The sequence below is a fragment of the Clostridioides sp. ES-W-0016-02 genome, from assembly GCF_020641035.1.
GTDB lineage: Bacteria > Bacillota > Clostridia > Peptostreptococcales > Peptostreptococcaceae > Clostridioides.
This window is the reverse complement of the sequence record NZ_CP061361.1, coordinates 2,093,442-2,151,112: the sequence shown is the minus strand read 5'-3', so window position 1 is coordinate 2,151,112 and position 57,671 is coordinate 2,093,442. Positions and strand designations below refer to the sequence as shown.

Sequence of the window (57,671 nt, the reverse complement as noted above, 5' to 3'; positions counted from 1 at the left end):
ATGAACCTTTTGGTGCACTCGATTCATTAACTAAAACATCTATGCAAAAATGGCTTTTAGAAGTTAAGAAAAAAGTAAATTCAACGATACTTCTTATAACTCATGATATTGATGAAGCTATAATGCTATCAAATAGAATTTATGTTATTTCAAAAAAACCATCAATAGTAAAAAAAGAATTTATCATAGATAATAGAAATATAAATGAAGATAATCTTGAGTATGTTATTAAACTGAAAAAAGAGATAATATCTTTATTATAAAATTCTATACGTTTTTACCTAGTGATTATTAAACTTAACAATCCAAAGTGCAATCAGCATTTTGGATTGTTTTTTAGTTATACGTCAAAATTTTATATATTATGTTAATAATAATCAAGTACTATGATATAATATTTAATTAGAAAAGAAGGAGGTTTAATAATGCAAATAGATATGAATAAATTAACTCCTATGATGAAACAGTATCTTGAAGTAAAAAATAGATATAAAGATTGTATACTGTTTTTTAGATTGGGAGATTTTTATGAAATGTTTTTTGAAGATGCATTAGTAGCTTCAAAAGCTCTTGAAATAGCATTAACAGGGAAAGCCTGTGGTTTAGAAGAACGTGCTCCTATGTGTGGAGTACCATTTCACTCAGCCAATTCATATATATCAAAGTTAGTAGAAAATGGATATAAAGTAGCAATAGGTGAGCAAATGGAAGACCCATCTACTGCAAAAGGAATTGTTAGGAGAGAGGTAATAAGAGTTATTACTCCTGGAACAGTTCTAGATGGAAATTTACTTGAAAATAAAAAGAATAATTATTTATTATCTTTATATAAAGATGACGCCAATATAGGTTTAACTTATGTAGATATAAGTACAGGAGAAGCTAATGCAACTTGTCTGAATGAAGATAAAGTAATAGAAGAAATTGCAAAAATTCATCCTACAGAAATAATTATAAATGATTTGAATTTTATAGAAAAACTTAGAGATATAGCTACTGTAAGCAACATATACATAAATGAAAGTTTTAGCGACAACTATTTAGATATAAATATATTAAAAGAGTATTTTCCAGAGGTTTATCTACAAAAATTAAAGTTTGATGATAAGGGTCTTATAAAATCTAGTTTATCAATTCTTCTAAACTATATATATAACACTCAAAAGCAGATAACATCCAATATTAATAATATAAATATATACAATTCATCAGAGTATATGGTCTTAGATATGTTTACTAGAACTAATTTAGAACTTACTCAGACTATAAGAGGAAATAAAAAGAAAGGTTCACTATTACATGTTTTAGACAAAACATCTACTGCAATGGGAGGAAGACTTCTAAGAAAATATGTAGAAGAGCCTCTGATAAATAAACCTAAAATTGAAAATAGATTAAATGTAATAGAAGAAATAAAAGATGATTTTATACTAAGAGAAGATTTAAATGATATACTTAAAAATATATATGATATAGAAAGAATATGTGGGAAAATAGCATTTGAAAGAGTAACACCAAAAGAATTAGTTCACTTAAAAAATTCAGTAGAAAAATTACCAAATCTAAAAGACACAATAGACTTATCAAATGCAAATAGATTAAAAGAGTATGTATCAGAAATGGACAAGTTGGACGATATATACAGTTTAATAGATGAAGCCATTTTGGAAGACCCTACAATAACTATAAAAGATGGGAATATAATTAAGTCTGATTTTAGTGATGAACTTAAAGAATTGAGGGATATTTCTAAAAATGGTGCTTTTCTTATAAAAGAAATAGAAAATAGAGAAAGAGAAAAGACAGGAGTTAAATCATTAAAAATAGGATTTAATAAAGTATTTGGATATTATATAGAAATAACAAAGGCTAACTTTAAACAAGCAAAACTAGATGAGACATATATAAGAAAGCAGACACTTAGTAATGCAGAAAGATATATAACTCCAGAGTTAAAAGAAATAGAAGAAAAGATACTACATGCTGAAGAGAAAATTAAATCTCTAGAATATGAGATATTTGTAAGTATAAGAGATACTATATATAAAAATATAGACAGAATACAAAAAGTAGCTAAGATTATAGCTAATATAGACGTTTTTGTATCTTTGGCAACAGTTGCTCACATAAACAACTATATAAAACCACAGATAAACGAAAATAATAAACTCGATATAAGAAATGGTAGACATCCAGTTGTTGAAAATATAGTAGGTGAAGAAAATTTTGTTCCAAATGATACATATTTAAATCGTGGAGAAAACATCATTAACATAATAACTGGACCTAATATGTCTGGTAAGTCAACATATATGAGACAAACTGCTATAATAGCACTTATGGCACATATAGGTTCTTTTGTTCCAGCAGAATATGCTAATGTACCGATATTAGATAGAATATTTACAAGAGTAGGGGCTAGTGATGATTTATCTCAAGGACAATCTACTTTTATGGTAGAGATGAATGAGGTATCTCTTATATTAAAAAATGCTACTGAAAGAAGCTTAGTTATTTTAGATGAAATAGGACGTGGAACTAGTACTTATGATGGTATAAGTTTAGCATGGTCAATAGTAGAATATATTCAAAAGAATATTAGATGTAAGACACTATTTGCAACACATTATCATGAACTTACTGATTTAGAAGAAGAATTTAAAGAGGTTAAAAATTATTCAATAGCAGTTAAAGAAGATGGAGAGGGAATAATATTTTTAAGAAAAATAATTCCTCAAGGTGCAGATAAGAGTTATGGAATCTATGTTGCTAAATTAGCTAAATTGCCAGATGAAGTCATAGATAGAGCAAAATATATACTTAAGGATTTAGAAAAAAATCATGTTTATAACAGTGTAGCAATAAATGGAGATAAAGAAAAAACTATTGTGATTAATAATGATTTAGATGAAGAACTACTTAAGGTAAATCAGAGCAATTTTAAAAATAAATACGAATCTCTAAAAATAGAGCATGAGCTTATAGTAAAAGATTATAAACACATGAAAAAGGATTATGATAAACTAAATTCTAAGTTTAAAACGTTAAACGATGAAGTTATTTCAATGAAGAAAAAGGATAGTAAAGAAGAAATTGATAAAGAAGATTCTGTAAAGGAATTAGCACTAACTCAAATATCTTTTGATAGTGTAAAGAGAGATATATTGTCAGAAGAAATTTTAAACTTAGATATTTTAAATATGACTCCATTAGATGCTATAAATTCTCTTTACAATCTTCAAAAAAAAGCAAAAGAAATAAAATCTTAGAGGTGTAAAAATGAAAAATATAATTAACATCCTAGATGATTTGACTATAAATAAAATAGCAGCAGGAGAAGTAGTAGAAAGACCGTCTTCTGCATTAAAAGAATTAATTGAGAATTCTATTGATGCAGGTGCAAATAAGATTTCTATAGATATCATTGATGGAGGAAAAACCTTAATTAAAATCACAGATAATGGAATAGGAATACCTTCAAGCGAAGTTGAGAAATCATTTTTAAGACATGCTACTAGTAAAATTAAAAAAATTGATGATTTATATGATTTGTACTCTCTTGGATTTAGAGGAGAAGCATTAGCATCTATTTCAGCTATATCAAAATTAGAAATGATTACTAAAACCAAGGATGAAATGGTTGGAACTAAAATATTTGTAGAAGGTGGAAAAATAGTTTCAAAGGAGCCAATTGGTTCCACTAATGGTACAACAATCATTATAAAAGAGATTTTCTTTAATACACCAGCAAGACAGAAATTTTTGAAATCTACCCATGCTGAAACCATAAACATAAGTGATTTGATAAATAAGCTTGCAATAGGCAATCCTAATATCCAATTTAAATATACAAATAATAATAAACAAATGTTAAATACACCAGGTGATGGAAAGCTCATAAATACTATTAGGAGTATATATGGAAAAGAAATAACGGAAAACCTAATAAATATAGAATTTAAATGCAATCACTTTAAAATTGATGGATATATAGGAAATAATAACATCTATCGTTCCAATAAAAACTTGCAACATATCTATATAAATAAAAGATTTGTAAAAAGTAAAATAATTATAGATGCAATAACTGAAAGTTATAAGTCTATAATTCCAATAGGTAAGCATGCTGTTTGTTTTTTAAATATAGAAGTAGACCCAGCAGGTATTGATGTAAATATACATCCTAATAAGCTTGAAGTTAAATTTGAAAAAGAACAAGAAGTGTATATAGAGCTAAGAGATTTTTTAAAAGTTAAATTAATACATTCTAACCTTATTGGAAAGTATGCTACATATAATGATAAAAAAACGCAGCCTCGAATTGCTATCAATAGTAGAGAAAAAAGTACAGATTATGAATTTAAAAATAAGAACTTCATTGAAGCTAATTCAAAAAATAATAATACAACTAAAGAGAAAGATGAATTCATTGAAGTTGTAAGTTTATCAAGTGAAAAACCAATAGACGAATTTCCTTCTGTAAGCGAAGTTTTAAATGCAAATATAGAAAATGAATTAAAAAATACGGGCTCTTTAGAAGAAGAGGTTGTAAATGACAATATACAAGAAGAATTTCAAGTTGATAGGCCTAAACAAATTGATAGTTCTAAAAATGAAGATAGTAATTATTTAGAAAGAAGTATTAAAGACAGCCAAGAGGAATATTTAACTAATTCAAAACAAAGATTTTCTTTATATGGATATTCTGTAATTGGAGTCGTATTTAATACTTATATAATTCTAAGTAAAGATGATTCTATGTATTTGTTAGACCAACATGCTGCACATGAAAGAGTTTTGTATGAGAGATATATGGATAAGTTCTATAGACAAGATATCAATATGCAAATACTTTTAGACCCAGTAATTCTTGAAGTATCAAATGTAGATATGCTTCAAATTGAAAATAATTTAGAGTTATTTATGAAATTTGGTTTCGAATTAGAAGTTTTTGGCAACAATCATGTAATGATAAGATGTGTTCCAACTATATTTGGAATTCCAGAAACTGAAAAGTTTATACTTCAAATAATTGATAATATAGATGAGATTACAAGTAATTATGATTTAAAAGGTGAGAGATTTGCATCTATGGCATGTAGGTCTGCTATAAAAGCAAATGATAAAATATATGATATTGAGATAAAAAGCTTATTGGAACAATTAGAAAATTGTGAGAATCCATTTACGTGTCCTCATGGCAGACCTATAATGGTTGAAATTTCTAAGACCGAAATAGAAAAAATGTTTAAAAGAATTATGTAAAATATTTTGGATATTTAAAATATATGGAAAGGAATGTTATGAAAAAAATACCACTTATAATACTTACAGGTCCAACTGCTGTTGGAAAGACTGATTTGTCAATAAAGTTAGCAAAAGATATGGATGCAGAGATAATTTCAGCAGATTCTATGCAAATATATAAATATATGGATATTGGAAGTGCAAAAGTTACATCTGAGGAAATGCAAGGAGTAAAGCATTATCTTATAGATGAGGTTAAACCTGACTATCCATTTTCAGTTTCAGAATTTCAACAAAGGGCAAAAAAATATATATCTGAAATAAATCAAAAGGGAAAGTGTGTTTTAGTGACTGGAGGAACAGGTCTTTATCTCAATTCTTTAATATACAATATGGATTTTGCAAAATCTGATGCTAATAATGAATTAAGAAAAGAACTTCAAAAACAACTTCTTGAGAATGGAATAGATTACATGCATGATAGATTAAAATTACTTGATGAAGAAGCTGCTGATAGAATTCATAAAAACAATACAAAGAGAGTTATAAGAGCACTTGAAGTTTGTTTAAGTGGTAATAAAATGAATGATTTTTCAAGTGACTTAAAATTTAATGACGATTATCAACCTATAATAATAGTTTTGAATAGAGATAGAGAGCATTTGTATGAAAGAATAAATATGAGAGTCGATATCATGATAGAGAGTGGTTTAGTTGAAGAAGTTAAAAAACTCCTAAATATGGGATTTAAAAAAGATATGATATCAATGCAAGGTATAGGATACAAAGAGATGTTGAAGTATCTAGATGGAGAATATACATATGAAGAGGCCATTGAAATAATAAAAAGGGATTCTAGAAGGTATGCAAAACGTCAGATAACTTGGTTTAAAAGATATGAAACAGCAAAATGGTTTGATTTGGATAAATATGAAGATATAGATTTATTAAAAAATGAAATAATTATATATATTAAAAATTCTATAAAATAATATATATAAATTTTTAAGTATACAACTTCATATTGAAAATTTATCATAACTTATATAGAATATAAGATAGGAATATTTTAGATGTTCAATTTAATCTTGGGAGGGTACAAATCTAATGAAAAATACAGTTTTAAATTTACAAGATTTGTTTTTAAATAATGCTAGGAAAGAAAGGATACCTGTTACTATATATTTAGTCAATGGAGTTCAAGTCAAAGGGCTTGTAAAAGGATTTGACAGTTATATAATATTGATAGAAGGGGACAATAGACAACAAAACATGATTTATAAACATGCTGTTTCGACTATACAACCTGGTAAATATATTAATTTAACTAATCAAAATCAAAATAATAACAACAATAACAATAGATAACTAATTTAATTTAAGATAATTAAAAGGAGACTTATGCTAACTTATAAACTACAATTTATTTGTTTTAGTAAAATAGTCTCCTTTGATATGTTTAAATAAAATAACAAAGAGACAGGTGATAAAATGCTTAATGAGACAAAAGAATTATTGAAAGGTTACTATGGTATAGATGATGATACTTTTAAATTATCACAAGAAATAATGGAAGATATAAAATATAAGTTTGAGGAAATAAAAGAAATAAGAGAATACAATCAATATAAAGTTTTAAAAGCTATGCAAGAATCTAAATTAAGTGACATGCATTTTAATTGGACTACAGGATATGGATATAATGATATTGGACGTGAAAAAGTAGAGGAAATTTATTCAAAAGTTTTTAATACAGAAGATGCTCTTGTAAGACCAATAATTGTAAATGGAACACACGCACTCACTTTATGTATACAAGGAATAGTCAGACCAGGAGATGAAATTCTATCTGTTACTGGAAGACCATACGATACTTTAGAGGGTGTTATAGGTATAAGAGAAGAAAAAGGCTCTTTAAAAGAATATGGTGTTACATATGATGATGTAGATTTTTTAGAAGATGGAAATTTGGATTTAGAAGGAATTAAAAGAAAAATAAATGATAAAACTAAACTTGTTATGATACAAAGGTCAAAAGGGTATTCTTGGAGAAAATCACTTTCAATTAGTGATATAAAAGAAGCCATTGATGTAATAAAATCTGTTAAACCAGAAGTTATAGTAATGGTTGATAACTGTTATGGTGAGTTTCTAGATACTAAAGAGCCAACTGATGTTGGAGCAGATGTTATGGCTGGTTCTCTAATAAAAAATCCTGGAGGTGGACTTGCATTAACAGGTGGGTATATAGCTGGTAGAAAAGATTTAATTGAGCTTATATCATATAGAATGACTTCTCCTGGAATAGGTAAAGAATGTGGTCTTACTTTTGGAACTACTAGAAATGTTCTTCAAGGATTTTTCCTAGCACCATATGTAGTATCTCAAGCTGTGATGGGAGCTATATTTTGTTCAAGAGCTTTTGAAAAATTAGGATATGATGTATTGCCAAAACATGATGATTTAAGAAGTGATATTATTCAGTGTATTAGACTTAATAATGCTGATGAAGTCATAAGTTTTTGCCAAGGAATACAAGAAGCTGCTCCAGTTGATTCTTATGTTAAACCTGTACCTTGGGATATGCCTGGATATGAAAGTGAAGTTATAATGGCAGCAGGAGCATTTATACAAGGTTCTTCTATAGAACTAAGTGCAGATGCTCCAATAAGACCTCCTTATAATGTTTACTTCCAAGGAGGGCTTACATTTGACCACTCTAAAATGGGTACTTTAAAAGCAATTGAATTTATAAAAAAACTAAAAAAGTAAGCATATTTTTCTTTTAAAAGGTCAAAATATTTACTAGTATATTATGATGAGAATTGAAGGGTGATAATTATGAAAGAACAAATTAAAGAAAAAGTGAGTTCTCTACAAGATGAAATGATTTCTTCAATACAAGAAAGTGTAAAAATACCTAGTGTTATATCTGAGCCAACTAAAAATTTCCCATTTGGAGAAAATATAGATAAGGCTTTAAGAGGTATTTTAGACTTATGTAAATCTTTAGGGTTTAAAACAGTATATAAAGATGGATATTATGGCTATGCAGAAATAGGACAAGGTGAAAAAATGATAGGTATACTTGGTCATGTTGATGTAGTTCCAGAAGGTGACTTAGAAAGCTGGAATTATCCACCATTTGAAGGTGTTTTAGAAGATGGTAAGTTATATGGAAGAGGAACACAAGATGATAAAGGACCTACAATATCAGCAATTTATGCAGTAAAAGCTCTTATGGATTTAAATATAGATTTAAATAAGAGAATAAGATTCATTTTTGGAGCTGATGAAGAAAATCTTTGGAGATGTATAAATAAATACAAAGAAAATAATGAAGAAGTACCAGACTATGGATTTACTCCTGATTCTAGATTTCCAATAACAAATGCAGAAAAAGGTCTTTTACAAGTTCATTTAACATGTGAGAGTAAAAGTGATATAGAATTATCAGTTGGGAAGGCTTTAAATGCAGTTCCAGGAAAAGCAGTTTATATTGGAAAATATTCTGATAAGTTAAAAAAAGAATTAGATAAATTAGGTTTTGAATACACTGTTGAAGGCAATAAAATATGTATAATAGGAAAAAGTGTTCATTCAGCAGCTAGTGATACTGGTATAAATGCAGTAGCTAGACTTTGTATAGCTCTTAATAATATAGGAATAGATTCTAATATAATTAAGTTTTTAGCAGAAGTTATTGGTGAAGATGCTAATGGAAACAATATAGTTCCTAATTGCAAGGATGATGTATCAGGAAAATTAACAGTAAATATAGGTAAAGTAACTATTGATAGTAAAAAAGAATTTGCTGGAATTGATGTAAGAATTCCTGTAACATATAAAAAAGATGATTTTGTAAAAGAACTAAAGAAAATAACAGATAAATATAATTTAGATTATAAAGAATATGATTTCTTAGATTCAATTTATGTTCCAGAAGATACACTTCTTGTTAAAACATTGAGAAAAGTATATGAAGAGGAAACTGGTCTTGATGGAACACCTCTTTCATCTGGAGGAGCAACTTATGCAAGAGCTTTAGACAATTGTGTTGCCTTTGGAGCTATTTTCCCAGGGAAACCAGAAACTGAGCATCAAGCTAATGAACATTTGATAGTAGAGGATATTGTAAAAGCTGCTCAAATATATGCTCTTTCTATTTATGAATTATTAAAGATTTAAATATAAATATAAAGCTGTCTTGTAATAGGATTTTTTCTAGTAAAAGACAGCTTTATTGTTGTATTATTAAATAAGTTAATAAGATAAATATTTAATAGATATAAAAAATAATAGTAATGTTTATATAGGAGGAATTATATGAAAATAGCTATATTTTTGGGAGCAGGAGCTTCAGCTGCAGAAAATTTACCCATTCAAAATGAATTATTTAGTGAATACTTTAAGAAATTAAAACCTAAAAATTATGATACTGATATGAATAGAGAATTGTATGCCTTTTTTAAACAAATGTTTAATATTGACATAAGAAAAGATAATCTAGATAATGCAAATTTTCCAACATTTGAAGAAGTTTTAGGGCTTTTAGATTTAGCAGAACAAAGAAGAGAAGCCTTTAGAAATTTTGGACTTGAAAATTTAAATAATAGAAGTGATAGTATACGTTTTTTAAGACAGTATTTAATACTATTGATGGCTGAAGCAATTCATAATACACCTAGAACAGATAATAAATATCACAAACTTTTAGTTGAAAATCTTTTACAAAATGATTTACTCCTTGATACAACTTTTATTAGTGCAAATTATGATATACATATAGACAATACAGTTACTGGCTTAAGAGATAAAAATGATTTGCCTATTATGCTTGATTATGGTGTAGAATTTACTAATTTTAAGGAAGAATTAAACTGGAGAAAACCAAAAGAACCATTAATTAAACTCTATAAGATACATGGTTCATTGAACTGGCTTTACTGTCCTATTTGCAATAGTTTAACTCTTACACCACATGAAGGTGGTGTTATGAAACTAATTGAAAATAGTTCAGAAACAAAATGTTTGGAGTGTGGAGAACTGACAGAACCAATCATAGTTCCACCAACATATTTTAAGAATATGTCAAATATATTTTTAAGTAATGTTTGGAATGAGACAGAAAAAACTTTGAGAGAGGCTGACCTTCTGGTATTTTGTGGGTATTCATTTCCAGAGGCTGATATGCATATAAAATATATGTTAAAAAGAGTACAAACAAATGGTGGAAAAACACCTCTTAAAATAATGGTGTTTAATAATCATTCACAAAAACAAAGGATTACTTTAAAAAAAGAAGAAAGAAGATATAAGCGTTTTTTAGGAGAAGATGTTATATTTACTGATAATTCTTTTCAAGATTTTTCTATGAACCCATTAAATTTTATAAAAAGTATATACTAATTTGGCAATAATAGGATAAAATCCAATAGAAATAAAGTGAATTTAGGTATATAATAGAAAATAAAACATAGGGGGTATAAAAAATGAAGGTTTTTGATTTAACTCATGTGACACATAATGATATGCCTGTATATGCAGAGACTAATAGACCTGATATAAAAAAAGTAGCTATTATTGAAGAAAATGGATATCAAGAAACATTAATCAGTGTATTTTCTCACAATGGAACTCATATGGATTCACCAAAACATATGTATACTAAAGGTGAATCCTTAGATACATTGGATATAGAAAATTTTGTCGGTAAGGCTTATGTATTAGAACTTGAGCAAGGAAGCAAAAACATAGAATTAGAATATCTAAAAAAATATGAAGATGAAATAAAAAGTAGTGAGTTTATAATATTTAAATCAGGTTGGTCAAAGTTTTGGGATAAAAAGCAATATTATGTAGGTTATCCTACATTAACAGAAGAGGCTGCAAACTATATAGCTGATAGTAATCTAAAGGGAATAGGAATTGATATGTTATCTGTAGATAGATACGACACATCAGCTTTTAAGGTACATCACATTTTATTTGAAAAAGGTAAAATAATAATAGAGAATCTTACAAATTTAGAAGCTGTGCCAGAAAGATTTCTATTTATAGCAGCTCCATTTAAGTATAATGACGCTGATGGTGCTCCAGTAAGAGCAATAGCCATAGTAGAATAATATTTACTATAAAACAGGAGAAGTGTAATATACAAAGTATTAAAGGAGAATATAGCATGATGAGTGATGTAAAAGATAAAATAACAGAATTATCAGATGCAACTGAAGTAAATTTAAATGAAACTAAAATATACAATATTTTAGATAAGTTAAATATTAAATATGAGGTAGTAGAACATGAAGCTGTATATACAGCAGAGCAGTTAGTAATTTTAAATGATATAACAAAAGGATGTCAGTGTAAAAATTTATTTTTAAGAAATGCTAAAGGAAACAAATACTATCTAATTGTAGTTAGAGGGGATAAACATGTTGATTTAAATTCAGTTAAAGAAAAAATAGGAAGTTCTAGGTTATCATTTGCTTCGCCTGAAAGATTATACAATGTACTTAAACTTCTTCCTGGAAGTGTAAATCCTTTTTCATTAGTAAATGATACAGAAAGAAAAGTAGAGCTTTACATAGATGAGGATGTAATTAAAGAAGAGTATTTAAATTTTCATCCAAATATAAATACTAAAACTGTAAATATATCAAAAAAAGGATTTGAAAAATTTTTGGAATATTTGGAATATCCACTACAAATCATTGACATTTAAGTTTTTAATGAACTTAAGCAAAATTTAATTAACTAATCGAGGGGAGAAAAAATGTTTGGAGTAATAGCAAATAGTCTAGCAATCGCAGGTGGGTGTATAGTAGGTCTTATAATCAAAGGTGGTTTACCTCAAAGAGTAAGTGATACTATAATGAATGGAATTGCCCTATGTGTATTATATATAGGGATATCAGGAGCACTAGAGGGAAAGAATACACTAGTGACAATAATATCTATAGCTTTAGGAGCTTTAATAGGAGAGTTAATAGATATTGATAAATGGGTAAATAAATTAGGTGCATTTTTGCAGAGTAGGTTTTCTAAAGGCAATAAAAAGGATTCTATTGCTGAAGGTTTTATATCATCTAGTTTGTTATTTTGTATAGGGGCTATGGCAGTAGTTGGTTCGTTAGAAAGTGGACTTACAGGAAGCCATGATACTTTATTTGTAAAATCAGTAATAGATGGGATAGCTTCTGTTATATTTACAGCTTCTTTAGGTATAGGTGTAATGTTTTCTGCTGTATCTGTATTTTTATATGAAGGTATTATATGTTTAGGGGCATCATTTTTAAATGGATTTTTAAGTGACCCTGTAGTTACAGAAATGACAGCTGCAGGAAGTTTATTAATTATAGGACTTGGTTTAAATGTACTTAAGCTAACAAATATAAAAGTAGCAAATCTATTACCAGCCATATTTATACCAATATTATTTGGTGTATTTGGAGTAATTTAGAGATTAAAAACTTAAAGTTTGTCTAATTTTTTTAAAAACTTTAGACAAATTTTTTATTTAGAAGGAAAATGGCTTTCATCATCAAATTAATAATTATAGTAGAAATAAGTTTAATATTATGATTATAAAGTTTATATTAAATTTATTTTATTGATGAAACTAATGGGGGAGGTTAAAACTCAATGATTACATTTGATGTAAATGGAGCTATTATCAGGTTTGATGATACAAAAAATAATTATAATAAGATAAGAAAAATTTTTAAATTGTATGCTTTAGAAATTTCTAAAAACTTTGAGAGAGATTGTTTAAATAATTTTCAAAATCTAAAACAAATATCAGATAGAGGTCTAAATCTAGGAGAAAAATATATAGAGGAATCTTTTAAGAAAGGAATCGAGACTATAGTGAGTTTTGGAATTATAACTATAGATATTGATACCTTTAAAAGTGTTTATTGTGAAAAATATTTAGATTTTAAAAGGCTTTTTAATAACTTAAATAAAACTTTTATCATACCAAATAAGAATAAAAAAAATAATCATGCAAATTTTTTAGAAATAGAATCTACAGTAAAAAAAATGAGCAATTATTTGTATAATGATTGTTTCAAAATTCATTATGCTGTAATAGATGCGCTTATAGAAAATAGAGTCAGTGAAGTCCATTCTTATATTGATGAAGAATCTATAAAAAAATCTAATGCCTTGTTTAATAATTACAAAGATGGTTTTATTGGAAAAGCAGATGAGTGTAAGGTTGTAAAACAAATAATAACATTAAATCCATATAGAGAAGATGTATACGAGTTTTTGGTAAAGGAAGATGGAGATTTTAGTAAGGAGATTGAAAGATTAACTGAATTTTTAGGATATAATATAAAAGAATATAAGGCTTCTTTAATGGACCTTTATATAAATGAACTAGTAGAGAGCGATGAAAGTGATGCTGAAAATGCAAGAGAGAAGATTGAAAAGTATGCTAAATATATTGGTTGTAGTGATGAAAATCTATATATAGCAAGGGTTAATGCCATATACACTTTTGCCAATGCATAAATTTTGTAAAATTTATAAATAAAGAAATACATGTTTGTACTAAAATTTTAAATAAAAAATACTTATTAAGCTTACTAAAAAATAATTTATATTTTCTAGATAAAACCATTTCTTTAAAGGAGTGGTTTTATTTTTTCTATCACTCAATATAAGCAAAATTTTAAATTACGAATAGCTCATATTACTAAAATAATTTTAAGTAAATAGAAAAGACAATATATTGACTAAATTGGTTCGAGTTGATATAATGAAATAGTCAACATGATGTCTTATATTTGGATTATTCATAGCTTGCTAAAGAAAGCTATTTCAAATATATAAATCATGAGCAATAATTATTACATGGAGGAATCAATTATGAAAGTAAATATATACAATGCAGAATCACTTGTAGATGATAAAATTAAAGTTATAGTTTCAGGCTTAATTCCAAATAGTAAATTAAGAGTATCTATGAAAATGGAATTTCCATGGTGTAAAGGAGAGGAATTCTCATCTTATGGGGTATTTTATTCAAATGAAAAAGGAGAAGTGGATTTAGATTCAATTGAACCTGTAGAAGGGACTTATAAAACTACTGACTGCATGGGGTTAATATATTCTCTGAAAAAATCAAAAACTGAAGGTGAAAATTTTGCAGAAAATATATCTATTGATAAACCAATAATCATGAATATGATATTTGAATCTGATATTGAAAGAAAAGAAGTTAAGTTGAAGAGATTGTTCAAAACAGAAGATATTATCACAAAAGATATATCTGATGAATTTATAGGAAAATTATTTTATAAACAAAACTCTAGTAATAAAACAATTTTAGTTTTAGGGGGTTCTGATGGAAATTTAGATGCTTTAGAACTCCTGGCAGCTCCACTTGCATCTAGAGGGTTCAATGTACTAGCAGTTGCTTATTTTGCTCTAGAAGGATTGCCAAGTAAATTAGAAGAAGTACCATTAGAATACTTTGAAAAAATATTTAAATGGATTAGTGAAGATGAAATCACTAATACTAAAGAAATATTTGTACATGGGACATCAAAAGGTGGTGAGTTAGCACTTTTACTTGCTTCAAGATATAAACAAATTAAAAAAGTAGTAGTATCACAGCCTCATGCGTATTGTTTTCAAGCACTTGATGGACAAATGAATGGAAAAGATACTTCATCATGGTCATATAAAGGTAAGCCACTTCCATATATCAAGGTAGACAATAATATATTCTTTGAAGACCAGAAAAAAGATATAGAAAAAGGAATTCCATTTGGATTTGCCAGTACTTATAAGAAAAGTATTGAAAGGGCAGACAATAAAGAAGAGGCTAGGATAAAAGTAGAAAATTCTGAAGCTGACATTCTTATGATTTCTGGAAAAGAAGATAATATTTGGAATAGTTATGATGGTTGTGTAGAAATCATAGAAAAACTTAAAAGAAATAATTACCAATATAATGTGGAACTATTAACATATGATAAGATGGGACATCCTTTACCAATTCCATATATTGTACCTCTAAGTGAAACTTTATCTATGAATATGGCTGGAGGAATATTTTCTTCAGGAGGAACTGTAAAAGGTAATGCAAAAGGACAGTTTGAATCATGGAAAAGAACTATTGAATTTTATAAAGAACCTTTATCAATCGATATAAAAAAATAAAAATGGATATATCTTTCTATATATGCACAAAATCTATCAATTTTACAATTTTAATTTATTGTTTATGTAATTTATATGTTATATACTAGTTTTAACAAGATTGATAATTTATAAACAATTAATAAGAGTTATTGAAAGGTGGAGTGAAATTATGGAAAGACTCACTAGAAGTGAACAGCCTCACATAAAATTTGGAATGTTTAAGATACGAATTCCATTTATACATTACAGATTTGAGAAACCGGAAGCTATTCAAGGCATAATATCAAGTATGACAAGCTTAGGAACTATTGGACTTAGCACGCAAATATTAGGATTACCCTATGAAGTAGCATGGAGTATGGCTATCATTAACTCAATATTGTATTGCCTGCATGTTTTTATGGGAGACCCAGTAGTTCCTGGCTGGATTACAGCTTCTATAACTCTTACAACTGCATATTTGTTAAAGTTCAATATTGGTATTGAAAGAATACAAGCATTAACAGCTTTACAAATAGATTTAGGAATTATATTTATTTTAATGGGTATAACAGGTATAGCTGGAAAACTAGTAAATAGAATCCCAAATTCCATCAAAGGTGGAATACTTATGGGAGTTGGTATATCAACTGTAATAGCAGAATTTAGCCCTAAAGGCAGATTTGAATCTTATCCAATATCTATAACAGTTGGGATTTTAGTTGCTTGCTTTGTAATGTTTTCTGAAAAATTCGATGCTCTAAAAGTAAAGAATAAGCTTTTATTTCGATTAGGTCAATATGGAGTGGTTCCAGCTATTTTAGTGAGTTTAATTATAGGAATATTTAGTAAAGAAATAGGAATTCCTAGCTTTAATTTTGAAAATATTATTTATATAATGGATTTTCAAAAATTAATAGATACAGTATCTCCTTTTGGAATAGGTTTTCCAAGTCTAATATTATTTATACAAGGATTGCCAATGGCTTTCATGATATATATAATTGCATTTGGTGATTTTATAACAGGTGAAAATTTAGTTCTTTCTGAAAGTAAAAACAGAACAGATGAGTATATTGATTTTAATTCTAATAGGTCTAATATTATAAGTGGGATAAGAAATATTGTTATGGCAGTTATTTCTCCATATATAGCTATGTGTGGTCCATTAGCTGCAACTCTTACTGGAAGTGTTGCTCAAAGATATAAGGTTGGAAAGGAAGCAATGCAGTCTATTTTTAGTGGTATGGGTACGTTGGTATGGGTTTCAGCTATTTTTATCTGCTTTTATCCAATTGCCCAAATAGCTACGCCTCTTATACCATTAGCATTATCAGTGACACTTTTAGTTCAAGGTTACTTATGTACTAAACTATCAATGGAACTATGTGATACTGGCGTAGAGAGAGGATTAATTGGGCTGATGGGTGGCGTGATTGCTGCTAAAGGTGGAACCTGGGGACTTGTTGTAGGTTTTATACTATATTTTGTCTTAATTGATTCTAAAAAAAGAAAAGAAAGTAATATTAATTCAAAAGAAAGTGATATTAATTCATCAGAAGATTATGTATATGAAATATCATGTAAAAAGAAAAGTATTTAAAGTAAAATATGAGTTGCAATCGTCTATTAATAGATTAATTGCAACTCATATTTTATTTGTCAGCTTCAGGAATGATAAAAAATGCAAAACTATTTCTTGACATAATTTTTTTAATGTGCAACAATTGTTATATAACGTATGTATTTTATAAAAATTTAATGGAGAAGTGAATTTATATGCCACCTAAAGCAAAAATAACGAAAGAAATGATTTTGAATATTGTCTTGGATATTACAAGAGAAACAGGATTTGAAACTGTAAATGCAAGGAGTATCGCAAGTAAATTACAATGTTCCACTCGACCAATTTTTACTTGCTATGAAAATATGGATGAATTAAAAGGTGAATTTCTTGCTTTTGCATATGAATACTATAATCAGTATGTTATTAATTATCATAATTCTGAAAATGTCAGTCAATATTTATTACTTCCACTTTCATACATTGAATTTGCTCAAGAAGAAACACATTTATTTAAGTTGTTGTTTATAAACGATTTAGATTTGATGATGGAAGATCCAAATGATTTCTACAAAGAAATTGATAATGAAAAAAAGGCAAGGCTTTTTTCTGAAAGTATTGGAATAGAGTTAGAATGTGCAAAAGTCATATTTTTAGATTTATTTCTTTATACTCATGGCATAGCTGTCTTAACAGCAACGAAAAAATTGACATTAGATAGAAATAGTGCCGAAAAAATGTTGAAAAATATATTATCAGCTTTTATAAGACAAGAAAAAAAGGATTGGAATTTATCTATTTGATGTTTACTAACTAATACATAAGGGGGTGCAATATGAAAATAAACCAATACTTAATTGATTTTTACAATAATTACGACGAAGATAGTCGGTTGGCATTAAAGCATGGAACAGTTGAATTCCTAACTACTATGCATTATATTGAAAAGTACTTAAAACCTAGCGACCGTGTGCTTGAAATTGGTGCTGCAACTGGTCGATATTCTCACACGCTGGCACGTCAGGGATATGACGTTGATGCAGTCGAATTGGTCGAACATAACATAGAAATTTTCCGTAAAAATATTCAATCAAATGAAAATATAACTATTACTCAAGGTAATGCTATGGATTTGTCTGCTTTCTCAGACAATGAATATGACATTACATTGTTGTTAGGTCCGTTGTATCATCTTTATAGCAAAGAGGATAAACAACAAGCTCTACATGAGGCTATCCGTGTAACAAAACATGGTGGTGTGATTTTTGCTGCATATGTTATATCTGATGGCTGCCTTATTGATGAAGGGTTCAACCGAGGAAATATCAATGTAGCTGAATATATTGAAAAGGGCTTGATTGACCCACAGACATTTGCTACCAAGTCAGGTCCTAAGGATTTGTTTGAACTTGTCCGTAAAGAAAACATTGACGATTTGATGGCTGTTTTTCCTGTAACAAGACTGCATTACGTCGCATCGGATGGTTTAGCCCTATGTATGCGTGAAGCAGTCGATGCTATGGATGATGAAGAATTTGAGTTATATTTGAAATATCACTTTGCTACTTGTGAACGCGAAGATTTAATAGGCGTTACGAGTCATGCTATTGATATATTCAGAAAATAAATAATAGAAGTTAAAAAACAAACAGAGGGTCGTAAAATCAAAGTTTTCAGACCCTCTAAATCTTGAAAATCTATGTTGAGTGTAGTATAAAAGTAGCTATTTTTATATATATTTTTATTGAGAGCGTAAACGTTTTGTAATTGATTGTTTTTCTAGATTTCTTATAAGGAATTCAATTATTAATATTTGCATGCCTATTAATATAAATGAAAAAATTAAAATAGAAAGTATAGAGAAATTGAAACTAATGAAGTCTAATCTAACAACATCTTTTATAAAAAAGCAGAGTAATTTTGAACCACAATAACCCAATGTAATTGATACAAATACAGCTTTAATACTCAAATTTAAACCTTCTCGATAGAGCATTTTGCGCAACTGTTTTTTTGTCATTCCAACCGCCTGAAGTAAGGCAAACTCTTTTTTTCTAGTTAATACACTATTTACAAGGATATTTGTCATATTAAGGATACCAAAACAGGAAATTAAACCAACAAATACATATGCAGCTATAATCATATACTTAAAAGCTCTAGTTAGCATTTTATAATCGCTATCATATGAATAAAGGATTAAATTTGAATTATTTTGAATAATATTTAATAGTTTTTCTTCAACTTCTTTTGAATACTTTTTATCGGATAAAATTGAAAAATGTAAATTTGTATTATATGGTGTTATTTTATCTAAAGCCTTGTCTGAAGTAAAGAACATGCATCCTGTATTTGAATTATCAATTATTCCAACTATTTTCATTTGTTTTTTGATGATGTCATTTCCACTAAATATATTAAATGTAATTGTATTTCCAATTTTCAAATCAACTCCATAAGATTTTGTCCTATATTTATTTACAATCAAGCTGTTTGAATCCAATTGCTTATAATCAACTTTACCATTTACAATATACTTTTGGAATGATTTTGCAAGCTCTGGTGTGACACTTTCAATCAAAGTTGTAACATTACTTCCATCTTTATCCTTAATAGAAGGGTATATAACTTCACATTTTATTCCTTTAGATTCAATTACTTTTTGTACTCCATAAATTGATTTGATTTCATTTCTAAGAGTGTTTGTAAATGGATTATTTTGCTGAATTTGTGTAATTCGTTCATACAAATTGTCAATTTTATTTCCAATAATATAATTTTCATTATAAACGAATGTCTGAGACATCTGTTTATTAAAATCTATAGAATTAGACAGACTAGCAATTGAAATAAATAATATTCCACTAATACTCAATGAAATCAATGCTATTAAATTTTTCTTTCTATTTACCTCAATATTTTTTAGTGCTAAATTTTTAATATTTATATAATTAAGTGTTTTAATTTTATTTCTAGATTTAATTTCTGTGTATTGCATAGCTTCAATAGCGGAAGTTTTTGAAATAATTCTAGCTGGCTTATTTAAAGAAATTCTTACAGTCAAAAATATTACTATTGATAATACTAGAATAATAAATAAGTCAGTAGTCATTTGCCATGCTAAAGGCTGAATTATATATGTAATTATGCAGGAAGATATAATGCCTATTGGAATAAAAATAATAGATAAAATATTTCCTTGTAGGTAAATAATCTTTTTCAACTGAAAAGAAGTCATACCAAGTGCTTTCAACTTTGCATACATTTGAACTGAATTAACAACTGAAATATAAAAAATACTATAAATAACAAACAAACTAGAAAAAAGAATAATTACTCCTACTATTAAAACTGTAATAACTTGTTCACCATCAATTAAATTTGATTCAATATAATTATCATTTAAATATATATTATGTTTTTTAATATTTAAAGAGGAACCAATTTCACTTAATTGAGTCTTAATTAAAGTAGGGGATTTTTCTGTATTTTCTTTTGATAATCTAACTAATACATCTACAGTGTTTGGAGTTGCTTCATTAAAATTATTACTTTTGATTTGTAAAGGTGTAGAAGCCATATCCTTGAGATAATCATTGGAAACAACTGTATAGTATTGCTTAGCATTATCTTGATAGTAATTTTCTACAAATCCAACAATAATAAAATCGTTTTGTATTTCTTTGTTAGTAATATTGTCGCGATATTTTAATGTAATGCTATCTCCAAGGTCTTTATTCAAGCCAAGTTCAGATAGATATTTTTCTGAAATAGCAATTTCATATTTATTTGTTGGCATACCGCCCTTTAATAGTTGAAAATTCAGAAGCTCAATTGCAGTGTTATCTACATATATCATTGACATTCTATAATCTGATTTTATCTCACTACCAAGTGACTTATAAACTCCTACACTACTAAAGTTTTTATTTTGCTGTAATAATGTTTTTGATTTTTCATTTACAGATTGATATCTCGCATGATAGGGAGATGAATTAACCAAATCCATAGAGCCATTATATGAAACTAAAGTAGTTGTTAATAATAAACATGTGGAAATCATTATAATAATACCTGAAAGAAAAAATTTAAGTTTATTAATTTTTAAATCATTCAATGCTATTTTTCTAATGAAAGCACCATTATTATTTTTAAACATATATTTCACCTCCTAGTTATAAATTTTTCCATCTTCAATACGAACGATTCTATCTGCTAATTGTGCAATTTCATTATTATGGGTAATCATTACAATTGTTTGGTTAAATTTCTCACTTGTCATCTTAAGTAAGCCTAATACATCTGCACTAGTTTTGCTGTCAAGATTACCTGTTGGTTCATCAGCAAGTACAATAGCAGGCTTCGTCACAAGTGCTCTTGCAATAGCAACACGTTGCTGTTGTCCTCCAGAAAGATTACCTGGTACATCATATAATTTTTCATCTAGTGCAAGTAAACTTATAATTTCATTTATAAAGTCTTTATCTAGTGTTTCACCATCCAATCCAATTGGTAAAATGATATTTTCATATACATTAAGTAAAGGAACAAGATTATAATTTTGAAATATAAAACCTATATTTCTACGTCGAAAAATTGTAAGTTGTTCATCATTCATAGTTGATAAATCCTTTCCTCTTATAATGACATTTCCAGATGTAGGATTATCTAAACCTCCCATAATATTTAATAATGTAGATTTACCACTACCAGATGTACCTACAATAGAAATAAATTCACCTTTTTCAACAGATATGCTCACACCATCAAGAGCTTTTGTAATGTTTGAATTTCTCCCATAATATTTTTTTAAGTCTGTTACTTGTAAAATACTCACTATAAAGACCTCCTTTATATATTGTAAATACAGTATATAATCAAAATGTTGCAGAATTATCACAAATAAAATATTTAAAAATTTATTTATTAGGTAAAAATATAGAAAAAGTAGAGCCTTCTTCAATTTTTGATGTAACTTTGATATATCCACCTTGAAGAGATACAATTTTTCTTGAAAGATATAGACCAATTCCAATACCATCTATATCATGTACATCTTCCTCACGATAGAATCTCTTAAAAATTTCTGCTTGGTGACTTTCTGATATGCCTTTTCCAGTATCAGTAATATCTATTTTAGCATACATAACCCAGCATTCTGTAGATATATGTATCTTACCTTTAGGACTTGTGTACTTCACTGCATTGTCTAATATATTGAAAATAGCTTCAGAAGTCCATTTTTTGTCATGACATATATATAAGTTTGAATCACAATCAACTGTAACTTCAATGTCCTTTTTTTCAGCATCAAATAAAATTCCACTAAGTGAAGTCGCAATTGTTTCATAAATCGAATTCTTTTTTTTAGATAATGAAATTATACCTGTCTCTAGTCTTGAAGTTTTTATCATAGACTGCATTAAAAATTCTAATTTATCTAATTGACCTTGCATATCCATCAAAAACTCATTTTGAATTTCAGTTTTAAGATTCTGATTCAGTAGAGTATTATTAATTATCTTTAAATTTGCAATAGGAGTTTTGATTTGATGAGAGATATCAGAAACTAATTCTTGTAAATCAGCTTTTTCCATAGCAATATTGTGGCGATTTTCTTGAATGACTTCATACATTCTAATCAGTCTATGATTAATACGTGACAAAAGTGTTTCTTCCTCCAAAGTAATTTCCAGATTATCTTTACTATTCATCATCTTATCTAAGGTTAAACATATCTCAGAGCAAAATAGAGTTATTTTTTTATGAAGTAAGAGCATGATTAATAATATAAAACCAGAGAATATTATTGTGTATATCAATAATAGAACAACTATTTTAAAATCATTAGTTATTATATAAATTGCTATATTGAATAGAATAGCTGTAAGAGCCATACTAACAGCAATTATTAAATAAATAGTATTAAAAGAAAAATTTTTAAAATTCATTTTTTTCACCTATCCACATGTATCCCATACCATATACTGTTTTAATGTATTGAGAGCCATCTTTTTCAATTTTACTTCTAATTCTACTTATAACAGATGTCAAAGTATGTTCATCTACAAAATTAGCATCTATATCCCAAAGTTTTTCTAAAAGTATTTTTCTTGTTAGAATGTTTTTGGGATTCTCAATAAATAGTTTTAAAGTACGATATTCTAATGGTGTAAATACAATTTGATTGTCATTTATATATGCACAGAACTCAGAAAAGTTAATCTTGAGATATCCATCATCATAGCAATCTTGTTTTGTTTTTGTTGTAATATGATTTAAAAGTGCTCTTACTTTTTGTTTAAACACATTGATATTAAATGGTTTTGTTATATAATCCAAAGCTCCAAGTTCATAACCTTTAATCATATCATATTCCATATCATTGGCAGTTAAAAAAATTATAGGGATATCATAATTTTCTTTAATTTTCTTGCACAAATCAAATCCACTTCTATCTGGTAGATTAACATCTAAAATAATTAAATCAAATTTGTGTTTAACAATAGATTCTAAAGAAGATATAGCTGTGAATTTTGAAATAACCATATATCCCTCTTCATTTAAGTTGTACGATAGTGTTTTATTTAATATAGTATCATCTTCCACTACTAATATTTTTTTCATATATTCACTCCTTTTATGTTTAATATTCTATATAAAGCTAATTATATAATCAAAATGTTGCTAAATTATCATATTATATTCATATAAATAAAATACTTAATAAATAATCTGTCCTAGAATTTATCATGGGACAGACTATTTATTAAATATATAAAATTATTTTAACCAAGATGGATTTCCAGGTACAAATATTCTTTTACCAAATTTTGAAGTATATTCATCCAAAGCTTTCTCAATAAGCTCATTATTGCCTTTAAAAGAAGTAGTGTTTTTTATAGTTTCAAGGTTTTGGCTAAATGGGCAAGCAGATATACACATACCACAGTCTGTGCCTAAATATCTCCATTTAATGTAACATGTTTCATGTTCAATCACCCAATTATATTTTCCATCATCACCAATTTTAATATCATTAGAAAGTGAGTGAGAAGGGCAATTAAAAGAACATTTTTTACATACTTTGCAAAAGTCTTCAAGTCCAAAATCAACATATTCATCTTCTATAAGTGGAATATCTGTAGTAACAACCCCTAGTCTAAGTCTAGAACCATAATCTTTATTTGTAAGTATTGCGTTTCTTCCTATATCACCCAATCCAGCATCACGAGCTATAAAAACAGGCATTACTAGATAATTAGCATCCATATGATTTCTAGCATCATATCCTAGGTTTCTTATGTAATAACTTAAAATCATGCCAACAATAGATGCATCTACATAACATTTTGAAGTTTCTATAACTTCACATATCATCGGGGCTCTGTTTATCATTTCTTTATCCATTTCACATCCAAATACAATTGCATATTTGTGAGATAGATTAACTTCCTCACCATAGTTTTCTTCATGTCTACCTCTATTTGTATAAATATGATAATCTTTTAATCTAGTTATACCAACCACAGAAGCTCCATATTGCTTTGCAAACCCTTTTATCTTTTTAGTCATAGATTTTGCATCTACATCCACTTTATTGTCACAAACTTTTCCTTCACATAGTGATTTTATATCAGATAAAAAGTCAAATGCACTACTTGCCATTGGAGAATTTATCTCATTATAAGTCATAGTTCCTTCACTACATAAATTTGGTCTACTTCTTATACTATCATCAACTTCTTTTTTTTCAGGATTTTTCTCATAATAGTCATTATAAGCAAAACCATTTTTTTTATAATTTGCTCTTGCAAACATAGTATTTCTTTCATCAACCCTTTTCAATTCTATTCCCCCTAGTAAAAGTATAATTAAATCATATAACCTTATCCTTACATAATTTAATTATATAAGAATAAGGTTATATTTTCAATTTAAGCGTCATTAAATTAAATAATATGTATTTATATATGTTTTATAATATTTTTACATATAAATTATATTAATGATAAATAATAAGAAATTTAAGAATAAATACGATTTGTTGTCTTTAAATGGTGTGTATTGACATACTGTAAAAAATCTTATTATAATAAATGTATGAACAATTAATATAAATTGATAAAGAAAGAAGTGAATTTATATGTCAAGAAATAAACATTCTGACAAGATGAGAAGTCAGATATTAGACGTTGCGTGGAAAATATTCGAAGAAAATGACTATGATGATGTAACTATGCAACAAATTGTGGATACTCTTGATATATCTAAAGAATCTGTATACTACCATTTTAAAGATAAAGAACTCCTGTTCGAAGAGATTATATCAAGTAATTTAAAAGTAGAGATGGAAAATTTAAAGTTAATATTAAATAATCCTAACTTTACGATTAGAGAAAAAGTGTCTGAATTTATCTTACACATATCTAGTTCAGAAATAAGGAAAAAATTGATTGATTATATGTGCCTCCAAAAAAAACCTATCTTATTTATGAAGAGTATAAGAGCATCTACGCTTGAAATGACCCCTTTACTATCTTGCTTAATAAAACAAGGTGTTGAAGAAGGCATTTTTAAAACTGATTATCCAAACGAAATGTCTGAAGTATTTATAATATTAATAAATATTTGGTTAGACCCAGTATTGTTTAATGAGAGTACAGAAAAACATTTCAAACGTATTGAGTGTCTTGCTAATTTATTAAGTGCAAGTGGTGTACATATTATAACTGATAATGATTTAAAATCAATTAAAGCCTTTTATAGAGAATGTTCTAAAGGTGAATAGTCTATAAATAAAAAACTGTAACTAGATTTGAGAAAAAACAAATTTAATTACAGTTTTTTTAGTAAAATAGGTGTATCAATATATTTTTAACAAAAGATAAGAAGAAATACTATTTTAAAAGTTTAAAAATAAAAGGAGTAGAAAATTGAATTTATTAATTATTGAAGATGATACAAACTTAAATGAAGGTCTTTTTTATGCTTTTGAAAGTGAAGGATTTAATGTTTTAAAAGCTTATACAAAACAAGAGGGCTTACATATATTTAATAATAAAAATATAGATTTTATAATTTTAGATTGTAATCTGCCAGACGGAAATGGATTTGATATATGTAAGCAAATACGAGAAATGTCAGATATTCCAATTATAATGCTTACTGCAAGAGATTCAGAGATTGATGAGGTAACAGGATTAGAAATAGGTTTAGATGATTATATCACAAAGCCGTTTTCTTTGTCTGTATTAAAAGCGAGGGTTAAAGTAGCAATAAGAAAAAAATCAAATAATAAAGTGCTGTATTCTAATGGTATAAGATTAGACCAAAAGTTATTAAAGGTGTATAAAAATGAAGTAGATTTGGAACTTAGTGCTGTAGAATATAAGCTTATTAATTATTTAATTGAGAATAAAGGACAAATATTATTGAAGGAACAAATTTTACATCATATATGGGATAGTGAAGAAAATTATGTTGATGAGAATATTATATCTGTAAATATAAGAAGACTTAGAATGAAGGTAGAGGATAATCCATCTAATCCAAAGTATATAAAAACAGCTTATGGAATGGGCTATCTATGGAATGAGGTGGAATAAATATGTTACTATTATTTGTTGCAATATGTATGATAATTATAGCTATAATAACTATTAAAAAAAGTCAAAATACATGTGACGAATTAAGTCTAATGCTAAATCAATTATTGGAAGGTAAAGAAATTTCTTATCCAGATACAAAAGATACAAGAATATCAAAAATTTCTTACCAAGTAAAAAAAGTTAAAGATATGATAGAGATAGAAGTAGAGCAGTCAAAATCAGAAAAGGAAGCAATTAAAAGTTTAATTTCAAATATGTCACATCAATTAAAAACACCACTTTCAAATATTACCATTTACTGTGAACTTTTAGAAAATAGTAATCTTCCTACATCAAAAAAAGTAGAATTTTTACAAAAAATGAAAAATCAAACTTTTAAAATTGACTGGTTATTAGAGTCTCTATTTAAGATGACTAAATTAGAAGATGGGGTTATCAAATTTGAAGCAGAAGAACTACTAATTAAAGACACTATTGTTCAAAGTATTAGTACTGTTTTTAATAAAGCAGAATCTAAAAACATAAAAATAAATTTAGAAATATTTTCAGATATAAAGTTATTTCATAATAAAAAATGGACTATAGAGGCAATTGTAAATGTCTTAGAAAATGCAATAAAATATTCACCATCAAATAGTATGATTACTATTTCTGTAGAAAAAATGGAACTATACACTAAAATTATAATCAAAGATGAAGGAATAGGCATTGATGGTAAAGAGTTGAACAATATTTTTAAACGATTTTATAGAGGTAAAAATGTTGAAAATCAAAATGGTACAGGAATTGGTCTCTATCTTACAAGATTAATTTTAGAAAAAGAAAAAGGGAATATTATAGTAGAATCCAAATTAGGAAGCGGAAGTTGTTTTAGTATCTTCTTACAAAATTGTAAGAGTTTAAATTAACTTTGTAGGATGGGTGTAATTATCGTCACTTACAATATCTTATAAGAACTTATATTTTAAGTTATGTTGAAAGGAGAAATAAAATGAGTATATTAGTGACGAATCATTTAGTAAAACATTATGGAGAATATGAAAACAAGGTCAATGCACTAAATGGGGTAAACATAGAAATTGAAAAGTCTACATTTACTGCTATAGTTGGAACTTCTGGGTCTGGTAAAAGTACATTATTAAACATTATAGGTGGGTTGGATAGCCCATCATCAGGAGATGTAATAATTAAGGGTAAAAACATATCTAAATTAAGAAAAAAGGATTTGACTGTATTTAGAAGAAGGAATATAGGTTTTATATTTCAAAATTACAGTTTAATACCAGTATTAAATGTCTATGATAATATTGCTCTTCCTGTTACATTGGATAAAGGAAATTATGTAGATCATAGCTATATTGAAATGTTAATGAATACATTAGGTATTTGGGACAAACGTCTAAAATTTCCAAGTGAACTTTCTGGTGGACAACAACAGAGAGTAGCAATTGCTAGAGCCTTAGCAAATAAACCTGCACTTATACTAGCTGATGAACCAACAGGAAATCTCGATAGTAAGACTACAATGGAAGTAGTATGTTTACTAAAAGAAAGTAGTGCAAAATTTCACCAAACAATACTTATGGTAACACATAATGAAAATTTAGCACAAATATGCGATTCTATCATACATATTGAAGATGGAATTGTAGTAAATAATGGTGGTGAAATACTATGATATCTTTAATGAAGTTTGCAATTCAATATATTAAACATTATAAAAAACAATCTATATCTATAATCTTAAGCATCGTACTATCAGTAGCCTTATTGACAGGAATTGGTTCTTTAGTAAATAGTGCAAATAAAAGTAAAATTGAGAAAATAAGAGCGGATAATGGAGATTATCATTTTTATTTTAAGGTAGATAATAAACAACTACAAAAAATTAAGAAAAACAAAAAATCAAATGAATACACTGTAAATAGACTTGGTATCACAAATACTAAAGGTTCTATAGATGAACCTTTCATTATGAATTTTTTAAATGTGGATTCATCTTATTTAGATATGACAGGTAGAAAATTATTGAAAGGAAAGCTTCCTAGCAAAGAAGGAGAAATAGCACTTGATACCTATTCATTAAATAATTTAAATATAAAAGAAAAAATTGGAACAGAGATAAAATTAGACGGAAAAACTTATAAGTTATGTGGGATTTTATCTGATATTTTAAATCCAGAAACTGCTTTAGAGGGCTTTGTAGATAGTTCTACATTTTCTGAAGAAAATGGTAATTATATGGTTTATGTAAAATTTGATGAAAATAAAAATATAAAAAAACAGAGTGCTAGATTTATGAGAGAATTTAGTATATCGAAAAAAAGTTCCTATGTAAACTGGAATTTATCAAGTGAATTTGGTGTAAAACCTCCAATAACTTTTGAAAGATATAGTGTATTTCAATTTTTAAATTCTTTAAAATTAAATACAAATGCAATTGTTTTGATTATTGGAATATTTAGTGCAGCAGCAATATATAGTATTTTCCATGTTTCGATACTTCAAAGAATATCACAATATGGCGTTTTAGAAGTGTTAGGTGCTAATAATAAGCAACTTTTACTACTCTTGTTTTTAGAATTATTTTTACTTTTCATCATAGGTTTTCCTATAGGATGTATTTTAGGCATAGGAGTAGCTTCAACAATACATCAACAATTTCCTCATATATTCTTAGGTAGTGATATTATTCCAGGGTCATTTTTTATAAGTGAAAAATCTATTTACTTAGGATTTTTGTTTTTAGCATTATTGTTAATTTTAATCACTGTACGAGTTGTATATAAGCTAAGCAAATATTCTAGTATTGAGTCAATGAAAAATTTTGAAGTTATTAGTAAACAGAATAGAGAGATAAAAAGTATAAAGTTTTCTAACATGACAGCAGTATTATCTCATAAATATATGACTCAAAAAAAAGGAATGTTTATAGGGATTTTGTGTTCATTAGCACTTGGGGGAATTATTTTTCTATGTTCTAGCTATTCTATACAACTTACTAGAAATAATAACGAGCTTACAATGAAGGCTGATGATGGTTTAAATTCTGATTATCAAATAGCTATGCAAACAACTGATTTTGATATAGGAATACCAAAAGATAAAATTTCAAGACTAAACGAAGTAGAAGGTGTATCAAGTATTCACCCAGTAAGGTATTTTTTTGGCGGTATACACATTAGAGATGAACAATTACTTTGGAAAAATTTCTTTAAACCTCTTGAAAAAGATTACAGAATAAAGAATTTTTTCAATGGAATTTGCACTAAACAAAGTGATGGGGGATACCTTTTAAAGACAAATATCTATGGATATAATGCTAACATGTTAAAAGGATTAAATCCTTATATTATTGATGGAAAAATTGATAATTCTGACATGGTTAAAAATAATAAAGTGATTGTTAGACTTCCTATGGATGGTACTGGTATATATGGTGCAGTTGACATAAAGCCAGGAGATACTATCAAAGTTAAAGTGCCAAAAACAATGAAACCTACTGATGAGACTATTAAGTTTAAAGAAGAAGATAAAAATGATTATACAGTAAAAGAATTTGTAGTTGCTGCTACTGTAAAACGTGTAATGGCAAATAATATATACTTTATTGGCGATTATGGCATGGATATAGTTATGACAAATGAACAAATGGAAAGTAATTTTAATATCATAAATTACAATATGGCCAGTATAAAAAAGACGAAAGAAAGCAATAGCATGGAAGTAGCTAAAGAAATAAAAAATGTTATACATAATATAAAACGATGTATTGTGACAGATTATACTATTGCTATTGAAAAAAATAATATTTATTTAAACCAGAAATTATTGTTTATATATGGTATCGTATTTGTACTTCTAAGCATAAGTTTGTTTCATATTATCAATACAGTGAGTTATTTAGTTTTTTCACGAAGACATGAATTTGGAATTTTAAGAGCTATGGGAATCACAGATAATAAGTTTTTGATTATGATGATGAGGGAAGGTTTTTTATATGGACTATATGCAAGTATTATAATGGTAATTGGAAGTATTATTGGGCAATCTATGATTTATTTTATAGTAAAACGCGTATATTTATATATAAATCCAGTTTTCAATATAAATATGTCTCTATATGTGGGTATGATTATTTTAAATATTACTATTAGTATTGTTGCAGTTATCATTCCAGTAAAACAAATATTAAAGAGTGATATTATTTCAGAAATAAATAGAGATTAAAATTCTTAATAAAGATTAATAAATTAAACTATGTAAATATTAAATAACCTCTTAATTGATATACAGTAAAGTTATGTCAATTAAGAGGTCTATATTAGTTTTTAATCTAAATAAATTACATAAAATGCTTTAAAATATATTATTTTGTATAGTTATCAAAATAACCTTGTATGTAAATAATAGGAGTACCTTTATCTCCACTTCCAGAAGTTAAATCTGCTAAAGAACCTATAAGGTCTGTAAGTCTTCTTGGAGTAGTACCTTGAGAAACCATATTTCCTGTTAAATCATCAGATTTATTATCTTTTTCAACTATGTATTTTGAAATTGCTTCTTTTAACTCATCTCCAGATAAGTCAGCAAAATCATTATCAGCTAAATATTTTAATTTCACCTCATTTGGAGTACCTTCTAAGCCTTTTGTATAAGCAGGAGAAACTACTGGGTCAGCTAGCTCCCATATTTTCCCTACAGGGTCTTTGAACGCTCCATCTCCATAAACCATTACCTCTACATTTTTACCTGTAATTTCTTTTATATTGCTTTGAATTTTATTTACAACTTCATCACAATTTATAGGGAATAATTTTACAGTTTCTTCTGTAGCTTTGTTTGAACCTAAAAGTCCATATTGGTCATTATACCCACTACCATCTACACTTGATGTCATTATATCATCAAGAGAATATACCTTTTTAGCACCATTTTGATTTAAAATTCTCTTTGTTCTTTGTCTTGTATGTATATCACAAGTTAAAACACTTGTTGTGTAATTAAGTATAGTTTTTGGGTTGTTAGCAAAAACTATTTCTACTTCTGCACCACACTCTTTAATTAAATTTTTATAATAATCAACATAATCAACACCAGTAAATGTATGTTTATTATATCCAAATAGTTCTCTATATTTTTCTTCTGTTAACACATCTGACCAAGGGTTTATTCCTTTGTCATCAAGTTCATCAATACTTATCAAGTGATTTCCAACCTCATCAGAAGGGTAGCTTAACATTAATACAACTTTTCTACATCCTTTTGCAATACCCTTTAGACATATTGCAAAACGATTTCTACTTAAAATTGGAAATATAACACCAACAGTATCATCTCCAAATTTATCTTTTACATCTTTCGCTATATTGTCAACATGAGCATAGTTTCCTTGTGCTCTAGCAACAACAGCTTCTGTAACAGCAATTACATCTTTGTCTCTAACTTCAAAGTTTTCACTCTTTGATGCATTTAAGACAGAATCAACAACTATTTTAACTAAGTCATCTCCTTGTCTTATAATAGGTGCTCTAACACCTCTTGAAACAGTTCCAACTAATCTATCCATTATTTAAAATCCTCCTAAAGAATTAATATTGTCATATTAGTACCATGTATATTATAATTCAAATATAATCATAAGTAAAATAAATAATACTAATATTTGATATAAGGAGTAGTTATGTATGAACGTAAAACTTGAATTATATAAAGTTTTCAATGCAGTTGTAAGTCATAAGAGCTTTTCTGTTGCTGCCAAAGAATTATTTATGTCACAGCCAGCTGTAAGCCAATCAATTAAACAATTAGAAGAACAATTAGATACTATATTATTTTATAGAAATAATAAAGGTGTAAAGTTAACTCCAGAAGGGAAAATTTTAAGTGAACATGTTGCTACTGCATTAAACTTAATCGCATCAGGAGAAGATAGAATAAATAAATTTAAAAAATTGGAATATGGTTCATTAAAAATTGGAGTAGGAGATACAGCAGCACGTTTTTTTCTATTAAAGTATTTGGAAATTTTTCATAAGAAATACCCACATATACATGTATCTACAATAAATAGAACTAGTAGAGAGCTTATATCCTTACTTAAAGATGGTAATATTGATATAGCAATCATAAATATGCCAATAGAAGATGAAACATTAAATATCGTTGAATGTATTGAGATACATGACATATTTGTATGTGCAAATGATTACATAGAATACAAAGGAAAGCAAATATCTTTAGAAGAATTAAATTTGTTACCTTTGATAATGTTAGAAAATAAAGCAAATTCAAGGCTTTATGTAAATGAATATTTTTTATCAAAAGGTATAAAACTAAACCCAGATATAGAATTAGGCTCTCATGAATTACTTTTAGAATTTGCATATATAAATCTTGGAGTATCTTGTGTTATAGAAGAATTTAGCATAGATTACTTAAATAGTGGAAAATTATTCAAATTAGACATAAAAGAGCCAATACCTAAAAGAAGTATAGGTTATTGCCATTTGAAAAATATCTCTCTATCACTAGCAACAAAAGAGTTTTTAAGTATGATATCTAATAATATGTAAGTTTATATTTGGCATTTCTAAAATAAGTTTAATAAAAATAAATTAAAAAGTACCTACATATACATGTATCTTACAATAAATAGAACTAGTAGAGAACTTATATTATTACTAATAATGTTGTAGATTTGAGAGATTTATAATAAGCTAATTTTTATTAAATTAGAAATAAGGTTAATTTGAGCACATTTATATAATTAATATCGTATTTTAAATATGAACAGTATATTAGATTAATGTATAAAGGAGGATTAGAAATGTCTGATTCTGAATATCCTCAAATGAAAACCTTAGAAACTAGAAACTGCATACTAAGACCGGCATCATTAAATGATACCGAGGATTTTTTTGATTGTTATAAAAATAAAGTAGTAGTAAAACATTTACCATTTAATGAGCATAAGTCTTTAGAAGACACAAGAAAATTTATAAAATCATTTTTTTTAAATCCATATAAAAAAGGAAAAATAGGTCACTTTGCAATAGTGTACAAAAGAGATAATAAAGTTATTGGGAATATGGGGTTTAATAATATAAATCCAAAGGCATTGGAAGCTGAAATTGGCGTATGTATTAATCCCAATTACTGGGGTCATGACTTTGCTACTGAGATAACTAAAAGAGTAATACAATATGGATTTAGAGAACTAAATCTAAATAAAATCATTGCGATAACCTATGAGGAAAATGCGAATTCTACAAAATCATTAGATTTATTGGGTTTTAAATGTGTAGGAAAATATATCAAAAAAATTCATACTGGAAGCACAATAAAAAATGTCCCATGTTATCAGTATGAATTGAAAAAATAATGAGTATTTAGTATTCTAATAAATGTTAGATAAAAACAATGCCAAAATCATATTATATCTACTAAAAAGGTTTAGTATATTAATTAATATACTCACACTTTAATATGATATGATTTTGGCATCTATAAGTTATTAAAAACTATATAAACAAAGTTATAAAACAACTTATTAATTTTCTAAGTTTTTAAATCCTTCTCCAAGAACCTCATGTACATCTGTAACAATAACAAATGCAGTAGGGTCAGTCTTTTTAACTAATCTCTTAAGATAAAGTTCTTGCTTTTTAGAAACTACAACAAGTAGTACTTCCTTGTTTTCTCTAGTGTAACCACCTTTACCATCAAGAATAGTAAGACCTCTATCAAGTTCTTTTGTTATGGCTTGTCTTAAACCTTCAGGTTCTTCAGAAATAATAAAAAATGCTTTTGAATGATCAAATCCTTCCATTATCATATCTGCTATTTTTATTAAGACACAAAGTGCTATCCCAGAGTAAAGGCCTGTTTCTATACTACGATTTACTATACCAGAAGATATAACGACCATTCCATCTAAACAAGACATAAATTTTGTAGCTTTTATCCCTGGAAACTTTTTACTAAGTATAAGTGCAATTAAATCTGTTCCTCCAGTAGAAGCATCTGATTTAAACATTATTCCTAAACCTATCCCAACTAAAATTCCTCCTGCAATAGCTGATAGTAGTAAGTCATCAGTTAATCTCAATTTTGATAGTGGGTCTGTCAATTGGACTATAGCAGAGAATACTATTGTCCCAAATAACGTTTTTAATGAATTTTTTGTACCCATAATTCTGAAAGCAAGTATTACTAATGGAACACCTATGATTAACATGATAGCTGATACTGGAAGCCCTGTAACTTTATTTAACACTAAAGATAGACCACTAAGCCCTCCAGGAGCAATTGTATGTGGTTTTAAAAACATATTTATACCAATACTCATTGATATACAACCAAAAAATAACCCAAGCATTTCAAGTAAAATTGGCGACTTTTGTTTTTTCATATAAACACCTCCATGAACTTGTCACAATTTAATATTATAACATATTTGACCAGTTTATATTATATAAAATTTCTTGACATAAGCAATTTCAAGTGTTTTATTATTCTTAATATTTGTGAAATATTTCCAAAGTACATGATTTTCTGTCATTCTTCTAACACGATTATTTTTTAGTGGAAATTTTTTATATGTTATAATTTTTAATTCTTTTATTAAAGTATCCCCTATAAAAGTGGTTCTATGATATGCTTTTCTATTTTCATTAATATACACATATTATTTTGTATTCAGATTTAGATAGTTTAATATTTAATAAGTAATTTTAAACTGTTTTATATATCATCACTGTTTTATATATTGTCATAGTGCTTTATTAAATAACAGATAACTTGATAATATAAAACTATACACATATAATTTAAGATAGTATCATATTTAAGAAGATTTACCTTAAAAATAGTTAAAAAACACAAATATATAAGTTTTGGAAAAGAGTTGATTAAATGCGTAAGTCTGGATACAGGACAATACTTTACTCGTACATTATTTTTTTCTTAGTGCTTTTCTGCCTGGCTTTAACTGCAATAGGAATTTTCTTATCACTTATTAATGTTCAGCATCCAAATGGAAAAAGCATACGTAGTGACTGGCCTCAAAATTTTATGGAAAGTTTTATTGAGCAAATTATATTTATAGATAATAAACCACAAATAAAACAATCTGGTTTGGAAAAGCTTCGAGAAAATCAATTATGGATACAAATCTTAGATAGTTATGGAAATAGAGTTTATGGATTTTCAGAACCAAAAAATCATAAAAATCATTATTCTAATTCTGAGTTATTGGAATTAGCCAAGAAAGATACTCCAAATGCTGATACGGTATACTTGAGTACTATTAAAAATAATGAGGATGAATTTATTTATATTATACACTTTCCACTTAATATTTCTAAAGTAACAATGTTTTTTGATGGGACTAAATTTATAGGTGGAAAACCTATTGTGCTTTCAATAATAGGTATTATATTTTTAATAGTTTTAATTTCTGGAATTGTCTATGGATATTGGGTAACAAAATTTATTTCACGAATCACGTCTTCTGTTAGTGATATTGCAAAGAGAACATATCTTCCAACCAAAGCGAAAGGAGCTTTTGCTGATGTCTATGATAGTTTGAATACTCTTAATGAAGAAATTCATATCAGTGATGAAATGAAAAAGAAAACAGATATTATACGAGAAGAATGGATTTCAAATATAACTCACGATTTAAAAACTCCCCTTTCGCCAATAAAAGGATATGCAGAGATACTTGTAGACACTGATAATATTCTTTCATATGAACAAGTACATAAATATGCTTCTATCATGCTTAAGAATATAGAATATACAAATACACTTATTAGCGATTTAAAGTTAACATATCAATTAGAAAATGGTATCATTCCGTTGAATAAGCAAAATAGCAACTTGATAAGGTTTTTGAAAGAGTTAGCTATTGATATTTTGAACTATCCAGAATATGGAACTAATACAATTGAATTTGACAGTAACATTGACAATATTAAATTTACTTTTGATTCTACACTTCTAAAGCGTGCATTTAGTAATCTGATTATTAATGCTTTTATGCATGGAAGCCAAGATACCAAAGTTTCTTTGAATGTAATGATATATGATAAAATTAATATAACTGTTTTAGATAATGGGAAAGGAATGACAGAGGAGGAAGTATCAAATTTATTTAATCGTTATTATCGTGGCACTAATACAGAACAAAAAACAGAAGGAACTGGTTTGGGATTGGCAATAACAAAGCAAATTATTGAGCTTCATAGAGGAACTATATCGGTTGAGAGTATTTTATCTTTAGGAACTACATTTCATATTTCCTTTCCTATCAATTAAGGTTAAATAAGGTTAAATAAAAGATATATTAAGGTTGATAAATTATCATATTTATATGGTAGTTATCAACCTTTTCTTATTTAGGAGAAGGCTTAATTTTAGGAGGAAATTTAATGAAAATAAAAAAATTCTATGATTATCATTACATAAGTAAAAGCTTTTTTATCTGACTTTATTTATGGAGTATTAATTAGCATTAAGAAACTTTAGAGTTACATTAAATCAAGAAAGTAGGTGTAAATTTGAAAATTATATTAAAATATATCCTAACAAACATTAAAGAACGAAAAATAAGAACAGCAGTTATGTTGCTATCCGTAATTTTATCAACAGTTTTACTTTTCGTTTCCTTTTCAATTGGATTGTCTTATGAAAGTGCACAGAGAAAAATGGCAAGAGGTATGGCTGGGACTGCAACAATAGCTGTTCAAGGTACAGGTTCAAATAAATTAATTAGTTTAGAAGATATACCAGATTTACATTCCATAAAATCAAAAGTCGGAATATTAAAAAGCTCTGCTGTTTATCATGAAGATGGATATTATGAATCATTCGATATTATAGCAGCAGATTTACCACAACTAAACAAAATTAATAAACCACGATTGGTAAATGGAAATAATATCACTGATTTTTCTGGTGATAAAATTATTCTTCCAGACCGTTTCACATCAAAATATAAAATTAAAAAAGGTGATTTAATCACTTTACAAATTTATAGTAAGCCTTACACTTTTGAAGTGGCTGATATTGCTGCATATGACACAGTCTTTTTGAGACATACAAGAGGGGTAAATGCATTAATACCTAAAGACACACTATCCAAAATTTTAAATAAAGAAAGTGGATATACAAAAATTTTGATAGAGCCGAAAAACGACATAACAACAGAAAATTTGATAAATGAATTATCAGAAAAAATTTCAACTAAAGAATATAAAGTATCAAATACTGTAAATGAAACTCAGATAATTGCAGATGCTAGACAGAAAACAATGCCATTTTTCCTAATAAGTTTTTTTGCATTAACTATGAGTATTTTTATTATATATAGTAGTTACAAGGTAATTACATTAGAGCGTCTTCCAATCATTGGAACATTTCGAAGTATTGGTGCTAATAAAAAAACAGTAACTAATATTTTACTATTTGAAAGTATATTATATGGAAGTGTTGGAGGGTTACTTGGAATTCCGATTGGTATAGTTGTTTTAAATTTCATGCTTCATGGTCTTGGTAATTCTCTTGAACAAGGTATATCAATTCCAACAGTAATATCTCCAATAGTAATTATTTCTTCTTTTTTAGTAGCGATAATTGTTTCTCTACTTAGTTCATATATACCTATAAAAAAGACTAGTAAGTTATCAATAAAAGATGTTGTTTTGGAAACGGTGGAAGAAAAGAATATTTCAAATCGTACTATATTTTGTATAGGTTTTATAGTACTTTTTTTATCTATTCTACTTCCAAGGATAACAACTGAAAATACTTTGTATTTAGCTGGAGGATTTTCGTTATTAGGACTGATTATATCTACTATTATTCTAATTCCTATTTTTACTGATACTATGTCTACAGTATTTGAATTTATTTATGAAAAGATTTTGGGAAATGAAGGTAAATTAGCTGCCAGAAATATGAAGAATAATAAAAATATCACACAAAACATTACATTACTATTTATAAGTATTTCTGCTGTAATTGCAATAAGTGTTGTAGGAAGTTTTGTCAAGACATATATAGGCGATGTATTTCGTGATGCCAAGTTACAGGGATTCGCAGATGGAAATATGAATCAAGAATTTATTGAAAATGTTAAACACATGGATGGAATTAAAAAAGTTTTACCTATCTATGTTATGAACAATGAAATATCTTGTGACAGTATAAAATTTTCAAGAGTAGAAGCAACTGATAATATAAAATCATATAGTTCTATGTTTGCAATAAATTATACTAATTCTCATATGAAGGAAGTAGCAATTAAATCTTTTGAAAAAGAACGCTCTATTATTTTAAATGAAGATACACTTAAAAAAACAAGTTTCTCTGTAGGGGATAAAATAATTGTATCTGATGGTGATAAAAAGGTTTTTTACACAATAGTTGGAAGTTTTAAATCTCGCGCAAATGATGTAGAAGCTGTTATACCATCTCGTTATGCAGTTAGTGATTTCGATAAAACTACATATGGATTTTTAGCTTACACAGCAGTCAATCCAGATGTGATTATGATTCAGATAAGAGATTTATTTGGAGATACATCTAATTGGAGTCGTACTGTTGAGGAATTCAACAATGACTCTTTAAATACTATAAATAGCTTTTTATCTCCTATGAATAATATGACCTATTTTATTTTACTGCTTGCTACAGTAGGTATAATTAATAATCTATTGATAAACTATATTCAAAAGCGACGTTCTATAGCTATGTATAAATCTGTAGGACAAAGTGATAAACAGAATATTAAAATGACTTTAATTGAAGGATTTACATCAGGTTTATTTGGTGCTTTTATTGGAGTATTAATATCTATATTAGAAATTCAGACGATTTTCATAGTTGCAGGACCAAAGATTTCAATGACACCAGATTTAGATTTTAAAACATTCATTTTTGTTGGAATGTTAGGTATTACGGTAACATTAATCGGTTCAGTAGTACCAATTATAAAAGGAAAGAAAATGAAATTAGTAGAAGAAATTAAATTTGAATAAAAATGGAGGATAACACATGAAAGCAAGCTATAAAAGTATAGCAATAGAAGCAAAAAATATTATTAAAGAATTTAAAGTTGATAATACAACTACTAAAGTTTTAAAAGATATATCTTTACAGGTGATGAAAGGTGAGTTCGTTTCTATTATGGGACAATCTGGTTCTGGCAAGAGTACTCTTTTATATATTTTAGGTGGGCTAGATACTCCAACAAGTGGAAAGGTATATATGAATGGAACAGATATATCACATTTCAATGACGATAAGATGAGTATAATACGTCGTAGAAATATAGGGTTTGTATTCCAATTTTATAATTTAATACCTAATTTAAATGTTGAAGAAAATATTATGCTACCTCTATTACTAGATGGGAAAAAAATGAATGATTACAAAAATCAATTAAACGATATTTTGGAAATTGTTGGATTATCAGATAAACGTAAACATATTCCACGTAAGTTGTCAGGTGGTCAACAACAACGTGTTGCAATAGCACGTGCATTAATAGGAAAACCAGAGATTTTATTTGCTGATGAACCTACTGGAAACTTAGACAGTAAGACAGGAGCAGAAATAATGCAATTACTCCGTAAAATAAATCAAGAAAGTGGTCAAACAATAATTATGGTGACTCATTCACCTGAAGCTGCTGGAAGTAGTAATCGTATTATTACAGTTCTAGATGGTGTAATAGCAGAATAATTAATAGATATATTTTGGTAATTTTTACATAATAATTTTAAATATTCTTAAAGATTTCAAGTCTTTTTAGATTGTATAATTTTTATATATATGAATTAGAATATGTTAAATGTGTTATAATATTAAGACAATGAATAAAAAATTATACTCTATGTAAATTATTTTATTTATTGTTTATTAAACATATTATTAGGGTATTTATTTAAGACAATAAAATATTTAAAAGTCTAAGTAATAATTGGTAGAAGTTTTGGCAAAATATACAAAAACTAATTGATTATATACGTTATATGGGTATATAATAGATATTGTTTTAATAAAATACTTGAAAGGGAATGATTTGATGAAAATTACTTTACCAGAAACAGCTATTGATACTTTAAAAAGTATCTTAAAAGACAATCAAGATAAACCTAACAATGTAAGAGTATACTTTGCAGGTGTTGGTTGTGGAGGTCCTTCTTTTGGATTAGCTTTAGATGAGAAAAAAGAAGATGACTTAACTTATGAAGTCGGAGAATTACAATTTGTGATGAGCTCTGATGAATATAGTCAATATGGAGATATAATTATAGAAGATACAGGATTTGGATTTAGAGTAATTCCAGAAAATATGAAAGATCAAGGTGGAGGAGGATGCTCTGGTTGTTCAGGGTGCCACTAGAATTGATTTTTTAGTATATTGAGAACTCTCTTTGATAGAAATAATTTTCTATTCTAAGAGAGTTCTTTTTATTTTTAAGTAAGATAATGTATAATAAAAAATGTATTTTACTAATTTTTATATGTAAGGAGAATTTATTGTGAGAAGAAGACGAAAAAAAGGTGCAGATGAAAAACTTTTAAGTTATACAGAATATGTCTTAAGAGAAGATATAGACAAGTTAAAGGGCAAATGGAGTATAAAATTTGGAAATGATAATCCAATACATGTTGAATTTGGAACTGGAAAAGGTCAATTTATTACAACCTTGGCCAAGCAAAATCCTGATATAAACTATATTGCTATGGAATTAAAGGAAGAAGTACTTTTAAAGGCTGTTGAAAAAGCTGATGTTTCTAATTTAAATAATATATTATTTTTATGGGCTGATGTAAGTGATATTCTAAATTATTTTGAATCTAAAGAATTATCTAGGATTTATATAAATTTTTGTGACCCATGGCCAAAAAATAGATGGAGTAAAAGAAGACTTACTCATTCTGGATTTTTAGAGATGTATAATAATATTTTAGAAGATAATGGAGAAATTCATTTCAAAACAGATAATGAAAAATTATTCGAGTTTAGTTTAAATGAAATTGCTGCAAATAATTGGCTCTTAAAGAACATTTCTCTTGATTTAAGCAGTAGTGAGTATAAAAATAATGTTACAACAGAGTATGAGGATAAATTTATGTCACAAGGAATGCGAATATTTAGATGTGAAGCTAAAAAACGTAACTAGTAATATGTTTATAAGTTTAATAGTAGAAATTTATGCTAATTTATATTAATAAAGTGTACGAAAGTAGGCATATATAACAAGGAAACAGAGCCCTCTCATAGAAATTAATTTACTATGTAAAAAATTTTGTTTTATGTGGGAGGGTGCTATGAATTTAGCTAATTTAATACCATTTCTTATTTCTGCGACGGCTTTAAATCCAATAAATTCAAACGATAAGATTTTAAGTGAAAACCAACTTAAAGATATTTTTCCTGATGCTAACCTGAGAGCAGTTGTAAAGCGATATGTAAATCCAGATGAAATGACTATAAGTAATATAAAGGCTTTGGATGGTGAATTTTATGCAACTGGAGAAAATATTTCAAATTTAAAAGGTATATCATATCTTGAAAACATAGACAATTTTATTTTTTGGAACAATAACATAAAGGAACTTCCTAGAGAAATACTAGGTCTAAAAGATATGGACTCAATTAATCTTGCAAATAATTATTTAATTAATGATAATACAGTTAATTCTCTTTCAAATAATGGTGTAGATGTAAATTGTGATTTGAATTTTATTGATACAAAAGATAATCAATATAAATTAGATTCTAAATACCATAATATTGACATATCAAAAGGCGAGAGTATTGATTTGAGAAAAATAGTTACAAAGAAAATTGATAGTTATTACAAATACTGGGAAGTAACTAATAGCCTTCCGAAAGATTTAAACTTTGTGGTATCTGTAAGTGATAAGAGTATACTTTCATGTAAAGATATGATTATTAAGGGTAATAATAAAGGGCAAGCAGTAGTGAAAGTTATACTAAATGACAAAGATGATTTAAATACATCTCAAGAAGTTTTAATCACTGTAAATGTAAAATAACATAAAATAAAGTGTATATTTATACAACTTATTTAATTATTATATTTTTAATTTTAATATTAAATCAAAACAAAGGTTGCTAGTAACAAGGCACTAATATTAATGTTTTGTTACTAGCAACCTTTAGATATCTATAAATAGATTATCTAAAAAATCCCATTTCTTTTGTTAGTAGACCATATTCCTATTAAAATTATCAATGAATATACTATATACAAAACTATTCTTATATACTGAACATCTAGTCCAAAAAACTCAATATTACTTTGTGAGGTATGCAACATCACAAGTACTGCAGATATACCAATAAGCAAAGGATTAATTACTATTTGCTTATCAGTTCTTAAAATCATTATTTTTCCCATCCAAATTATCGATAATATAAAAAATAAAACTTTAAGACCAAACTCTAATGTATCTACCAAAGCGAAAACATCCCTTCATTTATAATAAATTTTTCAGCTTAATCAAATATAAAACCCTAATATAACTTTTTAAACTTGTACTAAATCCGTATAAGATAATTTAATTAAGTTCTATAAAACTTTATCTACATTAATATATACTACACTATACTTTGCATTTCTTAAATATAAATTATTAAAATTAATAAAATTTTGTTCATGAGTGTATAAAGATATATTTCATTATTTAAATGCATATCATTATATATACAGTTTTAGGAGGCGAGGTATATGGAATCTAAATTTTTTAATTGGTACACTCAATCCTTAGGAGGAACTTTTGGTATTATATCATGTATATGTGCTTATTTAAATGGATATATGTTTGTTTATACAAATAGTGCTAGCAGTTATTTTGAAAGTATAGGATTTTTAGGAATAATTTCAAGCTATGTATTACTTCCACTTTGTATGCTAACGTTGATTTTTGGAATTATACGTTCTTATACTCCAGATACATCTGATAAAAGTATTTTTGATATACCATTTTTTACTTTAAATAAACGATTGATACTTGTTACAGTAGTTTTTGGATTTATTGGTGCTAGATTTTATTTTATAATTCCTGCAATTTTAATGACTTTTAACTTATATAGTAGTATTTTAATCACTAAATTAAAAGATATACTATATAAAAACAAAGAAAATGATACTAATATGAAAGAAAGCGAAGTCTAAATTGCATAATTTTGGTATTTGTCTTAAAAATTCCCGAGGTATTAATTTGTATTTTATTGTATTTTGCAAAATATATTGAATTTTATTCATTTTATACTTATAATTTATATTAATAATGGAAAATTAAAACAAAAGAATTTACTGGTTGTTAATTTAAAATTAAAATATATCTGAATGTGTTGATTCTATAGTCAGCACTTTTTCTTTTATAAATTTGCTTTTTGTGATATAATATTAGCACCAGGTAATAATACAAGGGGGTAACAACATGAACATCAATGAAATTAAGGAATTATTAAAGGTCATAGACTCAACTAACTTAGAATATGTAAAGCTTGAAAGTAGTGATTTTAAATTAGAAGCATCTAAAAAAACTGAAGTTACAAGCTCACCTGTTTTAAGTGTACAACAAGAATCGGTAGTAGATCTTTCTTTAGAAAAGCCATTTGTAAACGAGGAACCTGTAGTATCTAATGAGAATTTATCAATAGTAGTAGCTCCTTTGATGGGGACATTCTATGATTCTCCAAGTCCAGATGCAGAAGGTTTTGTCAAGGTTGGCGATGTAGTTGAAGAAGGTGACACTTTATGTATATTAGAAGCAATGAAGCTAATGAATGAAATAACAAGTGAAATTAAAGGTGAAATAATTGAAGTATTAGTTGATAATGAAGAACTAGTAGAATATAATCAACCTTTATTTAAGATAAAACCATTGTAGTAGGAGGTATTTAAGTTGATAAAAAAAATACTAGTTGCAAATAGAGGTGATATAGCAGTTAGAATCATCAGAACGTGTAAAGAACTAGGTATAAAAACTGTCGCTATCTATTCTGAAATAGATAAAGATTGTTTTCATAGATATATAGCTGATGAATCTATTTGCATAGGGCCAAACAATATAAGCAAGAGTTATAATAACATAGAAAATATTATATACCTTGCTCTTAAATTAAAATGTGATGCTATTCATCCAGGTTTTGGCTTTTTATCAGAAAACCCTGAATTTGCAAAACAATGTGAAGAGAATAATATTATTTTTATAGGTCCAACAAGAGAACAAATGATTTTGATGGGAGATAAATCTAGAGCGAGAGAAACTATGATGGAATTAAATATCCCTGTTGTTCCTGGTTCAGAGTCTGTTTTAAAAACTAAGGAAGAAGCTTTAGAAGTTGCAAGAGAAATTGGCTATCCTGTTATGATAAAAGCCTCAAGTGGAGGCGGTGGAAAAGGTATGAGAATCGTTAGAAAGGAAGAAGAGCTTTTTTCAAATTTTGATATGGCAAGTTCAGAAGCTTTAGCAGCATTTTCTAATAGCGATTTATATATGGAAAAATTCATAGAAAATCCTAGACATATAGAAGTACAAGTATTTGGTGATAAACATTCAAATGCAATACATTTAGGTGATAGAGATTGTTCTATGCAAAGAAGAAATCAAAAAGTAATAGAAGAGTCTTTAAGTCCATACCTTTCAGATGAAGAAAGAATAAATCTTCATAAAATTGCAGTGGATATAGTAAAAGGTGTAGGTTATATTGGTGCTGGTACTATTGAATTTATAGTTGATAAAGATAAAAACTTTTATTTTATAGAGATGAATACAAGAATACAAGTTGAACATCCAGTCACAGAGATGGTAACAAATCTTGACCTTATAAAACTTCAAATATCTATAGCTAATGGAGAAGAAATACCTTTTAAACAAGAAGATGTTGTTTTTAGAGGTCATGCTATTGAGTGTAGAATAAATGCTGAAGATTCATCAAATAATTTTGCTCCATCACCAGGTAAAATAGAGTCATTAAATTTACCTGGAGGTTTTGGCGTTAGATTTGATACTTTTGTATATACAGGATATACTATACCACCTTTATATGATTCTATGATAGGTAAATTAATATGTTGGGCTGAGACTAGAGAAGAATGTATAAATAGAATTTATAGAGCTCTAGATGAAATTATTGTAGAAGGTATTAATACAAATGTAGAATTCCAAAAGGCACTTGTAACAAGTGAAGAGTTTAGAAAAGATACTCATCATACCAAATTTATAGAAGATGTCTTTATGAAGAAAGAATTTGCTACATTATAAGGAGTAAATAGATTATGATAAAAAAATTTTTATCATCAAAAGAATCTAAGTATGTTACGATTTCTTTAGATGACAACTTTAAAAAGAATAGTGTAGATGATAAATTTTGGACTTATTGCAAAGGATGTAATAGTCATGTATTTAGAAAAGACATAGAAGAAAATTCATTTGTATGTCCAAAATGCTCAAGACATTATGGTTTAAGAGTTCGAAATAGAATAAATTTATTGATTGATAAAGGGACTTTTATGGAATTTAATTCTGATATAGAATTTCAAAATCCATTAAACTTTCCTAAATATAAAGAAAAAGTAGACTCTTATAAGGAAAAAACGAATGAGTCAGAAGCTGTTGTCACAGGTTATGGAAGATTAAATGGAATTAAAACAGTTATTTGTGTAATGAATCCTGATTTTATGATGGGAAGCATGGGTTCTATTGTTGGAGAAAAAATAACTTACTCAATAGAATATGCTGCCAAAAACAATTTACCTATAATTATTTGTTCTGCTTCAGGAGGAGCTAGAATGCAAGAAGGTATGGTATCTCTTATGCAAATGGCAAAGACTTCTCAGGCACTTGCTAAGCTTGAAGAAAAGTCATTACCATATATATCAGTTTTAACTGACCCTACTACTGGAGGCGTAACTGCTAGTTTTGCTATGCTTGGAGATATTATAATTTCTGAACCAAATACATTAATCGGTTTTGCAGGACCAAGAGTAATAGAACAAACAATAAATCAAAAACTTCCTGAAGGATTTCAAACTTCTGAGTTTTTACTTGAAAAAGGTTTTATTGACATGATAGTAGATAGAAGAAAAATGAAGGAAGTATTGTATCAAATTCTTGCTATGCACAAGAAATAGGGCATAAAGGAGGAACTGTTTTGATTGAAAATAATAATGATAAAATAAAAGTCTTGGAAAATGATATCAAACAATTAATAGCTATTTCTGAGGCAAATAACATAGATTTAAGTGATAAAATAAATTCCCTTAATGAAAAATTAGCAAAGCTTAGAGAAGATGCCTTTTCACATCTATCACCATATGAAAAGGTAGTGTTAAGTAGAGATATAAAAAGACCTACAACTTTGGAATACATAGAACATATTTGTTCTAATTTTTTAGAGCTTCATGGAGATAGGCTTTATAAAGATGACCCTTCTATAGTTGGAGGAATAGGGCAAATAGGAAAATTCAATGTTACTATAGTTGGTCACCAAAAGGGAAGAGATACTAAAGAAAATATAAAAAGAAACTTTGGTATGCCTCATCCAGAAGGATATAGAAAAGCGTTAAGACTTATGAAGCAAGCTGAAAAATTTGACAGACCGATAGTGACATTTATTGATACATCAGGAGCATTTTGTGGTCTAGAGGCAGAAGAAAGAGGACAAGGAGAAGCTATTGCAAGAAACTTACTTGAAATGAGTAAACTTTCTGTTCCAGTAATTACCTTTGTAATTGGTGAAGGTGGTAGTGGAGGAGCTTTAGGAATTGGAGTAGGCAATGATGTGTGTATGTTAGAACACTCAGTTTATTCTGTAATTTCACCTGAAGGTCTTTCGAGTATCTTATTTAAAGATTCATCTAAAGCAAAGGAAGCTTGTGATGTTATGAAACTTACAAGTAATGATTTATATGATTTAAAAATAATAGATAAGATTATAAAAGAACCTCTTGGTGGTGCACAAAAAGATGTAGAAGCTGTTTCAAAGGAAATGAAGTCTTATATTTTAGAAAGATTAAATCATTATAAAGATATGCCTAAAGAAGAAATAATGTCTCAAAGGTATAATAAATTTAGAAATATTGGAAAATGCTTATAGAATATAAAGAAATTTGTAGATTTTTCATTATAAAATGGTTTTAAAAAATAAAGGTTTTCTTAAATCTATTATAGAAGTATATTTTTATAAAAGTATACTTTAAATGATGATTGTAATTAGTAAATGGCAATTGTGATTTAGTACTTTAGGTAATGGATACTTTAACAAATTAACAAGGAGATGTTGAAATGGAAGTACTAAAAGTTTCATCAAAATCTAATCCTAATTCTGTAGCTGGAGCTTTGGCTGGAGTACTGAGAGAGCGAGGTATTGCAGAAATACAAGCTATAGGAGCTGGAGCTCTAAATCAAGCAATAAAATCAATTGCAATAGCAAGAGGATTTGTTGCACCTAGTGGAATGGACTTAGTGTGTATTCCCGCATTTACTGATATAGAAATCGAAGGTGATAAGAAAACTGCCATCAAACTTATAATTGAACCTAGATAATATATCTTTTTGTTAGAATTTAATCAAGTTTTAAAGGTTGACTATGGAAATGATGTCCTGTAGTGAACCTTTTTTACTTCGATATATTTTATTTTATATAAATTTTAATGTATAATCTTAATTAAACAAATAAGTTTGAAGGAGATGTATATTATGAAATTAAAACTATTTTTAGAAGAGTATGCAGTATGTAGATTAAATAATAACAGTAAAATACCAACATGGATAGATACAGAAAAATTTTACTCTATAACTAAAACTGATGATGAATTGAGCATTGTATGTTCAAATAACAATATTCCTTCTGATATTAAGTCAGAAAAAGAATGGAGAATACTTAAAATCTTAGGCCCTTTAGATTTTTCACTTATAGGAATTTTATCTAAGATAAGTGGGTTATTAGCTGATAATAAAATAAGTATATTTGCAATTTCTACATATGATACAGATTATATTTTAATCAAAGAAAAAGATATAAAAAATGCTTGTAAAATTTTAAACTGTAATGGATATGAGATAGAGTAGTTGAATACTTAAATGCGAGGTCATAGTTTATGATTCATATAGTTGAGATTTTTAAAATAAGTATAATAAATATCTTTTGTTTTATAGGAATATTTATTGTATTTGGATTGATTTTTAGTATTATAGAAAATTTAAATAATAAATATATCTTTTTATCTTTTGGAAAAACTGGTGTCATTGTAACTGGAGCTATAGGAACTTTTGTACATGAATTGAGTCATTTAATAATGTGTTTGATTTTTATGCATAAAATAAATTCAGTAAAATTCTTTAGACCAATTGAAAGTAAAAATGATGGAGTATTAGGATATGTAAATCATAGCTATAAAAAAGATAATATTTATCAGAGTATAGGAAATTTTTTTATAGGAATCGCTCCAATTATAGGTGGAACAATGATAATTATTTTACTTTTTAGAATACTATTACCAGATAGCTATATTAAAATAATACAAAGTATAGATTTAAAGTTATATGTAAGTATGATTAATAACTTTAATATAGCAGGTTTTACACAGATTATTTTAGATGATATTTTTAATTTTGTAAAAATAATATTGTTAACGCCTGATATATATTCATTAAGATATTTTATATTTATGTTTTTAATGTATTCAATTTCCACTCATATGTCACTTAGTAGTGCCGATTTAAAAAGCAGTTTAAAGGGTTTGAGTTTTATAGTTATAATTATATTTGCAATTAGTTTAATCATATACTTATTTGGGCTTAATAGCTTAAATATTTCTAATTTAATAGTAAAGTACAATATATTTATAAGTTTTTTTATGACAATAGGTGTTATTTTTTCAATAGTAACTCTCATAATATCTTATATTTTTAGTTTGGTAAGTCCATTTAAAAATTTTAATTAAGATATTAAATCTTATACTATTTTACTTTCATTGAAAAGATAGTAAAATTCAAAATTGAAAGAGAGTTTAATAAAACATAAAATTTCTCGATATATTTTAGTAAATACTTATTAAGTATATATTGAGAAATTTAAAAAGAGCATTTGAATTCAACTAGTCTTTAAATGTGGATTTAGGGAATAGTTAGTGCAAAAACCAATTAGAGCACTACTAATCTCTTAAAAAATACATTAATTGATTAAATTAAATATTTATGCTAACATAGCTACATTGTTATTAATAAAAATAACTTACAAATATTCATATTTTAATTTTAGGAGGTTTAAATTTGAATAATGATAAGAAAATTATAAAAGTACATAATAAATCTGATAAACCTGATAATATTGTCATCAAAGAAAATGAACTTATAGAAAAATGTCTACTTTTGGAAAATAAACTTCCTGCATTTATGAAAGATTATTTTATATATTTAAAAGGTTCTGTTGCTGTCTCTACACGACTTGCTTATTTAGAAGATATAAAGTTTTTCTGTTTATACATGATTGAGACAAAGGAATTAACAAGTGCAGATTGTATAAAGGACATTACAGAAAGTGATTTTAACATGATAAAATCAAGAGATATAAACTTATTTTTAGGTGATTATTGCAGTAGATATTATAAAAATACAGAGAAAAATACATTGATTTTTGAAAATAACAATAGAGCTCTGGCAAGAAAAAAATCATCCATCTCTACTCTATTTAAATTTTTATATAGAAATTCTCAAATAGATAGTAACATAACTGATGGATTTAATCCAATAAAGCTACCTAAACCACAACCAGATGCTATCAAGCGTCTTGAAATAGATGAAGTTGCAAAAATGTTAGAGTCAGTAGAAACAGGTGAAGGTCTTACTGAAAAAGAAAAAGTTTATTGGAAAAAAACTAGATTACGTGATAAGGCTATATTAGCTCTATTTGTTACATATGGGCTTAGATTAAATGAACTCAGAGAACTTAATATCTCCTCTTTTAATTTTTCAAGAGGTGAATTTAAAATATATAGAAAACGTGGAAAAGAAGTCTTAATGCCTATAAATCATACTTGTGAACATGTAATAAAAGATTATTTACAAAATGAGAGAACAAGAGATGACTTACTAGATGATGAAGTTAAAGATGCATTGTTCTTATCTCTTCAAAATAAGAGGATTACAGCAAAAGCTATAAGAACACTTGTAAAAAAATATACCTCTATTCCATTAGATACAACTAGAGATAATGGATATAGCCCTCATAAATTAAGAGCAACTGCTGCAACTTCTCTGATTCAAACAGGATTTTCTATATATGATGTTCAAAATTTACTCGACCATGATAATGTCACGACTACTCAACTTTATGCCGCACATAAAAAAAATGTAAAACGTGATATAGTTAAGAATTTTGAATGGATTGAAGATGATTAAAAATCAGGAACAAATGTTTGCAGATATAAATGGATTATGTTATAATTAAAAATATAAATGTATGGAAATAAAAACAAAATATGTTTGGAAATGAGTGATGTTATGTATTTAGATCTAACTGAAAAGCAAGTTTTAATACTGGAATTTATAAAATCTCAAATCATATTAAAAGGCTATCCACCTGCTGTAAGAGAAATATGTACTGCTGTAGGGTTACGATCTACTTCAACTGTGCACTCTCATCTAAATAAACTTGAAAAACTGGGATACATAAGAAAAGACCCTACTAAACCAAGAGCTATTGAAGTTTTAGAGCGTAGTAAAGTCAATGATGTTTCTGGAGCTAACCAGGAAATAATAGAACTTCCTTTAGTAGGTCAAATAACAGCTGGAGAACCCATTTTAGCTCAACAAAACATAGAGGAATATATTCCATTCCCTGCCAGTTTAGTAAAGGGCAGTAATAATTTTGTATTAAAAGTAAAAGGCGAAAGTATGATTAATGCAGGAATTTTAGATGAAGATTACGTTGTAGTAGACAAAAAAAATACAGCCTTAAATTCTCAGATAGTGGTTGCACTTATAAATGGTGAATCTGCGACGGTCAAGAGATTCTTTAAAGAAGGAAACTCTATAAGACTTCAACCAGAAAATGATTTTATGGAACCAATTATGCTTAAAGACTCAGAAGTTGAAATTGTAGGTATTGTAACTGGTGTATTTAGAGTTATAAAATAACTATTAAAGAATATCAAAAAAATAAGCTATTTAATAGATAAAATGTATCTTAATTTCTTTATTTTATCTGTTTGGAATAGCTTATTTTTATATGCATTTACTTTTTTATAATATTTAATGCTTTTTATTTATTATTTCTCATACTTTAGCTATTGATATTTTAACTATTGCTTTCCATAACATATATCACATGGGTCATTTTTCTTACTTTCTGCAATTGTACCTGATAATATTTTTTTACTTCTTGAAAGCCCACTACAATTTTTAGTTGAGTGATAACTCTTCCCTTTTGGAGTAAAATACACTGTTTTTGACGAATTTGATACATTTTGTTCCTTATTTAAGGATTCGTTTTTGTCTGTATTGTTATTTAAATTTTCGTAGTTTCCATCTTCTCTAACACCCTTTTTGTAACTTCCATCTTTACAGCTTGTAAAAACTCCATCACCTGTAGATTCAAATACTATATCTGAACATTCGTCACTTCTATGTACTTTTACACCCATCTTTTTTAATTTGTTCATTGTTTCCTCATGTGGATGACCATATGAATTACCTTTCCCAACTAAAATTACTGCATATTCAGGGTTTACTTTATTTAAAAAAGCCTGAGATGAACTACTACGAGAACCATGATGAGCTACTTTTAAAAGGTCTACTTCTCCAAGTTTTGATAGTATTTCTTTTTCTGTACCTTCCTCAGCATCACCTGTAAATAAGGCTTTATCGTTACCATTAGTATATGCAAGTACTAGTGATTGTTCATTAGTAGTATCTCCTCCATTTGTATTTAGAACTTCAAAATAGGAGTCTTCAAGATAAAACTTTTTATTTTCAAGAGGTACACTTGGAGATAAATCCTTATTTGCTAAAGCATTTATAAAATCTCTGTAACTCTTTGTTTCTGCTGAACCATTTGATACAAAAACATTTTCTATATTGAAATTTTTTACAACAGAATCAAGTCCCCCTAGATGGTCTGCATGAGAATGAGTAGCTATAAGATACTTAATATCTTTTACCCCTTGATTATTTAGGTAGTCTACCATTAAATTCTCATCATCGTTATCTCCCCCATCTATCAACGTAAAAGTTTTGCCCTCTTGAATTAATATTGCATCACTATTTCCAGTATTAATAAAATGAATTTTTATATTTTTATCATTTGATATACTACTAGATAAAGTTTCTTGGTTATTTGATTGATTATTTTCACTGTCTGTTGCACTACTACATCCAGTTAAATAAATAGATATAGAAATTATCAATAAAAATACCAAAGCTTTAATTTTACAATTTCTTTTGTTTTTTATATTACCTTCTATCATAACTTACTCCTCCATTTTCACAATACTTTATGTCATCTACCGACTTATTCTATCATAATTAGCCATTTGATATCAATATTTATCCTATACAGTTAATTTATCTTGTATTAATAATAAAACAATAATATCTCAACTTTTTTTATTTTAATAATATAATTTATTAACTTTTTATATATTTTTAAGTAATAATATTTAATATAATAGTAATGATGATAAATTACAAAATAAAGGATTTTTAAGCTTTAATCCATTGGAAAAATATACTATAATATATGTATTAACCAAGAGAAAATAGCTAAATAAGCTATTCTTAGTAATATAAAAATATATTTCTAGATTTTGATAACTGTCAGTTTAACTATCATAACCTATATTTGAGGAAAGAAATTCCCATTTCAAACCTAGCTAAAGGATGAGTTATTGACAGAATTTTTACTCAGGAGGTAAAAATGAAAGATAATTCACATTATACACTCATTCTAGCATTAGCTGATATAATTGTTGGAAAACAAATAGATACAAAAAAAGTCACTAAATCGCTTGAACTTATATGTAATAGTTTTTCGTTTGAATGTGCTCTAGTATATGAAGTAGACCAATATAATCATTTTAATTTAACTGAGAATTACAGTTTGAATGACATAAAATTATGTAATAGTTTCAATGCATATGAAATTGAATCGGATTTTCAAAAGCAATTAGCTCATCAGAAAATAATTTATTTAAATAAAAATAAAAATTATAAACCATGTGAGATTGATTTTATGAATATTTTTCATGCAGAATCTTTGATTGGAATATCTGTGATAGATGAGAATTTTAATAATTATGGCTTTATTTTATTTTTAAATACTACATCTAGGAAAATAGATTTTTCTGATTCTGAACTTAATACACTATGTATTGTCCTTTCACTACTTGAAAAGTATTTAAGTGTAAGAATACATAGAAATAAAGTTTTCTTCACACAGACTGCACTTGAAAGCATAATAAATAATACAGGCATAGATATTTATGTCATTGATTTTTATACATATGATATTATATATGTAAACAAGTCAATGGCTGAACCTTATGGTGGGATATCTCAATTTTTGGGTCAGAAATGCTGGCAGGTTCTTTTCCCTGGGCAGACATCTCATTGTGAGTTTTGCCCACAAGAAAATCTTATTGATGAAAACGGCAACATTACAGGAGTACATACCTGGAATTATCAAAGACCTTTTGATGGAGCATGGTTTAGAGTATTTAGTACAGCTTTCAGATGGATTGATGGTCGTCTTGCTCATCTTGTTAGTAGTGCAGATATAACTGATAATAAAAAGAATGAAGAATTAATTGAATATATGGCAAATTATGATGTATTAACAGGTCTTCCAAACCGAAGAATGCTTATTGAAGAATGTAAAAATAGAATTGACAATGCTAAAGAAGATGAGCAAGGGTATGTAATCTTTTTCGATATTGATGGTTTTAAAGTAATTAATGATAATTATGGGCATGATGCTGGTGACGAGTTTCTTATAAAATTGGGGGAATTCTTCTCATCAATTCCACTTCTTAAAAATTCAGTTTATAGAAATGGTGGAGATGAATTTGTTGCTGTAATTGGTGGTGACATTACAAAAAATAACATACGTAATTTAGTAAGTTTTATACATGAAAGGTTTAAAAACCCATGGAATTTAAAAAATGGTTCTATATATTGTAATACTAGTGTTGGTATAGCTTGCTATCCAGAAGATGGAAATAATGCTGAAGAATTAATTAATAAAGCAGATCAGGCAATGTATCAAATTAAAAAAACTGGCGGTTCAGGAATATGTTTTGGCTACCAGTTAATAAAAAATGATTAAATCTAAATTTTTTAATCAGCAGTAAAAGGGTAATAACTAGAATTAGTTATTACCCTTTTACTAATTAATTGTAACATGATATGAGTTTTTACGATGTTTTTTTACATAATATTTAAATAATAATTTATAAAGCAATAACATAGAAAATTGACACCTTATAAGTTTTATATTATATAAAATGAATTATTTTACATCAGTAGTACCCAGTTATGCATTTTAAACGCCCATTTATGTTTAAAATATTGCAAAATTCTTCCAAAAACTATAATATATTAAATATCAACAAAAATAAATAAACTTTTTCCTTAAAGAAGGCTTAAAGCTCACACCAACTGCCTTCTTTTTTTTTATAATTTTTTAACTATTTATTTTGATTAATATTTATTTCATATTTTAGCTCTACTCTTCTAGATGCATCTCTATTTACACTATTATCTCCGTTTTTTAAGAGTTCAGCTTTTGACCTACCTATTGCAATAATATGTTTAGTTACCTTATCTTTATATTTATAATTACCTATTTCATCTCCTACTATAAATTTAGCAACGCTATATGCCCTTCTTTGTGATAAATCTAAATTATAGATATAGCTTCCTACATCGTCTGTATGGCCTTCTATAACTATTTTAGATATATAGTCGCCATAATCTTTATAAATAGTTTCTATGTACTTTGGAACAAACATTTTTAACATCTCTTTAGCCTCTGGTTTCAAGACATCACTATCTACATCAAACATTGTCCTTTCACCAAAAGTTACTTGACCATTAGCCTTATCCACTTTCACAGGTATACCACTTTTTTTAAAGGTATCTTCAACAGAAGCATTCACATTTTTAGCTAAATCCTGTTCAACTGAACCTGAGATACTTTCTGAACTAAATAATATAAGAATTACAACCATCAACACAGTGGATAATAAATCTGTAAATGTTGGCCAGAAACTACTCTTTTCAAATTCTCTGTTAACAGTTCTTCTATATTTATTATTCATTTAACTCATCCTCACCTATGACCTTTATTTCTTTCTTTTCTATCTCATAAATTTCTTCACTTAAAGGATTAAATATACTATCAATATTACTTTCAAATAAGTCTTCACTATCAAGAGGAACTTCGTCTTGCATGAAGGAGTTATTAAACATAACATCTAGCTTATCTTGAATGTCTAAAGAGTTCTCAAACATTATATCTAGTTTGGCTTGTAAGTCATTAGAAAAGTTCTCAATAATACTTGAAAGATTCTTAATTGAATCGTCTAGAGTATATTTTTCGTCTAAAAGAATTTTTTGATTTTGAGATATTTTGTTTTCATGAGTCATTAATTTAGTTAACAAATCTTGAGCACTTCTTTCATATAAAGCAAATCCTGCATTTATATTTCTTATATAATCTTTAATTTTATGTTGGCTTTCAGTGGAATTATATATATTTTTTGAGGATTCTTTTATATCAAATAAAATTTCCTTATTTATATTATCTTGATTATCATACTTATCAAACAGTTTTACAAATTTTACATTTAAAATATTAAACTGTTTATCTAATTTTCTTACACTTTGGTCAAATGTCTTAATAGAACTTTGAGAGCCTTCTAAAAGACTTTTTAAAGCTTCTATTCCACTAATAAATTCGTCATTAAAATCATTTAAGTCTTTAGATATTTTATCAAATTTTTCAATAGCTTCTATAGACTTGCTTATTTGTTTTATTGTATTTTTTACCTCCTCTACTTTTAAATCCATTCTTTCTGATTTAATATGAGTTACCTCAGAAGTCAGTAGATTCTCAGCTTTTAACATTATTTGTATCAAAACATGTTCACAGTCTTTTATCTTTGTAAAATAGCCTATAATTAGAGAAAACACCACTCCAAATATACTAGTTGTAAATGCAGTTTGCATGCTACTAATAGTCGAAGGAAGTGAATTTATAATATCTTTAGTATCAACACATAAAAGCATTGTAGAAAGCCCAACAAATGTACCTAAAACTCCAAGTAATATACTTATTGAAGATGAATTTTTTATGCTCCTAATTTTTTCTAATATCGATAAGTTATTATATTTTAAATCTGATACAACTTCTTCTACAAACGAAGTTATATTTACATCAGCATAAGGATTTTCTTTACTATATGTATAGTAATCATTCCTTATTTTGCTATAAAATACACTCGTTTTATAGTCTTGGTTGATTTCTTCTAGTTTTGAACTTACAAACAAATACAACTTGTTGTTTTCCATAATTTTAAAAATAGAATACACAGTTATTGCAAGTAAAAATAATATAGTTATTGGATTAGTAAATATTGACTCTATCAAATTAGTTATTATGTTACTCAATTTTATCCCCTACCTTATAATTTATTTATCTATAATTTATACGTACAAGTTACTAAGAAAATACGTAAATAAACAAAATATTTATATTATATTTATGAAAAATGGTACAAATAGGTTGTAATGTTAATAACATAATATATACGAGCTAAAAGTTATAGGGGGTGGCATAATGAATGACAACATAGTAGAAGTTAAAAATATCAATATGAACTTCTACACTAAGGAAGGCGAGCTTGAAGTATTAAAGGATGTCAATTTTAATTTAAAAGAAGGTGAAATACTAACATTACTCGGTCCTTCTGGAAGCGGAAAATCTACAATTTTAAATATTCTTACTAATCTTTTAAAACCAACTAGTGGTGATGTAAAGATTACTGGAAATATTG

The 57,671-nt window shown here is 27.1% G+C and carries 52 protein-coding genes (2 of these 52 cut by a window edge); 41 read left to right on the top strand and 11 right to left on the bottom strand.

Annotation, left to right across the window (positions count from 1 at the left end; translation table 11 throughout):
- The 16 genes from IC758_RS10490 to IC758_RS10415 form a co-directional block, all read left to right on the top strand.
- On the top strand, positions 1–263 hold the 3' portion of the coding sequence (locus IC758_RS10490) for an ABC transporter ATP-binding protein (RefSeq protein WP_227823955.1). Its footprint begins 472 nt before the window's first position; 263 of the gene's 735 nt are visible here — the last part of the coding sequence; the start codon falls outside the window, past its left edge; its stop codon occupies positions 261–263.
- 162 nt (positions 264–425) lie between these two features.
- Positions 426–3,269: a DNA mismatch repair protein MutS gene (gene mutS / locus IC758_RS10485; RefSeq protein WP_227823954.1), complete on the top strand. Its 2,844-nt coding sequence runs from the start codon at positions 426–428 to the stop codon at positions 3,267–3,269.
- 10 nt (positions 3,270–3,279) lie between these two features.
- On the top strand, positions 3,280–5,265 hold the full coding sequence (gene mutL, locus IC758_RS10480; RefSeq protein ID WP_227823953.1) for a DNA mismatch repair endonuclease MutL: 1,986 nt from the start codon (positions 3,280–3,282) through the stop codon (positions 5,263–5,265).
- A 38-nt stretch (positions 5,266–5,303) separates the two neighbouring features.
- Positions 5,304–6,239: a tRNA (adenosine(37)-N6)-dimethylallyltransferase MiaA gene (gene miaA / locus IC758_RS10475; RefSeq protein ID WP_227823952.1), complete on the top strand. Its 936-nt coding sequence runs from the start codon at positions 5,304–5,306 to the stop codon at positions 6,237–6,239.
- Between the two features lie 115 nt (positions 6,240–6,354).
- Positions 6,355–6,615, top strand: coding sequence for an RNA chaperone Hfq (gene hfq, locus IC758_RS10470; protein ID WP_003428780.1), 261 nt, complete (start codon positions 6,355–6,357; stop codon positions 6,613–6,615).
- Between the two features lie 123 nt (positions 6,616–6,738).
- Positions 6,739–8,019, top strand: a complete 1,281-nt coding sequence (locus tag IC758_RS10465; RefSeq protein ID WP_227823951.1) for an aminotransferase class I/II-fold pyridoxal phosphate-dependent enzyme — start codon at positions 6,739–6,741, stop codon at positions 8,017–8,019.
- A 69-nt stretch (positions 8,020–8,088) separates the two neighbouring features.
- Positions 8,089–9,435 (top strand): M20 family metallopeptidase, encoded by a 1,347-nt coding sequence (locus tag IC758_RS10460; RefSeq protein ID WP_227435135.1) that lies wholly within the window; start codon positions 8,089–8,091, stop codon positions 9,433–9,435.
- 138 nt (positions 9,436–9,573) lie between these two features.
- Positions 9,574–10,656 (top strand): SIR2 family protein, encoded by a 1,083-nt coding sequence (locus IC758_RS10455; protein WP_227435136.1) that lies wholly within the window; start codon positions 9,574–9,576, stop codon positions 10,654–10,656.
- Between the two features lie 83 nt (positions 10,657–10,739).
- On the top strand, positions 10,740–11,372 hold the full coding sequence (locus IC758_RS10450) for a cyclase family protein (protein ID WP_227482638.1): 633 nt from the start codon (positions 10,740–10,742) through the stop codon (positions 11,370–11,372).
- Positions 11,373–11,431: 59 nt separating this feature from the next.
- Entirely contained in the window at positions 11,432–11,971 is a 540-nt protein-coding gene (locus IC758_RS10445) for a prolyl-tRNA synthetase associated domain-containing protein (RefSeq protein ID WP_227435138.1), read from the top strand.
- Positions 11,972–12,022: 51 nt separating this feature from the next.
- Complete coding sequence (locus IC758_RS10440; protein ID WP_227435139.1) at positions 12,023–12,709, top strand: DUF554 domain-containing protein; 687 nt, start codon at positions 12,023–12,025, stop codon at positions 12,707–12,709.
- 182 nt (positions 12,710–12,891) lie between these two features.
- A complete protein-coding gene (locus IC758_RS10435; protein WP_227823948.1) occupies positions 12,892–13,767 on the top strand; it encodes a kinase in 876 nt (291 codons plus the stop codon).
- Between the two features lie 357 nt (positions 13,768–14,124).
- On the top strand, positions 14,125–15,423 hold the full coding sequence (locus tag IC758_RS10430; RefSeq protein WP_227435141.1) for an acyl-CoA thioesterase/bile acid-CoA:amino acid N-acyltransferase family protein: 1,299 nt from the start codon (positions 14,125–14,127) through the stop codon (positions 15,421–15,423).
- A 151-nt stretch (positions 15,424–15,574) separates the two neighbouring features.
- On the top strand, positions 15,575–16,987 hold the full coding sequence (locus tag IC758_RS10425; RefSeq protein ID WP_227860402.1) for a hypothetical protein: 1,413 nt from the start codon (positions 15,575–15,577) through the stop codon (positions 16,985–16,987).
- Between the two features lie 176 nt (positions 16,988–17,163).
- Positions 17,164–17,751, top strand: coding sequence for a TetR/AcrR family transcriptional regulator (locus IC758_RS10420; RefSeq protein ID WP_227435143.1), 588 nt, complete (start codon positions 17,164–17,166; stop codon positions 17,749–17,751).
- A gap of 32 nt (positions 17,752–17,783) precedes the next feature.
- On the top strand, positions 17,784–18,575 hold the full coding sequence (locus IC758_RS10415) for a class I SAM-dependent methyltransferase (protein ID WP_227823946.1): 792 nt from the start codon (positions 17,784–17,786) through the stop codon (positions 18,573–18,575).
- A 114-nt stretch (positions 18,576–18,689) separates the two neighbouring features.
- Here the strand turns inward: IC758_RS10415 and IC758_RS10410 are convergent, their stop codons facing one another.
- From IC758_RS10410 to IC758_RS10390, 5 genes are all read right to left on the bottom strand, one after another.
- Positions 18,690–21,107 carry an ABC transporter permease gene (locus IC758_RS10410; protein WP_227834328.1) on the bottom strand — a complete coding sequence of 806 codons (2,418 nt, stop codon included), beginning with the start codon at positions 21,105–21,107 and terminating at the stop codon, positions 18,690–18,692.
- 12 nt (positions 21,108–21,119) lie between these two features.
- The gene (locus IC758_RS10405) at positions 21,120–21,785 is read right to left on the bottom strand and encodes an ABC transporter ATP-binding protein (protein ID WP_227482645.1); all 666 of its coding nucleotides are present in this window, start codon (positions 21,783–21,785) and stop codon (positions 21,120–21,122) included.
- A gap of 82 nt (positions 21,786–21,867) precedes the next feature.
- The gene (locus IC758_RS10400; RefSeq protein WP_227823944.1) at positions 21,868–22,899 is read right to left on the bottom strand and encodes a sensor histidine kinase; all 1,032 of its coding nucleotides are present in this window, start codon (positions 22,897–22,899) and stop codon (positions 21,868–21,870) included.
- Complete coding sequence (locus IC758_RS10395; protein WP_227823943.1) at positions 22,889–23,575, bottom strand: response regulator transcription factor; 687 nt, start codon at positions 23,573–23,575, stop codon at positions 22,889–22,891. Before IC758_RS10395 ends, IC758_RS10400 begins: the two co-directional genes overlap by 11 nt.
- Before the next feature lie 156 nt (positions 23,576–23,731).
- Positions 23,732–24,796, bottom strand: a complete 1,065-nt coding sequence (locus tag IC758_RS10390; protein WP_227435149.1) for a 4Fe-4S dicluster domain-containing protein — start codon at positions 24,794–24,796, stop codon at positions 23,732–23,734.
- A 298-nt stretch (positions 24,797–25,094) separates the two neighbouring features.
- Here IC758_RS10390 and IC758_RS10385 point away from each other — a divergent pair, with 298 nt between their 5' ends.
- The 5 genes from IC758_RS10385 to IC758_RS10365 all read left to right on the top strand — a co-directional run bounded on the left by IC758_RS10385 (position 25,095) and on the right by IC758_RS10365 (position 30,789).
- Positions 25,095–25,739 carry a TetR/AcrR family transcriptional regulator gene (locus IC758_RS10385; protein WP_227435150.1) on the top strand — a complete coding sequence of 215 codons (645 nt, stop codon included), beginning with the start codon at positions 25,095–25,097 and terminating at the stop codon, positions 25,737–25,739.
- 145 nt (positions 25,740–25,884) lie between these two features.
- Entirely contained in the window at positions 25,885–26,556 is a 672-nt protein-coding gene (locus IC758_RS10380; RefSeq protein WP_227435151.1) for a response regulator transcription factor, read from the top strand.
- A 2-nt stretch (positions 26,557–26,558) separates the two neighbouring features.
- Entirely contained in the window at positions 26,559–27,467 is a 909-nt protein-coding gene (locus IC758_RS10375; protein ID WP_227435152.1) for a sensor histidine kinase, read from the top strand.
- A gap of 83 nt (positions 27,468–27,550) precedes the next feature.
- On the top strand, positions 27,551–28,237 hold the full coding sequence (locus IC758_RS10370) for an ABC transporter ATP-binding protein (RefSeq protein WP_227860401.1): 687 nt from the start codon (positions 27,551–27,553) through the stop codon (positions 28,235–28,237).
- The gene (locus IC758_RS10365) at positions 28,234–30,789 is read left to right on the top strand and encodes an ABC transporter permease (RefSeq protein WP_227860400.1); all 2,556 of its coding nucleotides are present in this window, start codon (positions 28,234–28,236) and stop codon (positions 30,787–30,789) included. The genes IC758_RS10370 and IC758_RS10365 overlap by 4 nt, the downstream gene beginning before the upstream one ends.
- Before the next feature lie 139 nt (positions 30,790–30,928).
- On the opposite strand, the gene IC758_RS10360 is transcribed toward IC758_RS10365, so the two are convergent.
- A complete protein-coding gene (locus IC758_RS10360) occupies positions 30,929–32,128 on the bottom strand; it encodes a coenzyme F420-0:L-glutamate ligase (protein WP_227435155.1) in 1,200 nt (399 codons plus the stop codon).
- Between the two features lie 118 nt (positions 32,129–32,246).
- Between IC758_RS10360 and IC758_RS10355 the strand changes: the two genes are divergently transcribed.
- Positions 32,247–33,134, top strand: a complete 888-nt coding sequence (locus IC758_RS10355) for a LysR family transcriptional regulator (RefSeq protein ID WP_227435156.1) — start codon at positions 32,247–32,249, stop codon at positions 33,132–33,134.
- A gap of 254 nt (positions 33,135–33,388) precedes the next feature.
- Positions 33,389–33,943 carry a GNAT family N-acetyltransferase gene (locus tag IC758_RS10350; RefSeq protein WP_227435157.1) on the top strand — a complete coding sequence of 185 codons (555 nt, stop codon included), beginning with the start codon at positions 33,389–33,391 and terminating at the stop codon, positions 33,941–33,943.
- A 168-nt stretch (positions 33,944–34,111) separates the two neighbouring features.
- Here IC758_RS10350 and IC758_RS10345 read toward each other — a convergent pair whose 3' ends face one another.
- Positions 34,112–34,972, bottom strand: a complete 861-nt coding sequence (locus IC758_RS10345; protein ID WP_227435158.1) for a YitT family protein — start codon at positions 34,970–34,972, stop codon at positions 34,112–34,114.
- 503 nt (positions 34,973–35,475) lie between these two features.
- On the opposite strand from IC758_RS10345, the gene IC758_RS10340 reads away from it, so the two are divergent.
- From IC758_RS10340 to IC758_RS10315, 6 genes are all read left to right on the top strand, one after another.
- A complete protein-coding gene (locus IC758_RS10340) occupies positions 35,476–36,882 on the top strand; it encodes a sensor histidine kinase (RefSeq protein WP_227860399.1) in 1,407 nt (468 codons plus the stop codon).
- Positions 36,883–37,124: 242 nt separating this feature from the next.
- Positions 37,125–39,605: an ABC transporter permease gene (locus IC758_RS10335; RefSeq protein ID WP_227860398.1), complete on the top strand. Its 2,481-nt coding sequence runs from the start codon at positions 37,125–37,127 to the stop codon at positions 39,603–39,605.
- Between the two features lie 16 nt (positions 39,606–39,621).
- Entirely contained in the window at positions 39,622–40,311 is a 690-nt protein-coding gene (locus tag IC758_RS10330) for an ABC transporter ATP-binding protein (protein WP_227482654.1), read from the top strand.
- A 343-nt stretch (positions 40,312–40,654) separates the two neighbouring features.
- Positions 40,655–40,975, top strand: coding sequence for a Fe-S cluster assembly protein HesB (locus IC758_RS10325; RefSeq protein ID WP_227435162.1), 321 nt, complete (start codon positions 40,655–40,657; stop codon positions 40,973–40,975).
- 139 nt (positions 40,976–41,114) lie between these two features.
- On the top strand, positions 41,115–41,759 hold the full coding sequence (gene trmB, locus IC758_RS10320; protein WP_227435163.1) for a tRNA (guanosine(46)-N7)-methyltransferase TrmB: 645 nt from the start codon (positions 41,115–41,117) through the stop codon (positions 41,757–41,759).
- 148 nt (positions 41,760–41,907) lie between these two features.
- Positions 41,908–42,639, top strand: coding sequence for a hypothetical protein (locus tag IC758_RS10315; RefSeq protein WP_227435165.1), 732 nt, complete (start codon positions 41,908–41,910; stop codon positions 42,637–42,639).
- A gap of 146 nt (positions 42,640–42,785) precedes the next feature.
- Here IC758_RS10315 and IC758_RS10310 read toward each other — a convergent pair whose 3' ends face one another.
- Entirely contained in the window at positions 42,786–43,064 is a 279-nt protein-coding gene (locus IC758_RS10310; protein ID WP_227435168.1) for a hypothetical protein, read from the bottom strand.
- Between the two features lie 270 nt (positions 43,065–43,334).
- Here IC758_RS10310 and IC758_RS10305 point away from each other — a divergent pair, with 270 nt between their 5' ends.
- From IC758_RS10305 to lexA, 10 genes are all read left to right on the top strand, one after another.
- Positions 43,335–43,781: a hypothetical protein gene (locus IC758_RS10305; protein ID WP_227823936.1), complete on the top strand. Its 447-nt coding sequence runs from the start codon at positions 43,335–43,337 to the stop codon at positions 43,779–43,781.
- Positions 43,782–44,049: 268 nt separating this feature from the next.
- Positions 44,050–44,502, top strand: a complete 453-nt coding sequence (accB, locus tag IC758_RS10300) for an acetyl-CoA carboxylase biotin carboxyl carrier protein (RefSeq protein ID WP_227435173.1) — start codon at positions 44,050–44,052, stop codon at positions 44,500–44,502.
- A 15-nt stretch (positions 44,503–44,517) separates the two neighbouring features.
- Complete coding sequence (accC, locus tag IC758_RS10295; protein ID WP_227435176.1) at positions 44,518–45,879, top strand: acetyl-CoA carboxylase biotin carboxylase subunit; 1,362 nt, start codon at positions 44,518–44,520, stop codon at positions 45,877–45,879.
- A gap of 14 nt (positions 45,880–45,893) precedes the next feature.
- Complete coding sequence (accD, locus tag IC758_RS10290; protein WP_227435179.1) at positions 45,894–46,748, top strand: acetyl-CoA carboxylase, carboxyltransferase subunit beta; 855 nt, start codon at positions 45,894–45,896, stop codon at positions 46,746–46,748.
- A 20-nt stretch (positions 46,749–46,768) separates the two neighbouring features.
- The gene (locus tag IC758_RS10285; protein ID WP_227435182.1) at positions 46,769–47,713 is read left to right on the top strand and encodes an acetyl-CoA carboxylase carboxyltransferase subunit alpha; all 945 of its coding nucleotides are present in this window, start codon (positions 46,769–46,771) and stop codon (positions 47,711–47,713) included.
- Positions 47,714–47,901: 188 nt separating this feature from the next.
- Positions 47,902–48,162: a stage V sporulation protein S gene (locus IC758_RS10280; protein WP_003424039.1), complete on the top strand. Its 261-nt coding sequence runs from the start codon at positions 47,902–47,904 to the stop codon at positions 48,160–48,162.
- A 153-nt stretch (positions 48,163–48,315) separates the two neighbouring features.
- Positions 48,316–48,687, top strand: a complete 372-nt coding sequence (locus IC758_RS10275; protein WP_227435185.1) for an ACT domain-containing protein — start codon at positions 48,316–48,318, stop codon at positions 48,685–48,687.
- Positions 48,688–48,716: 29 nt separating this feature from the next.
- Positions 48,717–49,562, top strand: coding sequence for a hypothetical protein (locus IC758_RS10270; protein ID WP_227823935.1), 846 nt, complete (start codon positions 48,717–48,719; stop codon positions 49,560–49,562).
- Between the two features lie 328 nt (positions 49,563–49,890).
- Positions 49,891–51,018: a tyrosine-type recombinase/integrase gene (locus IC758_RS10265; RefSeq protein ID WP_227482655.1), complete on the top strand. Its 1,128-nt coding sequence runs from the start codon at positions 49,891–49,893 to the stop codon at positions 51,016–51,018.
- A 102-nt stretch (positions 51,019–51,120) separates the two neighbouring features.
- Positions 51,121–51,756, top strand: coding sequence for a transcriptional repressor LexA (gene lexA / locus IC758_RS10260; RefSeq protein WP_227435195.1), 636 nt, complete (start codon positions 51,121–51,123; stop codon positions 51,754–51,756).
- Positions 51,757–51,920: 164 nt separating this feature from the next.
- Here lexA and IC758_RS10255 read toward each other — a convergent pair whose 3' ends face one another.
- Positions 51,921–53,084, bottom strand: coding sequence for a ComEC/Rec2 family competence protein (locus IC758_RS10255; RefSeq protein ID WP_227823933.1), 1,164 nt, complete (start codon positions 53,082–53,084; stop codon positions 51,921–51,923).
- Positions 53,085–53,533: 449 nt separating this feature from the next.
- Between IC758_RS10255 and IC758_RS10250 the strand changes: the two genes are divergently transcribed.
- Positions 53,534–54,940, top strand: coding sequence for a sensor domain-containing diguanylate cyclase (locus IC758_RS10250; protein WP_227823932.1), 1,407 nt, complete (start codon positions 53,534–53,536; stop codon positions 54,938–54,940).
- Between the two features lie 361 nt (positions 54,941–55,301).
- Here IC758_RS10250 and IC758_RS10245 read toward each other — a convergent pair whose 3' ends face one another.
- Positions 55,302–55,934: an OmpA family protein gene (locus tag IC758_RS10245; RefSeq protein WP_227435201.1), complete on the bottom strand. Its 633-nt coding sequence runs from the start codon at positions 55,932–55,934 to the stop codon at positions 55,302–55,304.
- Entirely contained in the window at positions 55,927–57,285 is a 1,359-nt protein-coding gene (locus IC758_RS10240; RefSeq protein ID WP_227823931.1) for a hypothetical protein, read from the bottom strand. Before IC758_RS10240 ends, IC758_RS10245 begins: the two co-directional genes overlap by 8 nt.
- Positions 57,286–57,454: 169 nt before the next feature.
- Here IC758_RS10240 and IC758_RS10235 point away from each other — a divergent pair, with 169 nt between their 5' ends.
- Positions 57,455–57,671 carry the beginning of an ABC transporter ATP-binding protein gene (locus tag IC758_RS10235; RefSeq protein WP_227482658.1) on the top strand. It continues 383 nt past the right edge of the window, so only the first 217 of its 600 coding nucleotides appear in the window; its start codon is at positions 57,455–57,457; its stop codon lies beyond the right edge, outside the window.

Bases quoted from the DNA above. Each gene is read 5' to 3' on its own strand.
- mutS (WP_227823954.1), top strand. From the start codon at position 426: ATGCAAATAGATATGAATAAATTAACTCCTATGATGAAACAGTATCTT.
- mutL (WP_227823953.1), top strand. From the start codon at position 3,280: ATGAAAAATATAATTAACATCCTAGATGATTTGACTATAAATAAAATA.
- miaA (WP_227823952.1), top strand. From the start codon at position 5,304: ATGAAAAAAATACCACTTATAATACTTACAGGTCCAACTGCTGTTGGA.
- hfq (WP_003428780.1), top strand. From the start codon at position 6,355: ATGAAAAATACAGTTTTAAATTTACAAGATTTGTTTTTAAATAATGCT.
- IC758_RS10465 (WP_227823951.1), top strand. From the start codon at position 6,739: ATGCTTAATGAGACAAAAGAATTATTGAAAGGTTACTATGGTATAGAT.
- IC758_RS10460 (WP_227435135.1), top strand. From the start codon at position 8,089: ATGAAAGAACAAATTAAAGAAAAAGTGAGTTCTCTACAAGATGAAATG.
- IC758_RS10455 (WP_227435136.1), top strand. From the start codon at position 9,574: ATGAAAATAGCTATATTTTTGGGAGCAGGAGCTTCAGCTGCAGAAAAT.
- IC758_RS10450 (WP_227482638.1), top strand. From the start codon at position 10,740: ATGAAGGTTTTTGATTTAACTCATGTGACACATAATGATATGCCTGTA.
- IC758_RS10445 (WP_227435138.1), top strand. From the start codon at position 11,432: ATGAGTGATGTAAAAGATAAAATAACAGAATTATCAGATGCAACTGAA.
- IC758_RS10440 (WP_227435139.1), top strand. From the start codon at position 12,023: ATGTTTGGAGTAATAGCAAATAGTCTAGCAATCGCAGGTGGGTGTATA.
- IC758_RS10435 (WP_227823948.1), top strand. From the start codon at position 12,892: ATGATTACATTTGATGTAAATGGAGCTATTATCAGGTTTGATGATACA.
- IC758_RS10430 (WP_227435141.1), top strand. From the start codon at position 14,125: ATGAAAGTAAATATATACAATGCAGAATCACTTGTAGATGATAAAATT.
- IC758_RS10425 (WP_227860402.1), top strand. From the start codon at position 15,575: ATGGAAAGACTCACTAGAAGTGAACAGCCTCACATAAAATTTGGAATG.
- IC758_RS10420 (WP_227435143.1), top strand. From the start codon at position 17,164: ATGCCACCTAAAGCAAAAATAACGAAAGAAATGATTTTGAATATTGTC.
- IC758_RS10415 (WP_227823946.1), top strand. From the start codon at position 17,784: ATGAAAATAAACCAATACTTAATTGATTTTTACAATAATTACGACGAA.
- IC758_RS10410 (WP_227834328.1), bottom strand. From the start codon at position 21,107: ATGTTTAAAAATAATAATGGTGCTTTCATTAGAAAAATAGCATTGAAT.
- IC758_RS10400 (WP_227823944.1), bottom strand. From the start codon at position 22,899: ATGAATTTTAAAAATTTTTCTTTTAATACTATTTATTTAATAATTGCT.
- IC758_RS10395 (WP_227823943.1), bottom strand. From the start codon at position 23,575: ATGAAAAAAATATTAGTAGTGGAAGATGATACTATATTAAATAAAACA.
- IC758_RS10385 (WP_227435150.1), top strand. From the start codon at position 25,095: ATGTCAAGAAATAAACATTCTGACAAGATGAGAAGTCAGATATTAGAC.
- IC758_RS10375 (WP_227435152.1), top strand. From the start codon at position 26,559: ATGTTACTATTATTTGTTGCAATATGTATGATAATTATAGCTATAATA.
- IC758_RS10370 (WP_227860401.1), top strand. From the start codon at position 27,551: ATGAGTATATTAGTGACGAATCATTTAGTAAAACATTATGGAGAATAT.
- IC758_RS10365 (WP_227860400.1), top strand. From the start codon at position 28,234: ATGATATCTTTAATGAAGTTTGCAATTCAATATATTAAACATTATAAA.
- IC758_RS10360 (WP_227435155.1), bottom strand. From the start codon at position 32,128: ATGGATAGATTAGTTGGAACTGTTTCAAGAGGTGTTAGAGCACCTATT.
- IC758_RS10355 (WP_227435156.1), top strand. From the start codon at position 32,247: ATGAACGTAAAACTTGAATTATATAAAGTTTTCAATGCAGTTGTAAGT.
- IC758_RS10350 (WP_227435157.1), top strand. From the start codon at position 33,389: ATGTCTGATTCTGAATATCCTCAAATGAAAACCTTAGAAACTAGAAAC.
- IC758_RS10345 (WP_227435158.1), bottom strand. From the start codon at position 34,972: ATGAAAAAACAAAAGTCGCCAATTTTACTTGAAATGCTTGGGTTATTT.
- IC758_RS10340 (WP_227860399.1), top strand. From the start codon at position 35,476: ATGCGTAAGTCTGGATACAGGACAATACTTTACTCGTACATTATTTTT.
- IC758_RS10330 (WP_227482654.1), top strand. From the start codon at position 39,622: ATGAAAGCAAGCTATAAAAGTATAGCAATAGAAGCAAAAAATATTATT.
- IC758_RS10325 (WP_227435162.1), top strand. From the start codon at position 40,655: ATGAAAATTACTTTACCAGAAACAGCTATTGATACTTTAAAAAGTATC.
- IC758_RS10315 (WP_227435165.1), top strand. From the start codon at position 41,908: ATGAATTTAGCTAATTTAATACCATTTCTTATTTCTGCGACGGCTTTA.
- IC758_RS10305 (WP_227823936.1), top strand. From the start codon at position 43,335: ATGGAATCTAAATTTTTTAATTGGTACACTCAATCCTTAGGAGGAACT.
- accB (WP_227435173.1), top strand. From the start codon at position 44,050: ATGAACATCAATGAAATTAAGGAATTATTAAAGGTCATAGACTCAACT.
- accD (WP_227435179.1), top strand. From the start codon at position 45,894: ATGATAAAAAAATTTTTATCATCAAAAGAATCTAAGTATGTTACGATT.
- IC758_RS10280 (WP_003424039.1), top strand. From the start codon at position 47,902: ATGGAAGTACTAAAAGTTTCATCAAAATCTAATCCTAATTCTGTAGCT.
- IC758_RS10275 (WP_227435185.1), top strand. From the start codon at position 48,316: ATGAAATTAAAACTATTTTTAGAAGAGTATGCAGTATGTAGATTAAAT.
- IC758_RS10270 (WP_227823935.1), top strand. From the start codon at position 48,717: ATGATTCATATAGTTGAGATTTTTAAAATAAGTATAATAAATATCTTT.
- lexA (WP_227435195.1), top strand. From the start codon at position 51,121: ATGTATTTAGATCTAACTGAAAAGCAAGTTTTAATACTGGAATTTATA.
- IC758_RS10255 (WP_227823933.1), bottom strand. From the start codon at position 53,084: ATGATAGAAGGTAATATAAAAAACAAAAGAAATTGTAAAATTAAAGCT.
- IC758_RS10250 (WP_227823932.1), top strand. From the start codon at position 53,534: ATGAAAGATAATTCACATTATACACTCATTCTAGCATTAGCTGATATA.
- IC758_RS10245 (WP_227435201.1), bottom strand. From the start codon at position 55,934: ATGAATAATAAATATAGAAGAACTGTTAACAGAGAATTTGAAAAGAGT.